We start from the raw sequence: 52,141 nt of genomic DNA, 5'->3' as shown, positions 1-52,141 counted from the left end.
CGGTCAGGCCGCGGCCAAGCTGTTCGACGGCCTCCGACTGCTCTTCCCGCGCCCGCTCACGACCCGCCTCAGCCGCTTCGGCGGCAGCAAGCTTGAGCCGCAGCGAATCCAGGCTGCGTGCGATCACGCCGATCTCGTCGCCCTTGTTGGTCATCGGAATTTCATCGCCATAGGCGCCCGCGGTGACCCGTGCCATGGCGCCGCTGACCCGTTGCAGAGGCTGACCGATCGATTTGCGCAGAAGGTATGTCGAGATCGCGAGCAGGATCAGGAACAGTAGCCCCGCCAGAGACATCGCAGGCAGGGCGTCAAGAAGCATTTCGCCCATCAGCCCGTCGGCCGTCCAGACGGCGCCCACAGCGCCAATCGACGCATCTCCGTAAATCACGGGCACGCCAACGATCAGCGCCCCGCTGTCCAGCGCGATCTGGCCGGTTTCGAGCGCGCGGCGTGCAAGTTCGTCCATGCGGGCAGATTGCGCCGGTGTCGCCGTGCCCAACTGGACAACGCGTTCCCCGCTGCCCGACCAGACCCCGACCTGAACGAAATGGTCCTCCGCGCGCTCGGCGTAGAGGCCCAGTTGGGCCTCCACCGCATCGAGCTTGCCGAACCTCAGATGGCCCGAGACGCCATCCGCGCCGGAGACCGTCATCTCGGCCATCAGGTTGCCAAGATGCCGGTGAACGATGTCATAGGCGCTGCGCGTGGATGCGGTCAGGACCATCGCCACGACGAGGATGGTCGTGACCGCGACGAGCGCCGCGCCCTTGATGAAAACCGAATTGCCGACGCGGCTGCGAGCCGTCGTACCAGAAATGCCTTGCATCTTTCGTCTCCTGTTCCAGACGGCTCGCGGATCGCGTGATCTACATGAAGGCTTCGGCGTCAACGCCCACAGTCATAGCGCCGATCGGCGTGCCGGTCTCGGGATCGTTGATGGTGAAGGAAATCTGCACCTGGTAGCTCTGCGACGACTCGTCGAACTCGACCTCGCCGAAATGGATTGCGTCGGGACCAATGGCATAGGTGAGGAAGTGCTTTTCCTCGTCGCCCTGCCAGTAATCCGAAGTCACTTCGGAGACCGCGACGTTCAGCCCCTTGGCGTCCATCAGGATGATCTCGGTCACCTGACCGTTGGCCGCGGCGGACTGTTCGCGCAGGTACTCGGACACGGGACTGGCCAGCATCGGCGAGATCATCGGGCTGTCGGCCGCGCCGACTTGCGCGCGCCAGGCCAGATCAAGCTCGTCGATCCGGGCCTGGTCGTAGCCTTCGGTATGGGCATTCTGCGCCTTGATGGCGTCAATGATGATCGGCGCCGTCGCCCAGGGGCGGACCGAGTTGTCGAGATAGGCCGTCAACTGGGCATCGTAATCGCCGGCATGGGCGCCCGAGGCGGTCACGATGGCGAGAAGGGCGGTGAGTCTGGTGATCGAGCGGACCATGGGATTCCTTTCCTGGATCAATGCCAGCGCCGTGCATGAATGGCGCGGATGCCCTAAAGGGGTAGTTCGAATCACCTACCGAAGTTTTAACATGCCCCTCCTCGCGGCGCGTGTCGGACGGGCGGTCGGACCCCGGACGCGATTCAGGCTGGGGTGCAATTGTGCGGTCCGGTGGTGCGGGTCGGTGTCGGGGCGGTGGGCTCGTAGGATGTCCCTGTGTGAAAGGATCCGTATAATATGCTGAATAAGAATGAATAAAGAGAGGGTCCTCGTGTCACGATCGGGCGCTGGAACGCAGTGCGAATCCGATCAAGCGCAGTGCTTTCTGCAGGACGGAGTTCGCCAGCAGGCGGCTGAAACCACTTCTTAACCATACCGCCGGTTCGCCAAGAAAGGTGCGTTTCGCCCGGGTATTGTCCCGGCATCAGTCACCGGAGGCCCGCCACAAGCGCAACGCCGTTCTGGTGGCGCTGGGTGCCATCCTGCGCGAGAAGGGCGGCCCGCATGCCTCGCGCGAATGCCGCCGGTTCCACAGGCCAGGTTTCGTTTTCAACCTGCTCCCATGCCCGGAACGGGAGGGACGAAAGATCGCCATGTCGGGCAAGCGACGAGGAGGACGGTTGCGTCAGGAAGGCCCGCGGGCGACGGATCCTTGCCCCGCGGCACCGGCAGACATGGGCGGGCCTAGCGGCCCAGCCAGGTGCCCGCCCAGACCAGACCGATCAGGACAGGCTGGTGCAGCAGATAGATGGCAAGGCTGTGGCGTCCGGGCCAGGTGAGCCTGCGCATCAGCGGCGTGGCGGCGGCGTGTCGTTCGAAGCGTTTGTGAAGCCCGGCCTGGGTCGCCAGACTCGCGAGTGCGATACCGGAAAGGAACGGCGCAAGCCAAGGGATGATCGGTACGAAATCGACGCTCGGCCGCGGGCTGGCTGTAAGGCCCGTCCAGTCGAGCCAGATCCCGCGGAACGAGGGCGCAAGGCCCAGGCCGGTCTGTGCCACCATCAGCACGGCGCCCGCTGCGGCAAGCGTCAGCACGGCGGGCTGGCGCAGGAAGGCCAGCCCCAATATGCTGGCTGCGGCGATGGAATGCAGGATCCCGAAATAGACGAAGCTGGTCGGGAACATGACCCAGGTGCCAAGGCTGACCAGGCCCGCGGCCCCGGCGATCATCGCGAGGCGGCGCAGGAAGGCGCGGGGCCGCAGCCCGTGCCCATGCGCAAGTTGCAGGCTGACCCCGGCAAGGAACAGGAATGACCCGGCGACGGCAAAGGACAGGATGCGCCAGCCGCCGGTGACCGCGGTGCCGGGGGGCAGGTGGCCGAACATCTCGAGGTCATAGACCAGATGGAACACCCCCATCCCGACCAGCGCCATGGTCCGGGCGAGGTCGATGGCGTCAATCCGACCGGCAGGGGGGGCAGGCGGGCTCAATCCGGCTGGAACCCGGCGATCAGGCGCTTGAGCCCCAGGAACGCGCCCGCATAGATCGCCATCAGCGTCACCGGCGCCGAATAGGCCAGCGTCGAGAAGCCGGTCACGCCCTGGCCGATCGAGCAGCCCATCGCGACCACGCCGCCGATGCCCATCAGTGCCGCCCCGCCCACCTGACGGCCAAGCTCGCGCGGGTCCTCGCAGGCCTCCCAGCGAAAGCTGCCCTTGTGCCAGGACCCGATCCAGGCTCCCAGCAGCACGCCCAGGACCGAGCCCACCGAGAATGACAGCCCCCCCGCCGAAGCGGTCATCAGCCACATCAGCGTGCGCCCGAGCGGCGCGGTGAAGGTATGGCCCTCGACATCGACCGCGCCGAAGCTGAGTTCGTTCAGGTGGCTCATTCCCCAGAGCGCGCCCGCAATGGCCAGCCCCGCGGCCATGCCCCAGCCGATCCGCCGTGGCTCGGCCCTGAGCGGGGCATGCGCGACGCCCCAGGCGATGAAACCGGCCGCGATGGCCAGCGCGACGGCCAGCACCGGCAGGCCGAACAGGCCGCCCAGCAGATGTGCGACTCCCTGCATGCCCTCGGAGGGTTCCTGCGGGAAGGCCCAGTCGCGCAGGGGCGCAAGCGGCCCCGACAGCGTGACGAAGCCCATGATCGAGATCACGACGACCACTACCAGCGAGCGCAGGTCGCCACCGCCGAAGCGCGCCAGTGCGCCGAAGCCGCAATTGCCCGCAAGTGCCATGCCATAGCCGAAAAGCCCGCCCCCAAGGATCGAGGCCAGCGGGTTCCAGGCGATGGAATGATAGGGCGTAAGCGAGAGGTCGATCCGCCCCGTCGCGGCCAGCAGGAAGGTCGCCGCGATGCCCGTGCCCAGCACCACGCCCCACATCCTGAGTCGGCGCTGGTCCTCGCCATAGATCGCGCTTTCCACCGCGCCGAGGGTGCAGAAATCGCCCAGCCGGGCGGCAAGGCCCAGGATGCAGCCCGTGACAAGGCCGATCAGCGCCGCCCAGGCGCCCGCGGGAATGCTGTCCATCCGTCCTCCCCGCCCCGGGCCGTGATTGGCGCGACCCCGGGTCCTATCTTCGCTCGTGCCCACCGGCCACATGCGGCGGCGGGTTCTGTGCGTTGCAGAACATGTCGTGCATCAACTCCAGAACGCGCCGGGCGCGTTCGTCGGCCAGCGAATAGTAGATCGCCTTGCCCTCGCGCCGGTAATTCACCAGCCCTTCGAGCCTGAGCCGGGCCAGTTGCTGGCTGACCGCGGCCTGGCGCGAGGCGAGCAGCGTTTCCAGTTCGGTCACCGATTTCTCGCCTGTGGTCAGATGGCACAGGATCATCAGCCGCCCTTCATGCGAGAGCGCCTTGAGAAAGCTCGATGCGGTTTCGGCATGCTGGACCATGTCCTCGGCCGGAAGGCCGCCCTCTTCGGGATCATGCGTGCCGCCATGGGCGATGTCTGCTGCCATTGGCCTCCTGCGGCTTCCTCAGAAGCCCATCGCCTCCTCGATTGCGGCGATGCCCTCACGCGCGCAGGTATCGTCGAGATCGGGGCCGGGCGCGCCCGAGACGCCGATCGCGCCCACGATGGCGCCTGCATGCTCGATCGTCACCCCGCCGCCAAGCGCCAGTGCCTGGTCGAGATCGCGGATTCCGGCATAGATCGTGCCCGGCGCGGTCAACTCGCCCAGGTCCAGCGTGCTGGTACGAAAACTGGCCGCCGTCCAGGCCTTGCGCCGGGCGGTTTCCTCGACATGGGCGCCCGCGAAGCGGTCGCGCACGAAGGCCTGCAGCGTGCCCGAGCGGTCCGTGACGGCCACGCCGACCTGATAGCCCTCGGCCCGGCAATGCTCCATCGCGGCCATCGCCGCCTGCATCGCCAGTTCCGGCTTGAGTGTCCGGAACTCGACAAAGGCATCCTCGGCCGCCAGCGCGCCCCCCGTCGGCAGCATCAGCGCCGCCGTCACAATCAGCGTTCTCATCATCCCTCGACTCCTCCCTTTTCGTCGTTCTCGGCCCATTCGGGCTGTTTGCGCAGGATCTCCCCGATCAGCCCCCAGAAGAAATCCTCCCCGGGATAGCCTTCCAGACGCGCCACCTCCACCCCGTCGCGCAACAGCACGAAGGTCGGCGTGAAGACCGGGCGGCTGGCAAGCCGGATGTCGTCGGGCAACCGCCGGTCCAGGTCGAGCCGACGCAGGGGCGCAATTGCGCCTTCGGCCGTCCGCGGCCAGATCGGTGCGATCTGGTCGTCCCACATCCTGCAATAGATGCAGCCCGCGCGCTCGAACATTGCCAGCACAAGCTCGGCGCGCGCAACGCCAAAAGGCGCGGAGGCAAAAAGCCCCGCGCAAAGAAATGCGGCAAATACTCGTTTCATTTGCGGCCGCCCCGTTACATATAAAAATCGTAATGTGTTTTCGCATCCACGGCAAGGGAGGGCCTTGATGCTGGACATTTCCTTCGGCGGCGCCGCCATCGCAGGCATCCTGTCCTTCCTGTCGCCCTGCATCCTGCCGATCGTGCCCTTCTACCTGTGCTACATGGCCGGGATCTCAATGGGCGAATTGCGCAGCGATGACCATATCCCCGCGGGCGCGGTGCGCCGTCTGGTCGTCTCGGCGGTCTTCTTCGCGCTGGGGGTCACGACGATCTTCGTGCTGCTGGGGATGGGGGCGACGGCGCTGGGCAAGGGCTTTGCCGCCTGGCGGCAGGAACTGTCCTATGTCGCCGCCGCGATCCTGTTCCTGTTCGGACTGCATTTCCTGGGCGTGCTGCGCATTCCGTTCCTCTATCGCGAGGCGCGGATCGAATCGAAGGCCGAACCCACGACGATCCTGGGTGCCTATCTGATGGGGCTGGCCTTCGGCTTCGGCTGGACGCCCTGCGTGGGTCCGGCGCTCGCCGCGATCCTGATGGTGGCCAGCGGCATGGGCGATGTGGTCAAGGGCGGCGCGCTGCTGCTGGTCTACGGGCTGGCGATGACGCTGCCCTTCGTGATAGCGGCGGCCTTTGCCCGGCCGTTCCTGCGCTGGATGCAGCGCAACCGGAAATATCTGGGCCATGTCGAGAAGGTCATGGGCGGCATGCTGATCCTGTTCGCCGTGCTCATCGCCACCAATTCCGTGGCCTATATCGCGCAGTTCATGATCGACCATGTGCCGTGGTTCTCGCGGATCGGCTGACACTCTGGAAAGGGAGGAAAGACATGAGACTGACCACGCTTCTTGCCGCCGGGTTCTTGGCGCTTGCGGCGCCCGTGCTGGCCGGGCCACCCCTTGGCGATGACGGTCTGCACAAGCCCGACTGGCTGCGCGACACGTTCAAGGACATGTCCGAGGACCTCGCCGAGGCCAATGCCGAGGGCAAGCGCATGCTGGTCATCTGGGAACAGCGCGGCTGCATCTACTGCACCAGGATGCACGAGGAGGTGTTTCCAGATCCCAGGATCGAGGCGCTGATCCGCGAGAACTATTTCGTCGTGCAGATGAACCTGTTCGGGGATGTCCAGGTCACCGATCTGGACGGCACGACGCGCGCCGAAAAGGACATGGCCTCGCGCTGGGGCATCGTGTTCACGCCGACGCTGATGTTCATGCCGGAAGAGGCGCCCGAAAGCGGCACCGCGGGGCAGGCGGCGGTCGCAACGATGCCGGGCGCCTTCGGCAAGGGCACCACGCGGGCCTTGCTGCAATGGGTCCTGGAAAAGGGTTACGAAGGCGACGAGCATTTCCAGAAATACGTTGCGCGGGTTCTCGCCGAAGGTGATAACTGACATCACTAATATGGGTTCTTCTTCGCGGAAGTACCTGAAATCCCTGAGAAGTTGTCGTATGCAAAAAACCTAATTCGTTGTTGCATGCGATGGTGCACTTCCGTTACCTTTCAAGTCAGGGAGAAGACGCGGGAGGATTCTTTGAAATGAGAAAGGTGGCACTGGGCGTGTTCTGCTTTGCGGCGGGCCTGACGTCTGCGCATGCGGCAGAGGTGGCCCCTCTGGAGGTCGTGTTCGACGAGTCTGGCTATGTCGCGGCGCCCCTGACCGATACGCCCGGCGATCCGGAGGCGGGGCGCAAGCTGATGTCGAATCGTGCAAATGCCAATTGCATTGCCTGCCATGCGGCGACGGATCTTGCCGATGTGCCTTTCCACGGCGAGGTGGGGCCAACCTTCGATGGCGTGGCCTCGCGCTATCCCGAGGCGATGATCCGCGGCATCCTGGTGAACGCCAAGAACGTGTTCGAGGGCACGGTCATGCCGTCCTTCTACAAGGTGGACGGGTTCAACCGTATCGCGGACGGTTTCACCACCAAGCCGCTTGAGGGCGAAGTAAGGCCGCTGCTGACCGCGCAGGAAATCGAGAATGCGGTGGCCTACCTGATGACGCTGACCGACTAGGTGCCCGACACGGGCGATCCGACAGCAGAGAGGAGTCGACATATGGAATTCACGAGACGAGGGGCAATCGCGATCAGCGCGGGCTTCGCCGCCGCTCTGATGCTGCCGACCCGGGCGGCCCGCGCAGCGGTTGACGAGCAGATCGCCGCGTTCACGGGCGGCGCCGAGGTGGGATCGGGCGGGATCACGCTGACCACCCCCGAGATCGCCGAGAACGGCAACACCGTGCCGATCGAGGTCGACGCCCCCGGCGCCGAGGAAATCCTGGTGCTGGCCTCGGGCAACCCGACCCCGGATGTGGCCACCTTCAGGTTCGGCCCGCTTGCCGGCAAGCAGAAGGCCGCGACGCGCATCCGTCTGGCCGGCACGCAGGACGTCATCGCCATTGCCCGGATGGGCGACGGCAGCTTCGTTCAGGCGGCAAATGAAGTGAAGGTCACCATCGGCGGCTGCGGCGGCTGAGGATAGAGGAGGACACAGGACATGGCACAGGATGTCAAACCCCGCGTGCGGGTTCCGAAGACGGCGTCGGCGGGCGAGTCCGTGGTGATCAAGACGCTGATCAGCCACCGGATGGAATCCGGTCAGCGCAAGGACAGCGATGGCAATCTGATCCCGCGGTCGATCATCAATCGCTTCACTGTCGAGTTCAACGGCCAGAACGTGATCGACGTGGATTTGGCGCCGGCGATCTCGACCAACCCGTATTTCGAGTTCGAGGCGATCGTTCCGGAAACGGGGGACATGAAGTTCACCTGGTACGACGACGACGGATCGGTCTACGAGGACGTCCAGTCGATCGCGGTCGCCTGACGCACATCGCCGTTTCAAGGGAGGGAAACGCATGAAGACCGCGCCGATCAGGGTGATCACGACATTTTCCGCGGGCCTGGCGATCCTCGCCGGGGCCGCGGCGGCGGACCCGGACGCGGATCTGGTGATCAATGACGAGATCCAGATCATTACCCGCGCCGAAGCCCCCGCGCATCTTGAGGGTGCCTTGCCCGAAATCCGGTCTGGCTGGACCTTCCGCACGCGGGAAACCCAGGCGTTGCAGATGGATGATTTCGAGAATCCGGGCTTCAGCGCCGCTGAAATGGCCATCGAGGCTTGGGAAACCGCCGAGGGCAGCGCAGGCAAATCCTGCGCCGATTGCCACGGAACGGTCGAGGAAGGCATGCGGGGCGTGCGCGCGGTCTATCCGAAATGGGTGGAAAGCGCGGGCGAGGTGCGCACGATCGAGATGCAGATCAACGATTGCCGCACCAACCGGATGGGCGCCGAGGAGTGGAAATATATCGGTGCCGACATGGTCAACATGACCGCGCTGATCGCCTCGGTCTCGCGCGGCTTGCCGGTGAATGTGGCCATCGACGGCCCGGCCCGCGAGATGTGGGAGAAGGGCAAGGAGATCTACTATACCCGCTTCGGGCAGCTCGATATGTCCTGCGCGAATTGCCACGAGGAGAATTATGACAACTACATCCGGGCCGATCACCTGAGCATGGGGATGTCGAACGGCTTTCCGACCTACCGGCTCAAGAACACGCGGCTGAATGCGCTGCATGACCGGTTCAACGGCTGCATCCGCGACACCCGCGGCGTGCCTTTCGATGTCGGCTCGCCGGAATTCGTGGCGCTGGAACTCTACGTCGCCTCGCGCGGCAATGGTCTTTCGGTCGAGGGGCCCTCGGTCCGCAACTGATCCCGGAAACCCGCGCCGGTCGGCTGGCGCGGGTTTTTTCCGGCCTGAAATATTCAGTTTCGCGCATGTGAGAATGTGTGGAACGCGCCAGAAAGGATGCTGAGACGATGATTTCGCGCAGAGATTTCCTGCAGGCGGCGGTGGCGGCCTCGGCCGTCTACGGGGCTTCCGGTATCGGCAACTGGGCGAAACTCGCCGCGCAGCAGGCGCTGGGCCAGGACCAGTTGCTGCAATTCGACACCTTCGGCAATGTCACGCTGATCCACATCACCGACATCCATGGCCAGCTCAAGCCGATCTGGTTCCGCGAACCCGAGATCAACCTTGGCGTAGGCGCGGCGACCGGCAAGCCGCCACATGTCACGGGCGAAGATTTCCTGAAGATGTTCAACATCACGCCCGGCACGCCCGAAGCCTATGCGCTGAGCTATGTGGATTTCGTCTCGCTGGCCAAGGGCTATGGCCGGATGGGCGGGCTTGACCGGGTGGCGACGGTGCTGAACGCGATCCGCGCCGACCGGCCCGAGGCGCTGCTTCTGGATGGCGGCGACACCTGGCACGGGTCCTATACCTGTCTCAAGACGAATGCGCAGGACATGGTCAACGTGATGAACCGGCTCAAACCGGATGCGATGACCAGCCACTGGGAATTCACCCTTGGCATCGACCGCGTGAACGAGATCGTCGAGGGGCTGGATTTCCCCTTCCTCGGCGCCAACATCTTCGATGCCGAATGGGACGAACCCGCCTACGAACCCTACCAGATGTTCGAGCGGGGCGGCGCGCAGATCGCGGTGATCGGCCAGGCCTTCCCCTACATGCCCATCGCCAACCCGGGCTGGATGTTCCCCGGCCTGTCCTTCGGCGTGCGCGAGGAACGCATGGCCGCCGTTGTCGCCGAGGTTCGCGAGGCCGGTGCCGATCTGGTCGTGGTGCTGTCGCATAACGGCTTCGACACGGACCGCCAGATGGCCGCCCGCGTGCCGGGCATCGACGTGATCCTGACCGGACACACCCATGACGCCCTGCCCGAACCGGTGCTGGTCGGCCAGACTCTGCTGATCGCCTCGGGCTCGAACGGCAAGTTCGTCACGAGGCTGGACCTCGATGTGCAGGGCGGCCAGGTGCTGGGCTTCCGCCACAAGCTGATCCCGATCTTCTCGGACGTGATCGCCCCCGACCCGGAGGTCGCCGCGCTGATCGACGCGGAGCGCGCGCCCTACAAGGCGGACCTGGAAGAGGTGCTGGGCACCACCGACAGCCTGCTTTACCGGCGGGGCAATTTCAACGGCACCTGGGACGACCTGATCTGCAACGCGCTGATCGAGGAGCGCGAGGCCGATATCGCGCTGAGCCCCGGCTTCCGCTGGGGGCCGAGCCTGGTCCCCGGCGATCCGATCACCCGCGAGGATGTCTTCAACGTCACCTCGATGAGCTATCCGAACGCCTACCGGTCCGAGATGAGCGGCGAGATGTTGCACGTCATCCTCGAGGACGTGGCCGACAACCTGTTCAACCCCGACCCCTATTACCAGCAGGGCGGCGACATGGTTCGGGTGGGTGGCATGGGCTACCATATCGACGTGTCGAAACCGCAGGGCAGCCGGATCACGAACATGACCCTGCTGAAGACCGGCGAGGCGATCGACCCGTCCAGGACCTATGTCGTCTCGGGCTGGGCCAGCGTCAACGAGGGCACCGAAGGTCCGCCGATCTGGGACGTGGTCGAAGCCTATATCCGGCGCAAGGGCACGGTCAGTGTCGATCCGAACATGTCGGTCCAGGTGACCGGCGCCTGAGATGCGGGAGGACGAGATGAGCCAGATTTCCAGACCAGACCAGGAGGAGGGTGCAGCGATGACAAGTCCCGTCACACCCACGACCAGCCGCCGCGGCTTTCTCAAGGCGGGGCTTGCCACGGGGGGCGCGCTGGCCGCGGGCGGCGCGGCGGCGCAAGAACCCGATCCGCTGATCACCGAGGTTCAGCATTGGGCTCAGGGCTTCGGCGAGGGGGTGGATGCCACGCCCTATGGCCTGCCGATCGACTACGAATCCGACGTGGTTCGGCGCAATGTCGAATGGCTGACGGCCGATGTGATCTCGTCGATCAACTTCACGCCGATCCATGCGCTGGACGGCACGATCACGCCGCAGGGCTGCGCCTTCGAGCGGCACCATTCGGGTGCCATCGACCTGCCCAAGGAAGACTACCGGCTGATGATCAACGGGCTGGTGGATACGCCGCTGGTCTTCACCTACTGGGATCTGGAACGCTTCCCGCGGGAGAACCACGTCTATTTCTGCGAATGCGCGGCGAATACCGGCATGGAATGGGCGGGTGCGCAGCTCAACGGCGCGCAGTTCACCCATGGCATGATCCACAACATGGAATATACCGGCGTGCCGTTGCGCACCCTGCTGAACGAGGCGGGCATCAGGACCGAGGGCAAGTGGATCTTCGTCGAGGGGGCGGATGCCTCTTCGAACGGCCGCTCGATCCCGCTGGACAAGGCGCTGGACGATTGCCTTGTCGCCTTCAAGGCGAATGGCGAGGCGCTGCGCAAGGAGCATGGCTATCCGGTGCGCCTTGTCGTGCCGGGCTGGGAGGGGAACCTCTGGGTCAAGTGGCTGCGCCGGATCGAGGTCACCGACGGCCCGGTCGAAAGCCGCGAGGAGACCTCGAAATATACCGACACGCTGGCCAATGGCATCAGCCGCAAATGGACCTGGGTGATGGACGCCAAGTCGGTCGTCACCTCGCCCAGCCCGCAATCGCCGATCACCCACGGGCCGGGTCCGCTGGTCATCACCGGGCTTGCCTGGTCGGGGCGGGGCGCGATCCAGCGGGTGGATGTCTCGATCGACGGTGGCAAGACCTGGCAGGTCGCGCGGCTGGCCCAGCCCGGCCAGCCCATGGCGCTGACGCGGTTCTACCTGGATATCGAGTGGGACGGCTCGGAGATGCTGCTGCAAAGCCGGGCGATGGACAGCAGCGGCTATGTCCAGCCGACCAAGAACGAGCTGCGCGATGTCAGGGGGCTGAACTCGATCTACCACAACAACGGCATCCAGACCTGGTGGGTCAAGGCGAACGGGGAGGCGGAAAATGTCGAGGTTTCGTGATCTGGCCATCGGCACGGCGCTGGCCGTGACGCTGGGCGCAGGCCCTGCGCTGGCCGAGAGGCTGGGCCTTGGCCGGCCCGCGCTGCCCGAAGAGATCGCCGCCTGGGACGTCAAGGTGATGCCCGACGGGCGCGGCCTGCCGGTCGGGTCCGGCACCGTGGCCGATGGCGAGGATCTGTTCTCGTTCCATTGCGCGGTCTGCCATGGCGAATTCGCCGAAGGTGTCGACAACTGGCCGCAGCTTGCCGGTGGCGAGGGCACGTTGGACGATGCCGACCCGGTCAAGACGGTCGGATCCTACTGGCCCTATCTCTCGACGGTCTGGGACTATGTGAACCGCTCGATGCCCTTTGGCGGCGCGCAGGTGCTGGAACCCGACGAGGTCTATGCCATCGTCGCCTATATTCTCTATTCCAACTTCCTGGTGGACGACGATTTCGAGCTGTCGAACGAGAATTTCATCGAGGTCCAGATGCCCAATGTCGACGGTTTCATCCCGGATGACCGTGACGAGGTCGAACTGCCGCTGTTCGTGCGCGAGCCCTGCATGACCGATTGCAAGGAGGGCGTGGAGATCACGATGCGGGCAACCGTCCTGAACGTCACGCCCGACATGTAGGCAAATCCGGCGCGCCCGGCCAGGCGTATCCGGCTGACCGGTCCCCCCTCCCGGACCGGCGCGCGGCCCCCTTCCTCCGGGGGCCGCTTTTTCTTGGCGCTGGACGGATGGCGTTTCCGCACTAGAACCGGCTCAAGGGGAGGACGACATGCCGACACGCCGCGATATCCTTGCGGGCGGGGCTGCCCTCGCGCTGGCCCATCCCGCGCGCGCCGTCACGCAGGGCGATGACGGACTCTACAAGCAGCCCTGGTTCCTGGACAGTTTCCTTGAACTCGGCGACGACCTTGCCGAGGCCGCAGCAGGGGGCAGGGGGCTGATGGTCCTGTTCGAGCAGGCCGGCTGTCCCTATTGCCGCGAGTTGCATGCGGTGAACTTTGCGCGCCCCGAGATCGCCGATTACCTGACGTCGCATTTCGACGTCGTCCAGCTTGACCTCTGGGGGGCGCGGGGGGTGCTGGATTTCGATGGCGAGACGCTGGAGGAACGCGCGCTGGCTGCGAAATGGGCGGTGAACTTCACCCCGACCACGGTGCTGTTTCCTGCCGAAGCGGTCGGCGCGGCCAGCCGGGCCGAGGCCGAGGCGTTCCGCCTGCCGGGCTATCTGAAGCCGTTCCATTACCTTTCTGCGCTGGAATATGTCGCGACCGGGGAATACCGTGCACAGCCGTTCCAACGCTATCTTCAGGACAAGTTCGCCGCGCTGCGCGAGAGGGGAATCGATCCCGATGTCTGGTAGCGGTGCGGGCGCTGCGGTGCGGCAGGCTGGTCGGCTGCAAAGAACTGGAATAATTTGATTTTTCCGAACGATAAAAGGTCAGCGAAAGCCCGCTTTTGCGGAAGGATCCCCTTGATCGGCCCCGTGATCCATCGCAGTCTTTGAATATGAGGGAGGCTCTTTTTCTTGGTCTTGCACTGGCCCTGTCCGTGGTCGGTCAGGCGCATGCCCAGACAAGGGCAGAGGCGATCGGCGATGCCGAGCGCGGGGCCGAGATCTGGGTCTTCTGCAGCGGCTGCCACCAGATCGGCCCGGAGGCCGAGATCGGCATCGGCCCGCCGCTGAACGGCATCTTCGGCCGCCGCGCCGGGGCCATCTCCGATTTTCCCTATTCGCGCTCGATGACGCGGATGGGCCGTGACGGGTTGACCTGGACGCTGGAAACGCTGGACGCCTATATCGAGAACCCGCGGGTCCTGGTGTCCGGCACCCGGATGAGCTTTGACGGGCTCGAGGATCCGGGCGAGCGCGCCGATCTGCTGGCCTTCCTGCGCGATTTCTCGGACCGGCCCTCGAACATCCCCGAGGCCGCGCCGACCGCGCGCGCCGATCTGCCCATGCTGTCGGAAGAGACGCTCGCCATCGTCGGCGACACGGCCTATGGTGAGTATCTCTCCAGCGAATGCACCACCTGCCACCAGCGCGACGGCTCCGATCAGGGAATCCCGTCCATCGTGCTCTGGCCGCAGCGGGATTTCGTGCTGGCCATGCATGCCTACAAGCAGAAGCTCCGGCCCCATCCGGTGATGCAGATGATGGCGGGCCGGCTCTCCGACGAGGAGATCGCCGCGCTTGCCGCCTATTTCGGCTCGCTCACGCCCTAGCGGGCCTTCGCCATCGCGACAATGGAAACGCGCGATCATGTCCAGGGAGGAAAAGCGACATGACACTGAACAGACGGAGTTTTCTCGGCACGAGCCTCGCGCTCGGCGCCGCGTTGTCGGCCACGCCTCTGATCGGCCAGGCCCGGCCGCGCGTGGTGATCGTGGGCGGAGGGGCGGGCGGCGCGACCGCGGCGCGCTACATCGCCAAGGACAGCCAGGGTGCGATCGACGTCACCCTGATCGAGCCCACCCGCACCTATTACACCTGCTTCTTCTCGAACCTCTATATCGGCGGCTTCCGCGACTTCGCCTCGATCGGGCACAGCTATGGCAAGCTGGCCTCGGATTACGGCATCAATGTCGTGCATGACTGGGCGGTCGGCGTCGACCGGGACACGAAGACCGTGACCACCGCGGGCGGCCATGCCTTCGCCTATGACAAGCTGATCATCGCGCCGGGGATCGACTTCGTCGAGGGCTCGGTGCCCGGCTGGGACATCTCGGCCCAGAACCGGATGCCGCATTCCTGGAAGGCGGGTAGCCAGACCCAACTCCTGAAGGCACAGGTCGAGGGGATGCGCGAAGGCGGCGTGTTCTGCATGATCGCCCCGCCCGACCCGTTCCGCTGTCCGCCCGGCCCCTACGAGCGGATCTCGATGGTGGCCCATGTGCTGCGCGAGCGGAACCCGAGCGCCAAGATCCTGATCGTCGATCCCAAGGCGAGCTTCTCGAAGCAGGCGCTGTTCGAGGAAGGCTGGCAGAAGCACTATCCTGGCATGATCCAGCGCATCGGCCCGGATTTCGGCGGCACCAACGTCTCGGTCAACCCCGAGACAATGGAGGTCGATATCGACGGCCAGGTCGAAACCGTCGATGTCTGCAACGTGATCCCGGCGCAGAAGGCCGGCCGCATCGCCGACCTGGCGGGGCTGACGGCCGAGAACGGCTATTGCCCCATCGTGCCCGCCACAATGCAAAGCCGGATGGACGAAGACATCTATGTGCTGGGCGATGCCACCATCGCGGGCGACATGCCGAAATCGGGCTTCTCGGCCAACAGCCACGCCAAGGTGGCTGCGATGCAGGTGCGCGCGGCGCTGACCGGGTCCACCGCCTTCCCGGCGCGCTACTCGAATACCTGCTGGTCGCTGATCGACACCGATGACGGGGTGAAGGTAGGTGCCTCCTACGCGCCGACCGACGAGATGATCGCCAAGGTGGACGGCTTCGTCAGTCAGACCGGCGAGGATGCCGACCTGCGCAAGCTGACCTACGAGGAAAGCCTGGGATGGTATTCGGGCATCACCGCCGACATGTTCGGCTGATCCGTTCCCGACCGGATTTTGCGGGCCCCGCCGTCGGGCGGGGCCCGCGCTGCGCCGCGGCTAGGCGGCATCTTGCCGCGACAGGTTACGCGTCCGCGCGGCCCATGCCGTCGTCAGGACAGAATGTGTTATGGTCGGCCTCGCGGGAAATCCCGGATCAACCGGGAGAGAATCGTGATACAACCCCGCAGAGAGGGACTGGTTCGGGGAGGAGCCAGGAACGTGACCAAGACAAGCAAGCCAGGGGCACGGCCATTGTGCCGTGCCTGTCTCGACGATCATGCGCTGATCCTCGGCAAGCTGGGTCCGATGCCGGATGCGACCCTGCGCGCAATGACCGGCTATGGCCTCAGCGACCAGGAGATGGCGCGCTATTTCGGGATGACGCCGTCCTCGTTGCGGCGTCTCAAGCGCAGCCTCAACGTGATCCGGCCGCGGCCCGACTGACCGCTTGATCCGGCCCGGTTGCCGGGCCGGTCACCTCTCCCATGATGCCCATCAATGCATTGCCGGGCCGTCCGCGCGAGTCTGAACGCCCGGAGGGTCGGACATTCGTCCGGTCGGCCGGGACGTGGCCGCGGGGCCTGTCCCCGCGGGGAACGAGTGCTCTCCGGCCATGCCGGAGGAGTGGCGAACCATCACCGCGATTTCACGCGAACAAGGGTCACGCAGACATGCCCCATCATGCACAAGGAACCACCGGCTGGACCAAGCTCAGCGGATACCAGGCCCTCTGGGATCCAAAGATCGGCATGGGAAAGTTCTACTTCACCACCTTCGAGAACAAGCGCGAGGAAACGCCCTACATGAATGCCGAGAACTTCGCGCGGGTGATCGACATCCTGCGCAACGAGGATCCGGTCTATGGCAACTCGACCACCGGATCGGTGACCACCCAGCTCGAACCCGTGGGCGAAGCCGAAAGCTGAGAAAACGCAGGGGAGCCTGACATGGCCTGGAAATGGTATGAAATCGAGACCTACAAGGCTTCGGTCGGTGGACCGGCCTATTACGGCCTGATCCAGTTGAACGGCCCGGGCTTCTACGCGGGGCTGAGCTTTCGCAAGAGCGGGCCTTTGCCCGATGCCTCGGCGCCGACCACCTATGGCCAGCGATTCTACGGCTATCTGGACTTCCAGCAGATGCCGGTGATGCTGGACATCCTGCGCAACGAGGCACCGGTCCGCTTCGGCTGGAACGATGCCAATCCGAACGACTTTCACCTGATGACCGGCAATGAACCGGTGGGCGAGGGGGATGGCGTCCTGGCCCGCGGCGGCTGACCGCCCGGTATGCGGCGCGGTTGACCGCGCCGCCCCTTACCCCGTGGGGCTGAAATCCCCATAGGCGCCGCCTGCGAAGACCAGCGGCGGACCCTCGCGGCGGGCGACCTCGTCCACCCGGCCGACGACGATGGCGTGATCGCCCGCCTCATGCACCGCAACGCGAGTGCACAGGAATCGCGCGATCCAGCCCTCGTCCAGCAGGGGCGGGCCGCTCTCGGCCCATTCCATGGCCAACCCCTCGAACGCGCCGCCCGACCGGGCAAAGCGTTGCGCAACGGCGATCTCGCCCGCGCCCAGCACATGCACGGCAAAGCGATCCGCCCCGATCATCGCCCCGAACCGCGCCGAGGCGCAGGCGGGCGACCACAGGATCAGCGGCGGATCGAGCGAGACCGAGGAAAAGCTGTTCGCCGTCATGCCCACCGGACCGGTCGGGGCCGCGACCGTCACCACGGTCACGCCGGTCGCGAAACAGCCCAGCGCGTCGCGATACTGCCGCTCGGTCGCGGGGCCGGGGGTGAATCGGTCCATGGGGCGGCATCCTCTCGCCATTGATCGGGGCGCGAGCATGCGTCATCGACGGGGCGGCGGCAACCGCCCGGCGGCTGTCATGCAAACGTCAGAAAACCGATAAGTTTGCGTTGCAGCCCGCCGTTACGCCACCCCCGGTGCAAGGAGCGGGGGCGGAATGCTGCTGAGTGTCGAGAACGTGACCAAGGTCTTCGGGGCAAACCGTGCCGTGGATCGGGTGTCGTTTGGCGTTGAGCGCCCTGCCTTCATCGGGATCATCGGGCGATCGGGGGCGGGCAAGTCCACATTCCTGCGCATGATTAACCGGTTGACCGATGCCACCGACGGCGCAATCCACTTCCGGGGGCGGAACGTTCTGGGCCTGAAGGGGGCCGAGAAACGCTCCTGGCAGTCCGATTGCGCGATGATCTTCCAGCAGTTCAACCTGGTGCCGCGCATGGATGTGGTCTCGAATGTTCTGCACGGCACGCTGAACCGCCGCTCGGCCTTCGCGACCTTCTTCAACCTCTACCCGACCGCGGACATCCACCGCGCCATCGACATCCTCGATCGGCTGGGAATCGCCGAACAGGCGCCCAAGCGCGCCGAGGCGCTGTCGGGCGGCCAGCAGCAACGCGTCGCCATCGCCCGCGCCCTGATGCAGGATCCGCAGATCATCCTGGCCGACGAACCTATCGCCAGCCTGGACCCGATGAACGCGCAGGTGGTGATGGACGCGCTGCGTCGCATCCATGAGGAGGACGGGCGGATGGTGATCGCCAACCTCCATACACTGGACACCGCGCGGCGCTATTGCGACCGGGTGATCGGCATGCGCGAGGGGCGGATCGTGTTCGACGGTACGCCCGATCAACTGACCACCGGTGTTGCCCGCGACATCTACGGTGCGGATGAAACCTTCTCCGAAACCGCGACCTCGACCGCGATCCACCACCTCGATTCGCCCGCGGAAAAGTCGAGGGCCGGGGTGAAAGTCCACTGAAACACCAGAGTTTTCCCGCCGCGCCCGCCTTATGGACGCGGCCCCTGACAGGAGTGTGAGACCATGAAGAACCTGCTCGCGGCCCTTGTGGCCAGCACCGCCCTTGCCGCCCCGGTGATGGCCCAGGAAATCACGGAATTCCGCATCGGCATCCTCGGTGGCGAGAATGCTCAGGACCGGCTGTCCTCGAACGAATGCTACCGCGCCAAGGCCGAGGCCCTGCTGGGCGTGCCGGTCAAGATGTTCACCCCTGCCGATTATGACGGCGTGATCCAGGGCCTTCTGGGCGGCACCATTGACATGGCCTGGCTGGGCGCCTCGGCCTATGCCAAGGCTTGGCTGAGCGATCCTGAATCGGTCGAGCCCATCATGGTCAAGACCAATGTCGATGGCTCTTACGGCTATTACTCGATCGGCTTCGCCCGCGCTGACAGTGGCATCGCCTCGCTGGACGACATGAAGGGCAAGGTCTTTGCCTTCGGCGATCCGAATTCGACCAGCGGCTACCTTATCCCGGCCATCGAGATCCCCGAGGCGACCGGCGCCAGCATGGCATCGGGCGATTATTTCGGCGAGGTCCGCTTTGTCGGCGGTCATGAACAGACCATCGTCGCGGTGGCCAATGGCGAGGTCGATGCGGGCGTGACCTGGGCCGACGGCATGGGCGACTGGGAAGACGGCTACAACTCGGGCGCGCTGCGCAAGGCGGTCGATGCCGGTCTCGTCGACATGAACGATCTGGTCGAGATCTGGAAGTCCAAGCCGATCCCCGAAGGCCCCATCGTGCTGCGCAAGGCGCTGCCCGAACGGGTCAAGATCGACATCACCACGTTGACCGCCTCGCTGCCCTACATGGACCCCGACTGTGCTTATGGTTTCATGGCGGGCGAGGCGCTGGGATTCCAGCCGATCAACCATGACGCCTATCTCTCGATCATCGAGGCGCGCAAGTCTCAGTCGAACTGATCCAAGGTGTCGCACGGACGGGTCCGGCCAGGCGCCGGGCCCGTCCCGCCTTTTGTGAGGGCAGGGTTCGAATGGCAGAAATCACCTCGTCGGTCGGTCCGGGCGCGGCGCATATGCGCGACAGCTACATGACGCTCACGCGGCAGCGGCGCATCTATTCCGGAATGATCCTGATCGTCTTCGTCGCGCTGATGGCGGCGGGATTCGTCGTCGCCGACGACCGTAATGCAGGCGGTTTCTGGAACGGGCTGCCCAATGTGCTTGCCTTCCCCTCCGAGGTGGTCAGCGAGGCGGCCGCCAAGATCGAGCGGCTGCCCGGCAATCTGGCGAAGTTCTTCCCCGCGCTGATCGAGACGATCAACATCGCCGCGGTCTCGACGCTGGTGGGGGCGATGCTGGGGTTGGCGCTGTCGCTGCTGTCGACCCGCGGGCTTGCGCGCTTTCCGCGGCTGATCCCGCTCTTTCGCCGGATCATGGACGTGATGCGCGCCATCCCCGAGATCGTGATCGCGCTGGTGCTGATCTTCATCATGGGTGGGGGGCCAGTTCCGGCGATGATCGCGATCGCCTTCCATACCGGCGGCGCGTTGGGCAAGCTGTTCTCCGAGGTCAACGAGAATGCCGATCTCAAGCCGGTCGAAGGGCTGGAATCGGTCGGCGCCACCTGGATCCAGCGCATGGGGCTGGGTGTGATCCCACAGGTCGCACCGAACTACCTGAGTTACGGGCTGATGCGCTTCGAGATCAATATCCGCGCCTCGGCGATCCTTGGCTTCGTGGGCGCGGGCGGCGTCGGTTACGAACTGCGCAACGCGATGTCCTGGGGGCAGGGCCGGTTCGACGAGGCGGCCGCGATCTTCCTGTTGCTGTTCGGCGCCATCGTCTTCTTCGACCAGCTTTCCAGCCATTACCGCGACAAGCTGACCAGCGGGGAGGGCAGGGCATGACCGTGACCGCCACCACCGCCACGCTCAAGGCCGAAGTGACCCTGCGGATGATGTCCAGACGCCTCGCCGCGTTCCGGCTTCCGGCGCTGATCCTTGCCTATCTGACCTATATCTTCTTCGCCTTCGACATCCCCGGCCTGGCGGAACGGGCGCGGATGGACAATGCGCGGCTGCTGGTCGCCGACAGCTACAGCTACAAGACCCATGTCACCCGCGACAATCGCAGCGGCGAAGTCAGCATCGCCATCGAGGGCGAGCGCAAGGGCAGCTATCCGCCCGGCACGGCGCCTGACTGGGTGCGGCTTGGGGACGAGACCGTGATCGACCTCGGCGGCGGGCATGTCGTCACCTATACCGCGGATGGCATGACCTATGAGGTGCCGGGCTTCGGCGTGATCGAGGCCATCACCAGCCGGTCGGGCGGCGTCGTGACCAATCTCGGTGACGCGGTGCCAGACTGGATCAATGCCTCGGATAACCGCGTCGCGATCACCACCGAGGCAGGCCGCGTCACCATCACCCGCAACCGGACGGAAGTGTTCCGCTATTCGCTTGGTTGGGAGCTGTTCTTCTTCACCCTTGACAGCCCCTATCACGGGGAGGGCCTGGCCGCGATCCTCTTCGGCCCGCAGATCGACCCGACCCGCGACAACCTGCAAGGCGCATGGCAGGATTTCTGGGGCAACCAGATGTGGCGCCACAGCGAGGTCGCCTGGGCGATCTTCGAGACGATCCTCATGGCCTTCCTCGGCACGATGGGGGCGGCTCTGGTAGCGCTGCCCCTGGCCTTCCTCGCGGCGCGCAACTTCACGCCCTTCATGATCGTGCGTTTCGCGGTGCGCCGGGTGTTCGACTTCGTGCGCGGGGTGGATGCGCTGATCTGGACCATCGTTCTGGCGCGCGCCTTCGGGCCAGGGCCGCTGACCGGGGCGCTGGCGATCCTCGTCACCGACTCGGGCAGTTTCGGCAAGATGTTTTCCGAGGCACTGGAAAACGTTGACCGCCGCCAGATCGAAGGCGTCCAGTCCACCGGTGCGCCCACGCTGGCCCGTTACCGCTTCGGCGTCATTCCGCAGATCACGCCGATCCTGCTGTCCCAAGTGCTCTACTATCTCGAATCGAACACCCGCAGCGCGACAATCATCGGCGCGATCACCGGGGGCGGGATCGGGCTCATGCTGACCCAGGCGATCATCACACAGAAGGACTGGGAGGAGGTCAGCTATTACATCACCCTGATCCTGATCATGGTGACGCTGATGGACTGGCTGTCGGGCATCCTGCGCCGCCGCCTGATCAAGGGCGCCTGACCGGCCTCCTTCTTCTGGCTCCAGATAAACCCGCCGGAGGCGTGACCCGGCCTGACGAAAGCGACCCTCATGGCCCGTCTGAGCGCCGAAACCCCGGTCCTGCACCCCGAGTACAGCATCACGGCCAGCCATCTGGGCGCCTATGTCGAGATCGGTCAGGGCACGCGGATTCTCAATTCCGAGATCGGCGACTATTCCTATTGCGACCGCTATGCCGACATCGCGAATGCTTCGGTGGGCAAGTTCGCCAACATTGCCAGCTTCACCCGCATCGGTCCGACAGACCACCCGATGGAGCGGGCGAGCCTGCACCATTTCCTCTACCGTTCGGCCGATTACTGGGACGATGCGGCGGACGATACCGCGTTCTTCGTACGGCGTGCGGCGCGCCGGGTGCGGATCGGACATGACACCTGGGTCGGACATGGCGCCATCGTGCGGCCCGAACTCACCCTGGGCGATGGCGCGGTCGTGGCGGCGGGGGCGGTGGTCACGCGCGATGTTGCGCCCTACACCATCGTCGCCGGTGTGCCCGCGCGGCCCTTGCGCGACCGGTTCCCGCCAACGATAGCCGAACGACTGGTTGCGCTGGCCTGGTGGGATTGGGACCATGCCGCACTGCGTGCTGCGCTTGAGGATTTCCGCACGCTCCCCGTCGAGGCCTTTCTGGAGAAGCACGACGGCTGAGGGATGGTGCTGCTCCCTGCGTTCTGAAGGGAACACGGGGGCTGCCCGAAAGGCCGCCCCCGACACCGCTGAAAAGACTGGGTAAAACGTCCGGCCGTCTTTCGACGAGAACACGAAACCGATGCTTCCGCCGGTCCCCTCGAATGCCGACGATCTTACGCAGCCCAGATAACGCCGGGACAAACGAAGCACGCCGGAACCGCGACAATGCCGGGCCGACGATGCCTATTCCGCCGCCATGTCGAGCCTGTGCAGCCTGCTGGCAAGGCGGTGAGCGGCCTCTCCCGCGAGATAGGTCAGCCGTCCGCCGGCCACCGTCATCTCGACCGCGCGCGTCCGCGCATCGACCACGCACAAGTCGGCCCGGCGGCCCTGATCGAGCCGCCCTCGGTCGGGCAGGCGCAGGATCGTTGCGGGCCGCTCCGAGATCAGCGCCCAGGCGCGCGGCAGGTCCATCAGGCCGCTATCCACCAGCCGCCAGGCCGCGTGCGTCAGCGCGGGGTAGTAGTAATCCGACACCAGCGCATCGCAGAGTCCTTGCGCGATCAGGTCCAGCGCCGAGACATTGCCCGCCTGCGATCCGCCGCGCACCACGTTCGGCGCGCCCAGCAGCACGGGATCGTTCATTGCCTTGGCTGCGGCCGCCGCGCGGCGGGTCAGGGGAAACTCGGCGATGCGCGCCCCGATCATCGAAAAGCGCTCGCGCGTTTCGCCGTCGGGATCGTCATGGCTGCCGTAGATCACGCCCATCTCGTCGAAGGCATCGGCCAGACGGCACAGATGACGCGGAACCTCGCCCGACTGTGCTGCTGCGGCGGAGATCCGTGCCCGGTAGGCGTCGGGGCACTGCCCGGCCTGCGCTGCCCAGAGCGCCAGGCGATCGGGGCGTGTGCGCGCAGTCTCGATGGCCTCGTCGAGATGGTTGTTGAACACCAGATACCCGATCCGGTGACGACGGATGGCGTCAAGCAGGCGCTGGCCGGTCTCGACCATATGCGTCTCGCAGCGGATCTGGATGCGCAGATCGGTCATCATCTGCGCGCGATAGGCGTCGAGCGCGTCCATCAGCGCCTCGGCTCGGTCGGGTCCGCGATGCCCCCCCTCCCAAGACCAACTCTGCGCCAGCCAGGCGGTTGTTACCCCGTTGGCCGCCGCCTCGCGGTCGGTCGCTGCCAGCCCGATGGATGGCGCGAATGGGGCCATGGGGCGGGGTGCGATATGGCGCTCGAAGGCGTCACCATGCAGGTCGACGATCCCGGGCAGGATCAGATAGCCGCTCAGGTTGACCTCCGGCAGGGGGGCCCGCGTGATCCTGCCCTCGGCGATGGCCAGCGACCGGCGCTGCATCTCGCCATCGCGCAGGATCGTGGCGCCGGTGAACCGCAGGGGGGGCAGATAATGCGACATCGTCTGACTCGGGACAGGTTTGGTCCCTGTGGATAACCTGTCTCTGTATCGGGGGTATGACACCGGCCCGTGGATCTGCGCCGATGCCATCAGTCGGGCGTCACGACCAGGCTGACCCGGTCGCCCGCGAACCAGGTACGGCCATATTCGACGGGCCGCCCCGCGGCGTCGACATTGACCGCGACGGCTCGCAAGATCGGGGCGCCCTCGCGCAGCGCAAGATGCAGCGCCTGGGTCGGCGTGGCCAGTTTCGCCGTCAGTCGGGTCGAGGCGCGGGTATAGTCGGACACGCCTGCGCGGGCGAGCGCTGCGGTGACCGAGCGGGTCTCAGCAAGCAGCGCCAGCAGGCCGGGGAAGGGGTCGGCCGGGAACACGCTGCGAAACAGAGCCAGCGGCGCGCCATCGGCCAGCGAGACGCCCTCGCAGACATGAACCGGCGCGCTGGGCGGCAGGCCAAGCGCCCCGGCCTCGCGCGGGTCGGCGGTGCGTGTTTCCAGAAGCAGGATCTTCCGGTCTGGCGTCTGTCCGGCGGCCCTGAGATTGTGGTGGAACCGGACGCGGCGGCCGATTGGATACTCGGTGGGCTGCGCCGCGACGAAGACGCCCGCGCCGCGCCTTGCATGGGTCAGTCCGGCCTCGGCCAGCGATGCCAGCGCCCGGCGCACCGTGTGTCGGTTGACCCCGAAGCGCTGTGCCAGTTCTGCCTCGGTGGGCAGCTTGTCGCCCGGACGATAGCGGCCTGCGCCGATCTCGTCCTTCAGCGTCGCCGCGATCGAGCTCCACAGCGCGTTCCGCCCCATGTCATCAAATCTTCACCTTCGGGGCCCTTGCGCGACTCCTGCGCCGGGCCTATTGATTTGTCTAGTTGTATATAAATCTAGACAAACGGGCAAGTTGTCCAATGAGCTGCATCGACACACGCAAGGAATGGATGGGGCTTCTGGCGCGCGCGCCTGCGGGTCTGCTGGCCGAGCTGTGTGCCGGTCTTGGTTCCGAACCCGGATTTGCCTGGCTGCGCCCGCCCGAGACCGGCGGCGTCATGCTGCGCGGCCGGATGGGCGGGACGGGCGCGCCCTTCAACCTGGGCGAGATGACAGTGACGCGCTGCGCGCTGCGGCTCGTTGACGGGGGCGCGGTCGGTCATGCCCATGTGCAGGGCCGCGACCGGGACAAGGCGCGCCGCGCCGCGCTGATCGACGCGCTGATGCAGACGGCCCGTGCGGAGGAATGCCGCGACCGGGTGCTGGTGCCACTGAGCACGCAGATGGAACAGCAGCGGCAGGCGCGGGCGGCACGGGCGGCGGCTACCAGGGTCGAGTTCTTCACCATGGTCCGCGGAGAGGATTGAGCGATGGAGATGCGGACGCTGACCGGCGGCTTCGCCGATACCCCCCGCGAGGCGGCCATCGCCTTTCGTGCGATGCTGGAGGCGATGGCACGACCCGGCCGCATCTTCGAGATGGCGGGCGCAGCCCCACCCGCGCCGATGTCGGTTGCGGCGGGCGGCGCGTTGCTGGTGCTGGCGGATGGCACGACGCCGGTGCATCTGGCCGGTGGCCATGACGCGCCCGCGATCCGCGACTGGATTACATTCCATACCGGCGCGCCCCTTGTCGCGCGGGAGGAGGCCGCCCTTGCGGTGGGCGATTGGGCGGGGCTCCTGCCGCTTGATGCTTACCGCATCGGCGTGCCGGATTATCCCGATCGCTCGGCCACCCTGATCGTCGAGATGGCGGCGTTGGCGCCCTCGGGCGCGTGGCTGACCGGTCCGGGGATCGCGACCGCGCATCGGCTGAACCTGCCCGATGTGGCGGTGTTCCGCGCCAATCGCGCGCTGTTTCCGCTGGGGCTCGATTTCTTCTTCACCGCGGGCGCGCGCCTTGCCGCGCTGCCGCGCACGACAATCGTGGAGGCCGACTGATGTATGTGGCGGTCAAGGGCGGCGAGCGGGCGATCAAGAATGCCCATGCCTGGCTGGCCGAGGAACGGCGGGGCGATCCGTCCGTTGCGGACCTGTCCGTCGCGCAGATCCGCGAACAACTGGCGCTGGCGGTCGACCGGGTGATGGCCGAGGGTTCGCTTTACGATCCCGATCTTGCGGCGCTGGCGATCAAGCAGGCCCGCGGCGACCTGATCGAGGCGATCTTCCTGATCCGGGCCTATCGCACCACGCTGCCGCGGTTGGGCGCGTCGAGGCCCGTGGATACCGGCGTCATGGCCTGCGACCGGCGCATCTCGGCCACCTTCAAGGATGTGCCTGGGGGGCAGGTGCTGGGGCCGACCTTCGACTACACGCACCGGCTTCTGGATTTCATGCTGGCCGCCGAAGGCGAGGTGATGCCCGCGCCGCAGGCCGAGCCCTGCGACGCACCGATGCCGCGGATCACCGGTTTTCTGGACCGCGACGGGCTGATCGGGCAGGAGGCACCGTCCGACGACCCGCCCCCTGACCTGACCCGCGAACCGCTGGAATTCCCTGCGGACCGCGCGCTTCGTCTTCAGGCGCTGACCCGCGGCGACGAGGGGTTCGTGCTGGGCATGGCCTATTCCACCCAGCGCGGTTACGGGCGGAACCATCCCTTCGTGGGGGAGCTCCGCGTGGGAATGGTCGCGGTCGAGATGGAGATCCCCGAACTCGGCTTCGCGGTCGAGATCGGCGAGGTGGTGCTGACCGAGTGCGAGACGGTGAACCAGTTCACCGGCTCGAAGACCGAACCGCCGCAGTTCACTCGCGGCTACGGCCTGGCCTTCGGCCATTCCGAGCGCAAGGCGATCTCGATGGCGCTGGTCGACCGGGCGCTGCGATGGGAGGAACTGGGCGAGGACAATGTGGGCGCGCCGGCGCAGGATGCCGAGTTCGTGCTGGCCCATGCCGACAACATCCAAGCCTCGGGCTTTCTCGAACATATCAAGCTGCCGCATTACGTCGACTTCCAGTCCGAACTGGAACTGGTGCGTCGGATCCGGGCCGAGGCGGCTGCGACGTCCGCCGTCCGGGCGGTGGCGGAATGATCTGCGGCTATTCCTCTTCGTGGTCCGGGGCGGTGTCGATGAGCCAGCCCCCGGGGCCGGCCACGCGGTCGGGCAGAACGAGGATCATTGCCTCGCGCAGGATGACGACCGTTACGAGGCTGAGGGCGATCTGGTCGAAGGTGATCGTGGCGATCCAGTCGATCATCGGCGGGCTTCCTTGCGCTGTGTGCGCTCTCGGTCGCCGGTAAATGGGGCGTTAAGATGACCGAAACCGATCAATACAATTTCGCCTATCTCGACGAACATACAAAGCGGATGATCCGCCGGGCATTGTTGAAAGCGCTGGCTATCCCGGGTTACCAGGTACCTTTCGCCAGCCGCGAGATGCCGATGCCTTATGGCTGGGGGACAGGGGGCGTGCAGGTCACGGCTTCTGTGCTGACCCCGAATGATTCGCTGAAGGTGATCGATCAGGGCGCGGACGACACTACGAACGCCGTCTCGATCCGCAGGTTCTTTCAGAAGACGGCGGGGGTGTCGACCACGACGCGCACCACCGAGGCAAGCGTCATCCAGACCCGCCACCGTATCCCCGAGGACCCGCTGCGCGAGGGCCAGATCCTCGTCTACCAGGTGCCGATTCCCGAACCGCTGCGCTTTCTCGAACCGCGCGAAACCGAGACGCGCAAGATGCATGCGCTGGAGGAATACGGGCTGATGCATGTCAAGCTTTACGAGGACATCGCGCGACATGGCGAGATCGCGACGGCCTATGCCTATCCGGTCAAGGTGGAGGGACGCTATGTGATGGATCCCTCGCCGATACCGAAATTCGACAATCCCAAGATGGAGATGGCGGCGATCCAGCTGTTCGGCGCTGGGCGCGAGCAACGCATCTATGCGGTGCCTCCCCATACCCGCGTCGTGAGCCTGGATTTCGAGGACCATCCCTTCGAGGCGCGCAAGGGCGGGCTGTCCTGTGCGCTGTGCGGGTCCGAGGAGAGCTATCTCGACGAGGTGATCGTCGACGATGCAGGGGGGCGGATGTTCGTCTGCTCGGATACCGATCATTGCGAGGGGCGGCGGTCACAGGCATGTACGGAGGCCGAGGGATGAGCGCGCAAGACTGCTGTGAAGAACCCTGCCGACACTTTCCGGAAGATGCCTGGCGCCCGGAGGCGCCGTTGCTCGCCGTCCGGGGTGTTTCGAAATCCTGGGGGGCGCGGATCGGCTGTGCCGACGTGTCCTTCGAGCTTTGGCCCGGTGAGGTGATCGGGATCGTGGGCGAAAGCGGCTCGGGCAAGTCGACCCTGCTGAATTGCCTGGCAGGGCATCTGGCGCCCGATGTCGGCGAGATCCTGTTTGACATGCGCGGGGCGGGGCTGGTGGACATGCGCAGGATGGCCGAACCCGAGCGGCGGCGTCTGGCGCGTACCGACTGGGCCTTCGTCCATCAGAATCCGCGCGACGGGTTGAGGATGGGCGTCTCGGCGGGCGGCAATGTCGGCGAGCGACTAATGGCGGTGGGCGCGCGGCATTACGCGGCGATCCGGGGCCAGGCGCTGGACTGGCTGGACCGGGTCGAGATCGCGGCCGACCGGATCGACGACCGGCCCGCATCTTTCTCGGGGGGCATGCAGCAGCGGCTTCAGATCGCGCGCAACCTCGTGACCGGGCCAAGGCTGGTGTTCATGGACGAACCCACCGGCGGGCTCGATGTTAGCGTGCAGGCGCGGCTTCTGGATCTGATGCGCGGCCTTGTGCGCGGCATGGGGCTGAGCGCGATCGTCGTCACCCATGACCTGGCGGTTGTCCGGCTTCTGGCGGATCGGCTGATCGTGATGAAGGGCGGGCGGGTGGTCGAGGCCGGGCTGACCGATCAGGTGCTGGACGATCCCCAGCATGCCTATACGCAGCTTCTGGTCAGTTCGGTCCTGCAGGTCTGAGGGCAGCGCGTGGGGCAGGGCGGGTCATGGGTATTTACGCCAAGAAGAAGGGCAGGGCTGTATGATCGAGATCGAGGGCGTGGCCAAGCGCTTTACCCTGCACAATCAGGGCGGCGCGGTGATCGAGGTGCTGCGCGAGGCGACGTTGTCAGTCGCGCCGGGCGAATGCGTGGCGCTTACCGGCGCCTCGGGTGCGGGGAAGTCGACGCTGATGCGGATGGTCTATGGCAATTACCTTGCCCATGCCGGGCGGATCGTGGTGGGGGGCGTCGATCTGGTGCGGGCCGCGCCCTTCGAGGTCGTCGCGCTGCGGCGACGGACGCTGGGCTATGTCAGCCAGTTCCTTCGCGTCGTGCCGCGGGTTCCGACGCGCGCTGTGGTGGCCGAGCCCTTGCTGGCCCTGGGCTGGCCCGGGGAGCGGGCGCGGGAGCGGGCCGAGGCATTGCTGGCGCGGCTGAACATTCCCGCGCCGCTCTGGGAGTTGAGCCCGACTACCTTCTCGGGGGGGGAGCAGCAGCGGGTGAACATCGCCCGCGGGTTTGCCCATGATTACCCCGCGCTGTTGCTCGACGAACCGACGGCGAGCCTTGATCCGGTGAACCGCGAGGTGGTGCTGAGCCTGATCGAGGCGGCCAAGGCGCGAGGCGCGGCGATCCTGGGCATCTTCCATGACGCCGAGGCGCGTGCTCGGGTCTGCGACCGCGAGGTGGATGTGTCGGATTTTGCCTCGGGGGCGGGCTGATGGCGGGACGGCTTTTCGCAGTGGTCGGTCCATCGGGCGTTGGCAAGGACACGCTGCTGGCGGCGGTCCGTGACCGGCATCCGCTGTGCCATCTGGTGCGCCGGGTCATCACGCGCGCGCCCGATGCGGGGGGCGAGGCGTTCGACGCCGTGACCGAGGCGGAATTTGCGCGGCTGCGCGCCGCGGGCGGCTTCGCGCTGCACTGGCGGGCGCATGGGCTGTGCTACGGGATTCCGAGCGCCATCGACGAGGTGCTGGCCGAGGGGCGGGACGTTCTGTTCAACGGTTCGCGCGCGGTATTGGGCGAGGCGGCTGCGCGCTATCCGCGGCTGCGCGTGCTGCATGTCACCGCGCGGCCCGAGACGCTGGCTTGGCGGCTGGCGGGGCGGGGCCGGGAAAGCGCGGACGAGATCGCGGCGCGGCTGGGGCGAGCGGGCTATGCCCTGCCCTCCGGGTTGTGTATCACGCGGATCGAGAATGATGGAGCGCTGGAGCAGGCGGTTGCCGCCATGTTGGCCGCGCTTCAGCCCGAGAGGGTGTAGCGATGCAGGTTGTAGAAGCGCCCATCCTCGGCCTCGCCGAACAGGCACAGGCTTGCGATCCGGAGCGGCCGGTCGATCAGCGGCTGCAGTACCGGCGAAAGCACCGCGCGGGTGCGTTCGGCCTCCGCGTCCTTGAGCGGGCCGGTCAGCGTCAGGTGGAAGCGGAATTCCTCCATCACATAAGGATAGCCCCAGCGTTCCAGAATCCGCCTCTGGCGGGCGCTCAGCCGGTCGGGGTCGCGGCGCGCGATCTCTTCGGGCAGGGGGGGCGCGCGGAACCCGTCAAGCGCCTCGACCACGCTGCCCGCCAGCGCCGACAGCGTGCGGCTGTCGCCCCGGGCCGTAAGTGCCAGAAAGCCCGACAGACGCGAGATCTGAAGCCCGTCCAGAAGCACCGGCTTCAACTGCCCCGCCAAGGCCGCGGCCGAGCGGTGCAGAAGCGCGATATCGCTGCCCTCGATCAGCCGGAAGGGCGGCTTGATCGTGGCATGGAACCCGTAGCGGCGGGGTGTCTCGGTCAGTTCGGCGATCTTGCAGGGCAGCCCCAGCAGCCGGAGCGGCGTCCGTGTCGTTCCCGCCAGCGGATCCCAGCCCAGCCACGCCGCGCCGAACTCTGCCAGCGGCCCGGGTTCCGGCGCGAAATAGATCGCGTAGCGCTTGTAGCCTTCCATCGCGTGTTCTCCGACCCGTCGTCATCCGCGCCTCTCACCACTCCTGCCCCAAACCGTCCCCTCCATCAAGGATCGAGCCATGTCTGAGACCGTTCTGGCGAACGCCACCCTTGTGCTGCCGGGCGAGACCCTACGCGGGTCGGTCCGGATGGTGGCGGGTCGGGTCGCTTCGGTCGATAGTGGCGCGACCGTGCCCCGGGGCGCGGTGGATTGCGGTGGCGACATGGTCATGCCGGGGTTGATCGAACTGCATACCGACAATCTGGAACGCCACATCCAGCCCCGCCCGGGCGTGGACTGGCCCCATGCCAGCGCCATCGTCGCCCATGACGCGGAACTGGCGGGTCTGGGCATCACGACCGTCTTCGACGCGATGCGGGTGGGGTCGATCCCGACCGGCAAGACCCGCTACCACCCTTATGCACGGCGGCTGGCCAGCGAATTGCTGGATCTGCGTGCGCATGGGGCGCTCAGGATCAGCCATTTCCTGCATCTTCGTGCCGAAATCTGTTCCCAGACCCTGGTCGATGAGATGGCCGAGTTCGGCCCCGAGGACCGGGTCGGCATCGTCAGCCTGATGGACCACACGCCGGGCCAGCGTCAGTTCCGTGACATCACCAAGCTCAGGGCCTATGTGATGGGCAAGAACGGCTTATCTGAAGCCGATTTCATCGACCATGTCGCAAGCCTGCGCGAGTTGCGCGACCGCCATGGCGAAACGCATGAACGGGTGGCGGTGGAAGAGGCGCGGCGTTACGGCGCGATCCTTGCAAGTCATGACGACACCACGGCTGACCATGTGGCGGTTTCGGCGGCCCATGGAATTCGGCTGGCCGAGTTTCCGACGACGATCGAGGCGGCGCGAGCCTGCCATGGCCATGGCGTCGCGGTGATGATGGGGGCGCCGAATCTGATCCGGGGGGGGTCGCATTCCGGCAATGTGGCGGCGCGGGAACTGGCCGAGTTGGACCTGCTCGATATCGTGTCGTCCGATTATGTGCCGGGGGCGCTGTTGATGGCGGGGCTGATGCTGGGCGATCTGTGGGGCGACATGGCCCGCGGGATCGCGACAGTGACGCGGGCGCCGGCCGACGCCGCCGACCTGCGCGACCGCGGCCGGATCGAACCGGGCGCCCGGGCCGACCTGATCCGAGTCGCGCGGATCGACGGCGCGCCGGTGGTGCGCGAGACCTGGGTGCAGGGCGCGCGCGTCGCCTGATCCGGGTATTGTGTCGCGATATCTGGTGCTTGGCCTTTGACGCGGGGCGCGTGCGCCCCTATCTTGCGGCGCGAGACGTTCCCCGCCCCGGGAGTTCCCGCAGATGCCGACCCAAGCAGATACCCCCTTTCCCGCGTCCTTTGACGCGATGCTCAAGGCCCAGGCCGAGGGGCTTGGCCTGATGGCCTGGGTCGGTGCGGCGATGCTGGACCACGCGGCGCGCACCGCGACCGAACTGGCCGTCTTTGCCCGCGACGAGGCGCGGCGCGATGCCGAGGCGCTGGGCGCGCTGGCCACCTGCCGCGATCCCGAACAGCTGGCCGGATTGCCCGCCAGCTATCTCGGCGCCAAGATCGCCGCCTGCACCGACGAGGCGGGCAAGCTGGCGCGGATGACTTCCGAGGTCTTCGAGGTGACCCGGCGCCGGATGACGCAGGCCCAGGGGCCGACCGCCCCGGATTGACACCCGGGCGCGGCGGCCCCTATGCCGGACCGAGGCGCCAAGGCCCGCCTTGTGCGCGCCAGACCGAGGGACCATGATCCGCAGCAACCGCCCCGCCCCGATCCGTGCCGACGCCCCCGGATCGGTCCTGGGCGGCATGTTGGCGATGTCGGCGGCCATGATCCTGCTGCCGGTGGGGGATGCGCTGGCCAAGCTGCTGACCGGCACGGTTGCGCCGCTCGAGGTCACCTTCTGGCGGCTGGCCGCGCAGGTGCTGTGGCTGGTGCCGGTGGCGGTGCTGTTGCGTCGGCAGCTTCTGGGGCGGATGTTCTCGCCGGTCGTGGCGCTGAACGGACTGTTGATGACGCTCACGCTGGTCAGCCTGATCTCGGCCTTCGCGGCGATGCCGATCGCGACGGCGATCGCCATCTTCTTCGTCGAGCCGCTGCTGCTGACGCTGCTGGCGGTGCCGCTGCTGGGCGAGCGGCTGGGGCCGCGGCGGCTGGTGGCGGTGGGCGTGGGGCTGATCGGCGCGATGATCGTGATCCGGCCCAGTTTCGCGGCCTTCGGACCGGCGGCGCTGTTCCCGCTGGTTGCGGCGCTGGCCTATGCGCTGAACATGATCGTTCTGCGGCGCGCGACGGCCACCCGCACGGCGTTGACCGTACAACTCGGCGCCTCGATCTACGGGGCGCTGGCGATGGGGCTTGTGCTGGCCGGGCTCTGGGCGGCGGGCCGGATCGAGCTTGCCATGGTCGGGGCACCGGGCTGGCACTGGGCGGCGATCCTCGGCGCCGGGGCGACGGCGATCACTGCCTTCGTGCTGATCGCCGAGGCGTTCCGCCGGGCCGAGGCGGGGCTGCTGGCGCCGCTGCAATATCTCGAGATCGTGGGGGCGACCGTGGTGGGCTATCTCGTGTTCGGCGATTTTCCGGACGCGCTGACCTGGCTGGGCGTGGCGATCATCCTCGGCTCGGGGCTATATGTCATCCATCGCGGGCGGGTGGCGTCGCGGGGCCAGGCGGTGCCCTGACGCGCCCCGGCGTGCGTCATTTCCGCCGCCGCGCCTTGGGCACCGGCACGGGGCGCACGCGCTTCTCGATCTCGTCATAGAGCAGGCCGACGATATTCTTGCCGGTGGCCTTCTCGATCCCTTCCAGCCCGGGCGAGGAATTCACCTCCAGCACCTTCGGCCCCTCCGACGAGCGCAACAGGTCCACCCCGGCAAGGTTCAGCCGGAAGGCGCGCGCGGCCCGGATCGCCATCTCGCGTTCGTCGCGTGTGATGCGCACCGCGACCGCCTGGCCGCCCTGATGCAGGTTCGAGCGGAAATCGCCCTCGGCCCCCGTGCGCTTCATTGCCGCCACGACCTTCGATCCGACGACGAGGCAGCGGATATCCTCGCCCGCGGCCTCCTTGATGAAATGCTGCACAAGGAAGGATGCCTTGAGCCCGCGAAAGGCCGAGATCACCGATTCCGCGGCCTTCTTGGTTTCGGCCAGCACCACGCCCTTGCCCTGCGTCGATTCCAGCAGCTTGACGATCAGCGGCGCGCCGCCCACCAGCGAAATGAGGTTGTTGGTGTCCTTGGGCGAGGCGGCAAAGGCGGTCGTGGGCATCCCGATCCGGTGGCGGGCAAGGATCTGGTGGGCATGCAGCTTGTCGCGGCTTGCGGTGATCCCGTCCGAGCCGTTGACGCAATAGGTGCCGATCGTCTCGAACTGGCGGATGACCGCGGTGCCGTAGGACGTGACCGAGGCGCCGATCCGCGGGATGACCGCGTCGAACCGGGGCAGGCGCGCGCCATCGTAATGCACGTCGGGCGCCAGCGCATCCAGCGCCATGTAGCAGCGCGCGGTGTCGATCACCTCGACCACATGGCCGCGCGCCTCGCCCTCGGCCACCAGCCGCGTGGTGGAATAGGTATGCGGCTCGCGGCTGAGCACGGCGATCCGCAGCACGCGGGCCGGGGCGACCTGGCGCACCTCGTCGGTATGGTAGACATCATAGGACAGCCGCGGCTGGCAAAAGCTCTCGCCGGGGCTGACCACCACATCCTCGCCCAGCGCCTGCCGACCCAGCAGCATCCGGTAGGCCATGCCGCCCCGATGCGTCAGCGTCAGCTCGATCGGCCAGCGCCGTTCGCCGATCTCGATCTCGGACCGGATCACATAGCGCCATTCGGATTCGCCGTTCGACGAGGTCACCTCGCGCCGGTCGATGATTTCGGCCGAGCAGGGGATCGACAGATCCTCGCGCCCCGGGATCGGGTGGACGGCGAACCGCACCCTGGGTCGGCTGGCCGGGCCGAAAGGTTCGATGTCGAAGGCGTGCAGCGCCGAGGTGCGTGCGCCGGTATCGACCTTGGCCTTCATCGCCGGCAGGCCCAGCCCGGGCAGGGCGACCCATTCCTCCCAGCCGAGTCGGAAAAGCGGCTCGGCAAGCGCGGTGCCTGTGCTCATGCGGACGCCTCCTTGGCATTTTGTCAGAATCGCCTGAGAACGCATCTTCGGCCCCACGAGGCGAGACCAGATATGGCGACGGCGTTCAACTTCGATCTTACGGCAACCGACGGCGCGGCGCGAACCGGCGTCATCGCCACGTCCCGCGGCGCGATCCGCACGCCCGCCTTCATGCCGGTTGGCACCGCCGGAACGGTCAAGGCGATGCTGCCCGAAAGCGTCGCGGCCACGGGGGCGGACATCCTGCTGGGCAACACCTATCACCTGATGCTGCGTCCCGGCGCCGAGCGGGTGGCGCGGCTGGGCGGGCTGCATTGCTTCATGCACTGGGAGCGGCCGATCCTGACGGATTCGGGCGGGTTCCAGGTGATGAGCCTTGCGGGGCTGAGAAAGCTGACCGAGCAGGGGGTGACCTTCAAGAGCCATATCGACGGCTCGCGCCACGAGCTGACCCCCGAACGGTCTATGGAAATCCAGCGCCTGCTTGGGTCGGACATCGTGATGTGTTTCGACGAATGCCCCGCGCTGCCCACCTCCGACGAGGAGGTGGCGCGCGCGATGCGGCTGTCGATGCGCTGGGCGGAACGGTCCAGGGTCGCGTTCGGCGACCGGCCGGGGCATGCGCTGTTCGGGATCATGCAGGGCGGCGTGAACCGCGCGCTGCGCGAGGAATCGGCCGAGGCGCTGAAGGCCATCGGGTTCGACGGCTACGCGGTGGGCGGGCTTGCCGTGGGCGAGGGGCAGGAGGCGATGTTCGGCGTGCTGGACTATGCGCCGGGGTTCCTGCCTGCGGACCGGCCGCGCTACCTTATGGGGGTGGGCAAGCCCGACGACATCGTCGGCGCGGTCGCGCGCGGCATCGACATGATGGATTGCGTACTGCCCACGCGCTCGGGCCGGACGGGGCAGGTCTTTACCCGGCGCGGGGCGCTGAACATCAAGAACGCGCGCCACCAGGACGATCCGCGCCCCATCGACGAGGCCTGCACCTGTCCGGCCTGCCGCAACTATTCCCGCGCCTATCTGCACCATGTCTTCCGGTCGCAGGAGATCATCGCCTCGATGCTGCTGACCTGGCACAACCTGCATTACTATCAGGAGATCATGTCCGGCATGCGCGCGGCCATCGCCGAAGGGCGCTTTGCGGCCTGGCAGGCCGATTTCCACGCGCTCAGGGCCGAGGGCGATATCGAACCGCTCTGAGCCGTTGCGCAGAGGGCGCCCCGCCAAACGGGACGCCCCCGGGCCGAGGCCCGTCTCAGGCGCGGGCGCGGCGGCGGACGACGACAAGCGCGCCAAGCCCCGCGGCCAGCAGCGGCAGGCCCGCCGGCAGTGGCACCGGCGCCGGGTTCAGCCCGTCGAGAACGGCCACCGCGAGATCGGGATAATCGGTGAAGAACCCGTCCATCCCGGCCGCGATCCAGGGCAGGAACTGGTCTTCGGCCGCCTCGAGCGTAGTCGGGCGGAAGGTCCAGCCATGCACCGCAAGACCCAGCGCATGGGCAGCCGCGATGAAGCCCGCGTCGAGATCGTAGCCGAGATTGACGCCCACCCCGGTTGCGAACCCCGCGAGATAGTCCAGCGACGAGATCGTGCCGGTGGTCGCGTCGTAGACGCCATAGGCATCGCCTGTCTTGAGCACATAGCCCAGCGCGGCGATGCCGTTGGTCATCCCCAGAAGGTCCTGCATCACGGCGAGTTGCTGCGCGCCCTCATGGCTGAAGGTCTGGATGAAGGTATTGGGCACCGATCCGTCGAAGCCGTTGGCCTTCATCTCCTCGACGATTTTGGCGTTCAACGAGAAGCGGTTGGGGGTCTTGGATTCCGGATAGATCCCGATCTGCGCGCCGGTCGCCGCATTATGGGCGTTCACCAGGTCCATCACTTCCTGGAAGGTCGGCACCTTGAACGGGTCCGCCATCGAGGGGGTGTAGTCCGGATAGGACGTGCTGGCAGTGCGCGTGGGCAGGGCGGTCAGGGACTTGATCTCGGCCAGGGTGAAATCGGACACCAGGTAGCCGCCATTGCGCGGCTCGAACAGGTCGGCGACGTTCGTGGTGCGCGTCAGCGTGGCGTCATGGATGGCAACCAGAACGCCATCGGCGGTCAGTTGCAGGTCGGGCTCGACCACCTGCGCGCCCATCTTGATGGCAAGCTCATAGGCCGCCAGAGTGTGCTCGGGCAGATGGCCGCTGGCGCCGCGATGGGCGATGACCAGCGGCGCTTCGCCGGACAGGGTATTGTAAACGGTGGCCGCCTGGGCCGGGGCGATCATCGCCAAGGCAAGGGCCGCGGCGGTCGCGATCATGCGAGTCATGCCAGTCTCCTGTAAGGAACGCAGTCGGGGATGCGGAAACAGTGCGTCCGCCCGCGGCGGATTAGGCGTCGTGCGCGACGGTTCGATCAAATCTGCGCAAAGCTTTTGTGAAGACCGTGTCGACGGTTCCGCGGGGAGACGGACGACGGCCAGTCTGGCCTGAACCATATGCGCGCTTGCACCAGACGGGCCAGGCGGGCATTCTGCCAGGCAACTCGAAGCCGTCTGGTTGAATGTCGGGGGAAAACCCCCAGATATTGGGCCAGACCGGAGAGGGCCGAGTGGCCGCCGCCAGCGGGGCCGGTGCCTTCTTGCCAGACCAAGGAAAACGTATGACCGAACTCACCGCCCAATCCTATCCCGTTCTTCCGTTGCGCGACATCGTGGTCTTTCCCCACATGATCGTCCCGCTCTTCGTGGGACGCGAGAAATCCGTCCGCGCGCTGGAAGAGGTGATGCAGGACGACAAGCAGATCCTGCTCTCGGCGCAGATCGACCCCTCGGTCGACGAGCCGTCGACAGACGGCATCTATCGCACCGGCGTCCTTGCGAACGTGCTGCAACTTCTGAAATTGCCCGATGGCACCGTGAAGGTGCTGGTCGAAGGCAAGACGCGCGTGCGCATCACCGAATTCCTTGAGAATGCCGCGTTCTTCGAGGCCCGTGCCGAGTATCTGGCCGAGGAGTTGGGCGACACGTCGACGGTCGAGGCGCTGCTGCGCTCGGTCGGTCCCGAGTTCGAGCGTTATGCCAAGATCAAGAAGAACATCCCCGAAGAAGCGTTGTCCACCGTGGCCGAGACGCGCACGCCCGACAAACTGGCCGACCTGATCGCGGGCCATCTGGGCATCGAGGTCTCACAGAAGCAGGAGCTTCTTGAAACGCTGGTGATCGCCGAGCGTCTGGAAAAGGTCTATGGCCTGATGCAGGGCGAGATGAGCGTCCTTCAGGTCGAGAAGAAGATCAAGACCCGCGTCAAGTCGCAGATGGAGCGGACCCAGCGCGAATACTACCTCAACGAACAGATGAAGGCGATCCAGCGGGAACTCGGCGATGGTGACGAGGGCCAGAACGAGATCGCCGAGCTCGAGGAACGCGTGGCCGCCACGAAGCTCTCGAAAGAGGCGCGCGAAAAGGCCGAGGCCGAGATCAAGAAGCTGAAGTCGATGTCGCCGATGTCGGCCGAGGCGACGGTGGTGCGCAACTATCTCGACTGGATGCTCGCGCTGCCCTGGGGTGTGAAGACCCGGGTCAAGAAGGATCTCACCCGCGCCGAGACGGTTCTGGACGAGGATCATTTCGGGCTGGAAAAGGTCAAGGAACGTATCGTCGAATACCTGGCCGTGCAAAGCCGCAGCCAGAAGCTGAAGGGGCCGATCCTGTGCCTTGTCGGCCCGCCCGGCGTGGGCAAGACCTCGCTCGGCAAGTCGGTCGCGCGGGCCACGGGGCGCGAGTTCATCCGCATCAGCCTGGGCGGCGTGCGCGACGAATCCGAGATCCGCGGCCATCGCCGCACCTATATCGGTTCGATGCCGGGCAAGATCATCCAGGCGATGAAGAAGGCCAAGTCCACCAACCCGCTGATCCTGCTCGACGAGATCGACAAGATGGGCCAGGACTTCCGCGGCGATCCGGCCAGCGCGATGCTCGAGGTTCTGGACCCCGAACAGAACGCGACCTTCGTCGACCATTACCTCGAGGTGGAATATGACCTCTCGAACGTGATGTTCCTGACCACGGCGAACTCCTACAACATGCCCGGCCCGCTTCTGGACCGGATGGAGATCATCACGCTGGCAGGCTACACCGAGGACGAGAAACGCGAGATCGCGACACGTCACCTCGTGCCCAAGCAGATGCAGAACCACGGGTTGAAGCCGAAGGAATTCGAACTGACCGAGGCGGCCCTGACCGAGATGATCCGCCGCTACACCCGCGAGGCGGGCGTGCGGAACCTCGAACGCGAGATCGCCAAGCTCTGCCGCAAGGCGGTGACCCGGCTGATCAAGAAGGAGACCGACAAGGTCACGATCACGCCCGACGTTCTGGAGGAATTCCTGGGCGTCAAGAAGTTCCGCTATGGTCTTGCCGAGAAGGAAGATCAGGTGGGCGTCGTCACCGGGTTGGCCTGGACCTCGGTCGGGGGCGATCTGCTGTCGATCGAGGCGCTCAAGCTGCCGGGCAAGGGCCGGATGAAGACCACCGGCAAGCTGGGCGAGGTGATGAAGGAATCGATCGACGCGGCGTCAAGCTTCGTGCGCTCGATCGCGCCCGAAATCGGGGTGCAGCCGCCCCGGTTCGAGAAGTGGGACATCCACGTCCACGTCCCGGAGGGCGCAACGCCAAAGGACGGGCCGTCGGCTGGCATCGCGATGGTGACCTCGATCGTGTCGGTGCTGACCGGCATCCCGGTTCGCAAGGACATCGCGATGACCGGCGAGGTGACGCTGCGCGGCAATGTGCTGGCGATCGGCGGGCTCAAGGAAAAGCTGCTAGCGGCGCTTCGGGGCGGCATCAAGACCGTGCTGATCCCTGAGGAGAACGAAAAGGATCTGCGCGAGATCCCGGACAATGTGAAGGCGGGGCTGACGATCATCCCCGTGGCCCATGTCCGGGACGTGCTGAGACGCGCGCTGGTCCGGGCGCCCGGAACCCATCGTCTGGGACGAGGCCGCCGAGGAGGCCGCCGCCCAGGCCGCGGCCAAGGCCGCAGGCGAGGACGCGCCCGGACAAATCGCGCACTGAACCCGTTCGGATCACTCCGGAAAGGCGCGCCGCATGTGGCGCGCCTTTCGTCGTTCGAGGCCTTTGTGGTCGAGGGGCAGGCCCCGGAACGATCTGTCCCCTGCGGCGTCGGGCAGGGCAAGACCCCCCTTGCGAAGCCGACAGAGACGGGCTAACAAGCGCGCCACGGGTGATTAGCTCAGTGGTAGAGCGCTTCGTTCACATCGAAGATGTCGGGAGTTCGAATCTCTCATCACCCACCATCTCAGGCCATTGATTTTGCTAAGGTATTGCCGATAAAGGCAAAAGTCTCGGTGCATTGGTGCATAGAGGTGGTACATGAGCAGAATCAGAATGCCCAAGCCGATCCTGATCGGATCGACCTACTACTTGCGCGTCCATGTTCCCGTTGACGTCGCCGAGAAGGTCAAGGGCACCGTCATTTCCGTGCCGGTGGAAGGGGTCTTCCGTTCCGTGACGATCAAGGGGCCGGTGAAGGTCTCTTTGAGGACCAAGGACGGGGCCGAAGCGAAGCGCCGTTTTGCAACCGCCTATGCGGCCGTAGAGGCGCACTGGGAGGCGATCAGAAGCGGACCTGAGCCACTCACCCACAAGCAGTCCTTGGCGCTGGCCGGGGCGCTGCGCGCGGCGTGGATCGACGCATGGGACGAAGAACCCGGCAACGTCGAAATGTGGGAAAAGGTTCAGAAAACGGACATGGCCGCGCTGGACGGACGCCTCAGCCCGATGCCGCTGATCGGCAAGGAGGCCAATGTCGCCGCCAGCCTTGAACGCCGCTTCGGAGGGATGACCGATGCCCTTCTGCGCGCAAAGGGAATCCTCGTTGCCGACGAGTCACGGCCCCGGCTCTTGCAGCACGTTGCCGAGGCCATGACCGATGCGGGACGGATCAATCTGGCGAAGGCATCGGGCGATTACTCCGACGATGGGACGACCAACAAATACCCTGAGTATGTCGAGCCGGCGAAGACGAACAAAGGCCAGCGGCCATCGGCCAAGCCGACTACAGACAAGGCGGCGCCGTCGATCACCTTCGGTTCCGTCATCGACGACTGGGCAGCGTCAAGGGCAAGCGGACGCGATGCGACACCGCTGCGTCCGAGCACCGAGCGAAAGTACCGTCTGCACACCGCTGCCTTCGCCGAATTTCGGGGAAACGATGATGTGACGACCGTCACGGCCCAAGAGGGGAAGGCGTGGCGGGACGCGATGCTGGCCGAGGCGAAGCTGTCGAACAGCACCATCGCCCAGTACATCCAGAACGTCAGGACCGTCATAACTCGCGGCATCATACAGCATACCGGCGAGCTGTTCCCCTACGGCAACCCTTTGGGCATTGTCGAACTGCCGTCTCATGCGCCCGTGCCAAGCGATCAGCGGACTCTCACGTTGAAGGAAGCGGAGGCCATCTTGCGCGCAGCCCGGAAGGAACTGCGGCCAGACCTGCGGTGGCTTCCGTGGCTCTGTGCGTATTCAGGGGCGCGGATCAATGAGGTTGCGCAACTACGTCCCGGCGACTTCTTCCATATTGGTGGAGACTGGTTCTATCGCCTGACGACGATGGGTGGGAAGACCCTCAAGAACTGGAACAGCGAGCGCCGCGTTCCGGTACATCCAGACCTGATCGCGGAGGGCTTGATCGACTTCGTGACCGGGCACGGTGGCAACGATCCGAACCCCATGTTCCCTAGAAGGTCCGGCTCGAACGTCTCGACCTGGGTTCGGGAGGATGTCGGACTCAAGCGGAAGGAAATGGCCCCTAGCCACGGCTGGCGCCATTTGTTTGAAGACAAGGCGCTGGTGGCAGGGATGAGCGATGCGGCGCGGCTCTACATAACCGGCCGGTCCGGGGGCGGGTCGAGTGCCGGTTATGGCAAGAGCGAGGTAATGTTGCCGGGACTTGCAAAGGAAATGCGCAAAATCGCCGCTTTCCTGAGTGATATAGCGCCCAAGGAAGCCACCGATCACAAGGAGAAACTGGCATGATGCGATTTGGCGTTGGCGTTGTCGTGGGTGCGGTCATGGTCGCCGGAATGACCATCGCGCAAGGAATGCAGCCGCTTGCGGTCAGTGTGCCGACGAACGGCGTCTTGAAGGGATACACGGTCCAGAAGGCCGGGAGAACCGTCTGCAAAGACCCGACCGTCTGGAACGACTTCCGCGGGTCGGGCAGCTTCATTGTTTGCGACTGACCGACCTCAGCGCACGGCCCCGCCCACCCGACCAAAAAGCGCTGACACCATAATAATGGTACGGGCACCCTTTGGGAGTGAAGCGGGGTCAGTGGGTTAGCAGCCGCCTACGGCGCCACCAAGGGCAAAGCCCTCAAATGTGTGGTCTCGGCGATCATGCAACTTCGCCGGTCTCGGGCTCGCTGACGAGGCCATAGACCACGCTGCGGACGTCGGCGTTCCAGAACCGCCAGCAGTACTCGTTCGCGGCCTGGGCGATTGTCAGATAGGATCTGGGCGAGCCACGATGGAACAAGGACCGCATGTCGGTTTCAGGCCGAAGGATGAAGCGGTTCGTAAGCACCTCGCGGAGCTTCCCATCGCCAGTTCGTGCCTGGTCAACGAGGGTCTTCACGAAGCCGAGGCGTTCGCGCGGGGGGAGGGTGTACAGGATTTCCGCGAGACGACGGGCACGGTCCAGCAGCTCCAAATTCGCGCGACGCTTGGTCGGGCTGCACAAGGAATTCGCGGGCGTGATCCTGCGCGCCTTGCGCTTGGCGACCTTGTCTCGGCATGTCTTGGAACAGGAAAGCTGATTTGAGCGCCGTGGTCTGAACGCGGTGCCGCATCCCCGGCATGACCGCAATCCGCTTTCCGGCGTCTCTACCTTACTTCTGGTGTCAGCGGTTTCCTCGATAACCCCCGTCGCTTCGAGATTACGGTCGAGATACATCAGGCAGCCTCGGCCGACAGTGTGCCAGCACGGGCTTGATCCAAGGCTATCGGACGAAGCACGGTCTTCCGCGCGGGGGCGATCCTGTGAGCGCAGATACGCTTTCCCTTGGCGGCGCCGAATATCAGTTCCCAGAGATCGCGGTTCTTCACGGCGCTTCCGTTGTTGCCGTGCCAGCCATTGCGGAGCCAGCTCTGCCCCCACTTGTTCAATCCGCCGACGATGAGATCGCTGTTGGCCAAGACAATCACGGGTTTGCCGTACCCGGCCGGGACGCGATGCAGACCTTCGAGCAACGCGGTCATCTCCATGCGGTTGCTTGTCGTGTCAGCCGCGTTGCCTTGTGCGATGGTCACTTCGGCTTCGTTGGCGTCCACGAAAACCTGGACGGTTGTGGCGTAGCCGCCGGGGCCGCGGTTCTTCGTGCAGCAGCCGAAGATCGAGATCACGACGCAGTTGTCGGGAAGCGCATCGGCGCCGAAAGTGATGTTCATGGTGGGCATTTCCTTTGTTGTTGAGCATGGTCGAGCCCATCGGCTCGCACGAGGTGCCGCGCAGCGATCCCGTCGGGGAAATGCCGCGAACACCGAAAGGGCCGCAGCGGCAGCACCTCGCGGAAGACGATGAGGAAGGGGCGTTAGTTGTAAGAGTGACGGCGGGCGCTAGCGCGACGCTGAGCCGTCGTCGGGCGTATAGGATGGCTCGCGGCCTACTGTTCGTAGAGGCACCACGAGCCCTATTCCCGATGATGGGCCCAAATGCGTTTATCTGCCTGTGATAGGCCCTAATTGGCCGCTACTGGCGGTACAGGTCGCGCTGCACTTCGAAGAAGGCCCGCCGGATGGTCGGCACGTCCCCCAAGGCGTTCTTGGCATCGGCCAATGTCCCGTACCGCGCCGTCAGGAAATCGCCGAGCTTGTCCTTGCCCAGCTCGCTTTCGCCGACGTCCTCATAGGCCCGCAGGATACCCAGCAGGAAAGCGCGCATTTCGGCATCGGCCTCGGCCAGACCGTCGCCGCGCACCATGTCCGCACGGTCGGCACGGGTCTTCGGCGGCGTCGTGAACCGGATATAGGCCAGCACGTCAAACAGGTCGCTGTCCGGGGCGTCGATCAGGCGGCGCATGTCGGCCAGCTTGTCGGCGTCGTAGCCGCGCTGTTCCAACAGGGCCACGAAATGTTCGCGGCTGTCCGGGTCGCTCCACTTGCGGCGCAGTTCGTCTTCGTCGCCGATCATGTCGGCCAGATCGCCGAACAGGCGTTCCAGGAATTGCTGCGCAGTCATCGGGCGCCCATCCGGCCCCCAATAGGTGGTCGCGGCGACATAGAAGATTTCGCGTTCCCTGCCATCGGCCAGCCGGATCACCAGCTTGGCGCGCGGCTCGCCCCCGCCGCCGCCCTCATCGTCGCCCCCTTCGGGCGGTTCCGGGGGTGTAGGCGGTTCGGCTTCGGGGCCGCGCGGGGGCGGGGCGGGGCCTTCGGGGGGCATCGGTTCGCCGTCCCACTCGGGGTCGTTGAAATTCTCATGCGCCCGGACGAAGTCGTAGATCGTGAAATAGTCCTTGCCGTCATAGGTGCGGGTGCCGCGCCCGATGATCTGCTTGAATTCGATCATCGACCGGATCGGCCGCATCAGGACGATGTTGCGCACGTTGCGCGCGTCCACCCCAGTCGAGAGCTTGTGCGAGGTGGTCAGGATCGTCGGGATGGTCTTGTCGTTGTCCTGAAAGTCGCGCAGGTGCTGTTCGCCCGGTTTGCCGTCGTCGGCCGTCACCCGGTGGCAGTAGTTGGGGTTCGGGTTCGACTTGATCTGGTTGATATGGTCGCGCACCCGCAGCGCGTGGTCCTGGGTGGCGCAGAAGACCAGCGTCTTCTGGCGTTGGTCGATTTCGGCCATGAATTCGGCCACCCGGCTGCGCTCGCGTTCCTCGATCACGATGCGGGTGTTGAAATCGGCCTCTGTATAGGTCCGGTCCTCGTCCAGCTCGCCCGCGATCACCTCGTCGCGGCCGTCCCAGACATATTCGTCGATTGTGCTGGCCATCTGGCGCACCTTGAACGGCGTCAGGAAGCCGTCCTCGATCCCCTCGCGCAGCGAATAGGTATAGGCCGGTTCGCCGAAATAGGCATAGGTATCGGCGTTGTGCTTCCGCTTGGGCGTGGCGGTCAGGCCAAGCTGCACGGCGGGGGCGAAATACTCCATGATCCCGCGCCACGAACTTTCGTCGCTCGCCCCGCCCCGGTGGCATTCGTCGATCACGATCAGGTCGAAGAAGTCGCGCGGATAGCCCTCGTAGCTGGGCTCGCCCTCGCCGGTCATGAAGGTCTGGAAGATGGTGAAGAAGACGCTGGCGTTCTTCGGCACGCCGCCCCGTCGGCGGATCGCGCCGGGGTCGATCCGGGCCACCGCGTCGGCCGGAAAGGCGGCGAAGGCGTTGTAGGCCTGATCGGCAAGGATGTTTCGGTCGGCCAGAAACAGGATGCGGGGGCGGCGTATGGGTTCGCCCGACAGGTTCCAGCGGGCATGGAAAAGCTTCCACGCGATCTGGAACGCGATCGAGGTCTTGCCGGTGCCGGTGGCCAGCGTCAGCAGGATGCGCCGGTCGCCCTGGCCGATCCGTTCCAGCGCGGCGTTGATCGCCCGGTGCTGGTAATAGCGCAGCTCCCACTTGCCGCCCGCCGTCTCGAACGGCACCGCGCCGAACCGCTCGCGCCACAGGTTGGCGTCGGAAAAACACCGCGCCCACAGCTCGTCGGGCGAGGGGAAGGGGGCAACATCGCCCTCGGCCCCCGTGACCATGTCGGCCTGATACCAGCCCAGCCCGTTGGTGGCATAGGCGAACCGCGCGCCCAGCCGGTCGGCATAGTCCTTGGCCTGGGCCAGCCCCGTGGTGGGGGCAAGGCCCGCCCGCTTGGCCTCGATCACGGCCAGCTTCTGGTCGCGGTAGATCAGGACGTAATCGGCGGCCAGCCGGTCGCCCCGCTTGCCGCCGGGCACGATGCGGCCGGGGCAGATCACCTCGCGCCGGATGCGGGCGCCCTCGACCGTGCCCCAGCCAGCCGCGCGCAGCACCGGGTCGATGCGGGTGGCGCGGGTGTCGGCTTCGGTCTCGGTGTCGAACATGGGGCGAGGTTAGGTCAGGTCAGGCCGCCCGAGAAGGCCTTTTGCAGAAGGGATTGGCGCAGGGCGTCGAGGTGAACAATTTTCCCGGAATAGTGCTGATGCAATTCTTCGGTCCGGGAACTCAGCCAAGCGGCTTTGGCAACGATGGCGCTGCGTGTTTCAGGGGTGGGCCAAGGTATCGGGATTCGATTCAGCGCTTTTTGGTTCAGCTTCGGTTGCGCCATGCCGCTCACGTATGGCTCAAGCGAAATGGCGTTCAGATAGAGCCGGACGTATTCCTGTGAATCGAGGTCTGCGAAGCGAAGCACATGGGCGTGATTATTTACCCACGACTTGCCACTGATCGAGAAGGCGATCGGATAAGTTCTGGCCAGCAGGTTTGCTCCGTCCTCGGACACAAGCAGCAAGTCCTGATCGAATATGAAGTCCGCGACGTGATCGACCACCCCCGATGCCCCGTAATAGGGTATGCTGCCCGGATTTCGGTCTTTCTTGGTTATCGGCACTCTCAACCGGTCAAGGTTTTCAGCGATTTCGCTAATTGACTTCGCGGGCCAGTTTCCGCTTTCCTTCCAGAACTCATGCGAAAGCGTGTTCGAGAACAACTCCCGCGCGTCGGCGAGGTTGGCTTCGGCGTGGGCACGGGCGCGGGCCAGACCCACGAACGCCTCGTCCAGAACCGCAACGATCCGCCGTTGGTCTTCGAGGGGCGGGAGGGGAATTTTCACAGATTTCAAGTTGGAGCTTGAAAGCTCTTTGAATGTCGTGCCGGTCCCGAGGCTTTCCAAAAGCGCGCGGTTCGCCAGAAGGAAGTAATACAGGTAGAGATGGTCCAGGCTTTCGCCCGGCACCAACCCACGGCATCCCTGATTGAAAGCCATAGGCACCGTGTTCACCGCAAGATGCCCAATCGGTGCGCGCGTCGAAAGGATGACGGATCGTGCCGGGACCAGCCGGGCCGATGAATTGCAAAGACCGCTTTCGGAAATCCTCCTAGGAGTCTCGCCAATCTCGCGGCCGTCCATCCGCCCCATGTCCTTGGGTGTCAGCCATTGAATGTCGCCGCCCCAGTATTCGGCGACCTTGGATTTCGGGGTGCCCCCATTGATGACGGTTGCCACCTCGGCCAGCGGCACGGTTCGCCACCCCGTCCTGGCCAAGTCCTTCACAGCATCCCCCGAATGTCTTCGAGGATTTGCGCGGTCTCGGCGTCGCGGGCCAGCATGTCGGCGATGATCGCCTCGGGGTCGCGCAGGGGGGCGTCTTCGGGGGCGTTGGGGTTCTTGACCGACAAATCCATTGTCTGGGCGTCCAGGTCCGCGACTTCGACGATCCAGGATTTCGGCCCGGTCACGCCGCCCCGTTGCAGGTCGACGAATTCGGCCATGTCGTCGTCGTTCAGCGGGTTCGTCTTGCCCAGGCTGCGCCCCGGATCGAGCTGGTAATACCAGATGCGCCGGGTCGGTTCGCCCTTGTCGAAGAACAGCACCACGGTCTTGACCCCCGCGCCCTGAAACGTGCCCTGCGGGCAGTCCAGCACGGTATGCAGGTTGCAGGCGGTCAGCAGCTCGCGCCGCAGCGCCACGCTGGCATTGTCGGTGTTGGACAGGAAGGTATTCTTGATGACCACTGCCGCCCGGCCGCCCGCGCGCAGCTTGCGGATGAAATGTTGCAGGAACAGATAGGCCGTCTCGCCCGACTTGATGGGAAAGTTCTGCTGCACCTCGCGCCGCTCGCCCCCGCCGAAGGGCGGATTGGCAAGGACGATGTCGTGGCGGTCCTTTTCCTGAATGTCCATCACGTTCTCGTTGAGCGAGTTGGTGTGGACGATGTTCGGCGCCTCGATCCCGTGCAGCACCATGTTCATGATGCCGATGACATAGGCCAGCGACTTCTTTTCCTGCCCGTGGAAGGTGTGGCGTTGCAGCGTGTCGTAATCGGTCGCGCTGATGCCGGGGCGGCGCATGTAGTCGTAGGCTTCGCACAGGAACCCGGCCGAGCCGACGGCGCCGTCGTAGATCGTCTCGCCGATCTTCGGATCGACCACGCGGATCATGGCGCGGATCAGCGGGCGGGGCGTGTAGTATTCGCCGCCGTTCCGCCCCGCGTTGCCCATCCGCCGGATGCGGGTTTCGTAGAGCGCGGACAGCTCGTGCTTGTCGGCCTGGGTGTTGAAATGCAGCCCGTCGATGATTTCCAGCACGTCGCGCAGGATGTAGCCCGAGCGGAACTTGTTGCGCAGTTCGGTGAACACCTCGCCGATCTTGTATTCGATGGTGTCCGGGCCGGTCGCGCGGTCGTGGTAGCGGCCGAGATAGGGGAACAGCTCGCGGTCGACAAAGCGGATCAGGTCGTCGCCGGTCAGGGCCGCGTTGTGGTCGAATTCGCCATCCTTCCTCGGGGCGGCCCAGCGGTCCCAGCGATATTGCCCGTCGATGATCGGGGCATGGTCGCGGCCTTCCAGTTCCGCCCGGTCGCGCCGTTCGCTTTCCAGATCGTGCAGGTATTTCAGGAACAGGACCCACGAGGTCTGTTCGACATAGTCCAGCTCGTTGGCGATGCCGTCCTCGGCGCGAAGGGCGCGCTCGATGCTGTTGAAGGCGTTCTCGTACATGCTGTTCCGACCGATAGGAGTTTGTGCGAGTAGTCCCGGATTTGCCGGGTCAGGGCAAGGAACGAAGACAGATAGCGACGCAGGATCACATCCCCCAGCGGGCCAGCGCCGCCTCGGCCTTTGCCGGGTCTTCCCTGATCCGCAGCACGGTCTGGCGTGACACGCCCGCCGTCCGCGCGATTTCCGACGCCCCGGCCCCGGCGGACAGCATGTCCTGAACCGTGGTGAAGGCCGCGCGGTCATAGCTGGGTTTCTTGCCCCGGTAGCGGTCGCCATCGCCCTTCGCCGCCTCTATCCCGGCTCTCTGAGCGGCCTTCGTCGCCTCGGCCTGTGCCTGTGCCATCGCCGCCATGAAGGCGATCAGCGCGTCTCTCACGGCCTCCTGCATGGGGTCTGTGGTGGCCCCGTCGAAGGTCATGTTGTTGATGACGGTGCGGATCACGACGCCCTGGCGCATGAAGTGCCGGATCGTGTCGGTGACGTCCTGATAGTTGCGCCCCAGACGATCCACCCAACGGACCACGAGAACGTCGCCCCTGCGCAGCATGTCATACAGCCGCTTGCCCTCGGGGCGGTCGGCCAGCCTAGTGGTGACGCCCGAGACGCCATGATCGGCAACAACCGTGTCGATGGTGAACCCCGCCGCTTCGGCCTGTGCTCTCTGGTGACTGAGGGTCTGATCCGCGGTCGAGACGCGGGCGTAGAGGATGGTCTTGGACATGGTGCCTCCTGGTGTTCGTAAGGGTTTTGTCCGTTAGAATGCCTGTCCGTTGATCGAAGTCAAGGCTTACGGACACCCTTTCCGTGACTGCGAGGCGTGTTCGCAGGGGTATACCCTATCGGACGTTTGGGCGCACCGGGATAGCAGCCTTGGGCGCGTTGCCTGTCGGGGAGTTGCCGAAGCCGTCCGTAATCCCGTCGGCGCGTGTCAGGTCAACAGGAGGGGGCCCGGGGGAAGCGCGGCATCGAAGCGTCGACTTCCGGCCGCTCGAATTTTTCCGTCAGAATCTGATGCTCGCCCGCGTCGTCGCACTCATTTGGCTTTGACAGCAAGTGCAGGACGCTGGTACACAAGCGTTGACGAGGCTGCAAAAATATCTTTTAAAATCAGCGTTCTGGGCTTCTTCCGAGAGATTTCGAATCTCTCATCACCCACCGGAACACGACGAGGTTGTCCATGACGGGCGCCCTTTTTCGTTTCGGTGGCGGGTATTCGGTTCAGGGATTTGGTCGGGCGGGCGCGGCCTTGAAAGATGTTGGTCGGTCAGACCGTTACGCGGTCGGTTTCGCAGCGCGGATCGGTTCTGACATCGGGGCGCAGCGCGGTCCACAGAAACAGCGCCATCGTGCCCACCATGCCACCCAGCCAGTAGGCCAGCAATGCGCCCAACAGCCCAGCATCCAGAACCAGCGCTGCGAGCATTGCGGAAAGGGCACCGGAAAGAATGGAAACTAGAACGAACGCGATGGCCATCGACGACAACTCCTTGTGGTCGAGACTTTCCACAATTTCGGGCGGAAATCGGGCATTCCGAAGGAAACGCCGAGACTGGTTAACAGGCGGTTCACGCTGGGCGTTTTGCACGCCTGTTTCTGCCGTCGGGGGCTTGCGGCAGCGGGCCGCCCCGGTCTAAAGGCTGCAGGGTGGGCGATTAGCTCAGTTGGTAGAGCGCCTCGTTTACACCGAGGATGTCGGCGGTTCGAGTCCGTCATCGCCCACCATCATGTGGCCTGTTCCCGGTCTCGTTGACATGACGATAGGTCCATCCGGCTGCCTGAACCGCACCGGGTTTGCCGGAGGCTGATTTCGGTGAGTTACGCGGCCATGTCTTCAGTTTCCAGAGCGGCGTAGAAGTTTGCCTCTGCTTCGGTCGGCGGGATGTTTCCGATCGGCTCGATGAGGCGGCGGTTGTTGAACCAATCCACCCATTCGAGAGTGGCAATTTCGACTGCCTCGAAATTGCGCCATGGCCCGCGGCGGTGGATGACCTCGGCCTTGAAGAGACCGTTGATGGTCTCCGCCAGGGCGTTGTCATAGCTGTCGCCGACGCTGCCGACGGAGGGCTCGATACCCGCCTCGCCCAGCCTCTCGGTGTATTTGATGGACAGATATTGGGCGGTTTCAACCGGTCGTCGCAACATGGGCAGTTTCCACCTTCTCAAGCACCGCGTCCAGCGCCTCCGCCGGGGTTCTCCAGCCAAGGGTCTTTCGAGGGCGCCCGTTGAGTGCAGCGGCAACCGCTTCGATGTCATCGGGGCTGTGCAGGCTGAGATCGGTGCCCTTCGGGAAGTACTGGCGCAGCAGGCCATTGGTGTTCTCATTCGTCCCGCGCTGCCACGGGCTTTGAGGATCGCAGAAGTAGACCGGCAGATCAGCGGCGACGGTCAGTTCAGCATGGCGGGCCATTTCGGCCCCCTGATCCCAGGACAGGGATCGGCGCAGATGGCGGGGCAGTTGAACGATGCTGCGCAGGATGGCATCGCGCACGGCCTCCGCCCCGTGACCCGCCAGAGGCGGTCCGTTCTTCACGCGGGGCTCCTCGCCATGCCCGGGCATCCGTGGAAGGTGCAGCAACAGCGTGAAGCGCGTCTGTCGCTCGACCAGGGTGCCGATGGCGGAGCGGTTGAGCCCGATGATCAGGTCGCCTTCCCAGTGTCCCGGGACAGCACGATCCGCAGCTTCGGCCGGGCGCTCGCTGATCATGATCCCGGATGTCACGAAGGACTTTCCCCGGCCGACGGTCCGGGCGCGGGGCACACGCAACGCCCGGCCGGTGCGCAGGCATGCCGTGAGCTCGCGGCGCAAGGCGCCACGCCCCTGGATGTAGAGCGCCTGATAGATGGCCTCGTGACTGATCCGCATGCTCTCGTCTCCGGGAAAGTCGATGCACAGTCGGCTGGAGATCTGCTCCGGACTCCACGCCTTGGCCCACCGACGCGGTTGTCGCCGTCCGTGTCGTCGACCGTTCCACGTTGTCGGTGGGCCAACAACGACCGAGCCGCCCGGGTGCGAAATATGGCCTGAGAGCCTGTCCTGCACATACTGCCGCAAAGCCGCGTTCGTTGCCAGCTTTGCTGCCTTCGGTCGCTCGGCCGAGCGTTCGGCATGCCACTGGGCCGTGGTCGCACGATACTCGAACCCGCCGGAGCGCGTGGCGGCATTGCGACGGATCTCCCGCGAGATGGTCGACGCCGCGCGGCCAAGACGGCGTGCAATCTCACGCAGGCCGACGTTCTGCACCAGGAGCAGAGCGATCTCCTCGCGCTCTTCCAGACACAGATAGCGCCGGGACGGGGACGGCGCGGATAGCGCCAGATGTGAAGGGGGCATGCCGCCAGCCTCTCGAAACCACCGTGTTCCGACCGGCTGCGAGATGCCGGTCCGGGCAGCAGCGTCCTCGCTGGAGAGACCCAACGCAATCAGGGACCAGAAGCGCCGCCGCTCCGCCTGTCGCGCCACTCCCGGCCGCCCCGGTGAGCGCAACTTGCGCCTGGTCGATCGTCCGGATCTCCGTTTGCATCTTGCCATCGCAACCTCCATCAGCAGGGTGTTGCGACGACCGGTTGAAACCGCCTTGCGACCCGCGGTCGGAATGGTGGACGAGCCCCGCGCCCTTGACCGGGCGGCGATCGTGAACAGCCTGTTCGAGGGCATCGAGCGCGAAGCCTG

General features: G+C 65.6%; 53 protein-coding genes, 2 tRNA genes and 4 pseudogenes. 36 read left to right on the top strand and 23 right to left on the bottom strand.

Going from position 1 to position 52,141, the window contains the following annotated elements; translation table 11 throughout:
• The 7 genes from EV216_RS14200 to EV216_RS14170 all read right to left on the bottom strand — a co-directional run.
• Window positions 1-826, bottom strand: an 826-nt coding sequence (locus EV216_RS14200; protein WP_132696189.1) for a HAMP domain-containing protein, incomplete at its 3' end; no start/stop codon positions are given.
• 40 nt (window positions 827-866) lie between these two features.
• A complete protein-coding gene (locus tag EV216_RS14195) occupies window positions 867-1,445 on the bottom strand; it encodes a hypothetical protein (protein ID WP_132696188.1) in 579 nt (192 codons plus the stop codon).
• A 684-nt stretch (window positions 1,446-2,129) separates the two neighbouring features.
• Window positions 2,130-2,876: a heparan-alpha-glucosaminide N-acetyltransferase gene (locus tag EV216_RS14190; protein WP_279388221.1), complete on the bottom strand. Its 747-nt coding sequence runs from the start codon at window positions 2,874-2,876 to the stop codon at window positions 2,130-2,132.
• Window positions 2,873-3,919, bottom strand: coding sequence for a YeeE/YedE family protein (locus EV216_RS14185; RefSeq protein ID WP_132696186.1), 1,047 nt, complete (start codon window positions 3,917-3,919; stop codon window positions 2,873-2,875). Before EV216_RS14185 ends, EV216_RS14190 begins: the two co-directional genes overlap by 4 nt.
• Window positions 3,920-3,962: 43 nt before the next feature.
• Complete coding sequence (locus tag EV216_RS14180) at window positions 3,963-4,352, bottom strand: ArsR/SmtB family transcription factor (RefSeq protein ID WP_132696185.1); 390 nt, start codon at window positions 4,350-4,352, stop codon at window positions 3,963-3,965.
• A gap of 18 nt (window positions 4,353-4,370) precedes the next feature.
• A complete protein-coding gene (locus EV216_RS14175) occupies window positions 4,371-4,865 on the bottom strand; it encodes a GlcG/HbpS family heme-binding protein (protein ID WP_132696184.1) in 495 nt (164 codons plus the stop codon).
• Window positions 4,865-5,263, bottom strand: a complete 399-nt coding sequence (locus EV216_RS14170) for a hypothetical protein (protein WP_132696183.1) — start codon at window positions 5,261-5,263, stop codon at window positions 4,865-4,867. Before EV216_RS14170 ends, EV216_RS14175 begins: the two co-directional genes overlap by 1 nt.
• Before the next feature lie 67 nt (window positions 5,264-5,330).
• Here EV216_RS14170 and EV216_RS14165 point away from each other — a divergent pair, with 67 nt between their 5' ends.
• The 15 genes and pseudogenes from EV216_RS14165 (at window position 5,331) to EV216_RS14095 (ending at window position 16,938) form a co-directional block, all read left to right on the top strand.
• Complete coding sequence (locus EV216_RS14165; protein ID WP_132696182.1) at window positions 5,331-6,068, top strand: cytochrome c biogenesis CcdA family protein; 738 nt, start codon at window positions 5,331-5,333, stop codon at window positions 6,066-6,068.
• A gap of 23 nt (window positions 6,069-6,091) precedes the next feature.
• Entirely contained in the window at window positions 6,092-6,658 is a 567-nt protein-coding gene (locus EV216_RS14160; protein ID WP_132696181.1) for a thioredoxin family protein, read from the top strand.
• A 146-nt stretch (window positions 6,659-6,804) separates the two neighbouring features.
• The gene (gene soxX / locus EV216_RS14155) at window positions 6,805-7,281 is read left to right on the top strand and encodes a sulfur oxidation c-type cytochrome SoxX (RefSeq protein ID WP_132696180.1); all 477 of its coding nucleotides are present in this window, start codon (window positions 6,805-6,807) and stop codon (window positions 7,279-7,281) included.
• A gap of 42 nt (window positions 7,282-7,323) precedes the next feature.
• Window positions 7,324-7,743: a thiosulfate oxidation carrier protein SoxY gene (gene soxY, locus EV216_RS14150; RefSeq protein WP_132696179.1), complete on the top strand. Its 420-nt coding sequence runs from the start codon at window positions 7,324-7,326 to the stop codon at window positions 7,741-7,743.
• 21 nt (window positions 7,744-7,764) lie between these two features.
• Window positions 7,765-8,094 (top strand): thiosulfate oxidation carrier complex protein SoxZ, encoded by a 330-nt coding sequence (gene soxZ, locus EV216_RS14145; protein ID WP_132696178.1) that lies wholly within the window; start codon window positions 7,765-7,767, stop codon window positions 8,092-8,094.
• A gap of 31 nt (window positions 8,095-8,125) precedes the next feature.
• On the top strand, window positions 8,126-8,986 hold the full coding sequence (soxA, locus tag EV216_RS14140) for a sulfur oxidation c-type cytochrome SoxA (protein WP_132696177.1): 861 nt from the start codon (window positions 8,126-8,128) through the stop codon (window positions 8,984-8,986).
• A 107-nt stretch (window positions 8,987-9,093) separates the two neighbouring features.
• Complete coding sequence (gene soxB, locus EV216_RS14135) at window positions 9,094-10,785, top strand: thiosulfohydrolase SoxB (RefSeq protein ID WP_132696176.1); 1,692 nt, start codon at window positions 9,094-9,096, stop codon at window positions 10,783-10,785.
• Window positions 10,786-10,843: 58 nt separating this feature from the next.
• Window positions 10,844-12,109: a sulfite dehydrogenase gene (soxC, locus tag EV216_RS14130; RefSeq protein ID WP_132696175.1), complete on the top strand. Its 1,266-nt coding sequence runs from the start codon at window positions 10,844-10,846 to the stop codon at window positions 12,107-12,109.
• A pseudogene (locus tag EV216_RS14125) lies at window positions 12,093-12,722 on the top strand (c-type cytochrome); the annotation flags it as partial. The gene soxC and the pseudogene EV216_RS14125, both read left to right, overlap by 17 nt.
• Window positions 12,723-12,876: 154 nt before the next feature.
• On the top strand, window positions 12,877-13,467 hold the full coding sequence (locus EV216_RS14120; protein ID WP_132696173.1) for a thioredoxin family protein: 591 nt from the start codon (window positions 12,877-12,879) through the stop codon (window positions 13,465-13,467).
• Window positions 13,468-13,613: 146 nt separating this feature from the next.
• Entirely contained in the window at window positions 13,614-14,330 is a 717-nt protein-coding gene (locus EV216_RS14115; protein WP_132696172.1) for a c-type cytochrome, read from the top strand.
• Window positions 14,331-14,389: 59 nt separating this feature from the next.
• Complete coding sequence (locus EV216_RS14110; protein ID WP_132696171.1) at window positions 14,390-15,655, top strand: NAD(P)/FAD-dependent oxidoreductase; 1,266 nt, start codon at window positions 14,390-14,392, stop codon at window positions 15,653-15,655.
• A gap of 222 nt (window positions 15,656-15,877) precedes the next feature.
• The gene (locus EV216_RS14105; protein WP_132696170.1) at window positions 15,878-16,102 is read left to right on the top strand and encodes a hypothetical protein; all 225 of its coding nucleotides are present in this window, start codon (window positions 15,878-15,880) and stop codon (window positions 16,100-16,102) included.
• A gap of 227 nt (window positions 16,103-16,329) precedes the next feature.
• The gene (locus EV216_RS14100; protein WP_132696169.1) at window positions 16,330-16,584 is read left to right on the top strand and encodes a hypothetical protein; all 255 of its coding nucleotides are present in this window, start codon (window positions 16,330-16,332) and stop codon (window positions 16,582-16,584) included.
• Between the two features lie 21 nt (window positions 16,585-16,605).
• Complete coding sequence (locus EV216_RS14095) at window positions 16,606-16,938, top strand: hypothetical protein (protein ID WP_132696168.1); 333 nt, start codon at window positions 16,606-16,608, stop codon at window positions 16,936-16,938.
• 36 nt (window positions 16,939-16,974) lie between these two features.
• Here EV216_RS14095 and EV216_RS14090 read toward each other — a convergent pair whose 3' ends face one another.
• Window positions 16,975-17,472, bottom strand: coding sequence for a flavin reductase family protein (locus EV216_RS14090; RefSeq protein WP_207894011.1), 498 nt, complete (start codon window positions 17,470-17,472; stop codon window positions 16,975-16,977).
• Between the two features lie 157 nt (window positions 17,473-17,629).
• Between EV216_RS14090 and phnC the strand changes: the two genes are divergently transcribed.
• The 5 genes from phnC to EV216_RS14065 all read left to right on the top strand — a co-directional run bounded on the left by phnC (window position 17,630) and on the right by EV216_RS14065 (window position 22,364).
• Complete coding sequence (gene phnC / locus EV216_RS14085) at window positions 17,630-18,454, top strand: phosphonate ABC transporter ATP-binding protein (protein ID WP_424511187.1); 825 nt, start codon at window positions 17,630-17,632, stop codon at window positions 18,452-18,454.
• Between the two features lie 63 nt (window positions 18,455-18,517).
• A complete protein-coding gene (gene phnD / locus EV216_RS14080; RefSeq protein WP_132696166.1) occupies window positions 18,518-19,420 on the top strand; it encodes a phosphonate ABC transporter substrate-binding protein in 903 nt (300 codons plus the stop codon).
• 71 nt (window positions 19,421-19,491) lie between these two features.
• Window positions 19,492-20,367 (top strand): phosphonate ABC transporter, permease protein PhnE, encoded by an 876-nt coding sequence (gene phnE, locus EV216_RS14075; RefSeq protein WP_132696165.1) that lies wholly within the window; start codon window positions 19,492-19,494, stop codon window positions 20,365-20,367.
• On the top strand, window positions 20,364-21,677 hold the full coding sequence (gene phnE, locus EV216_RS14070) for a phosphonate ABC transporter, permease protein PhnE (RefSeq protein WP_132696164.1): 1,314 nt from the start codon (window positions 20,364-20,366) through the stop codon (window positions 21,675-21,677). The genes phnE (EV216_RS14075) and phnE (EV216_RS14070) overlap by 4 nt, the downstream gene beginning before the upstream one ends.
• Window positions 21,678-21,746: 69 nt before the next feature.
• Window positions 21,747-22,364 (top strand): LbetaH domain-containing protein, encoded by a 618-nt coding sequence (locus EV216_RS14065; RefSeq protein ID WP_132696163.1) that lies wholly within the window; start codon window positions 21,747-21,749, stop codon window positions 22,362-22,364.
• Window positions 22,365-22,589: 225 nt separating this feature from the next.
• Here EV216_RS14065 and EV216_RS14060 read toward each other — a convergent pair whose 3' ends face one another.
• Together EV216_RS14060 and phnF are read right to left on the bottom strand one after the other, a co-directional pair.
• The gene (locus tag EV216_RS14060; RefSeq protein WP_132696162.1) at window positions 22,590-23,771 is read right to left on the bottom strand and encodes an alpha-D-ribose 1-methylphosphonate 5-triphosphate diphosphatase; all 1,182 of its coding nucleotides are present in this window, start codon (window positions 23,769-23,771) and stop codon (window positions 22,590-22,592) included.
• An 89-nt stretch (window positions 23,772-23,860) separates the two neighbouring features.
• Window positions 23,861-24,571 (bottom strand): phosphonate metabolism transcriptional regulator PhnF, encoded by a 711-nt coding sequence (phnF, locus tag EV216_RS14055; RefSeq protein ID WP_132696161.1) that lies wholly within the window; start codon window positions 24,569-24,571, stop codon window positions 23,861-23,863.
• Window positions 24,572-24,672: 101 nt separating this feature from the next.
• On the opposite strand from phnF, the gene phnG reads away from it, so the two are divergent.
• Genes phnG through EV216_RS14040 form a run of 3 tightly spaced genes read left to right on the top strand, consistent with a single transcriptional unit; the run spans window position 24,673 to window position 26,783 of the window.
• Entirely contained in the window at window positions 24,673-25,119 is a 447-nt protein-coding gene (gene phnG, locus EV216_RS14050; protein WP_132696160.1) for a phosphonate C-P lyase system protein PhnG, read from the top strand.
• Between the two features lie 3 nt (window positions 25,120-25,122).
• Window positions 25,123-25,692, top strand: a complete 570-nt coding sequence (phnH, locus tag EV216_RS14045; RefSeq protein ID WP_132696159.1) for a phosphonate C-P lyase system protein PhnH — start codon at window positions 25,123-25,125, stop codon at window positions 25,690-25,692.
• Window positions 25,692-26,783 carry a carbon-phosphorus lyase complex subunit gene (locus tag EV216_RS14040; RefSeq protein WP_132696158.1) on the top strand — a complete coding sequence of 364 codons (1,092 nt, stop codon included), beginning with the start codon at window positions 25,692-25,694 and terminating at the stop codon, window positions 26,781-26,783. Before phnH ends, EV216_RS14040 begins: the two co-directional genes overlap by 1 nt.
• Window positions 26,784-26,790: 7 nt before the next feature.
• On the opposite strand, the gene EV216_RS18315 is transcribed toward EV216_RS14040, so the two are convergent.
• A complete protein-coding gene (locus EV216_RS18315; protein WP_165899254.1) occupies window positions 26,791-26,949 on the bottom strand; it encodes a hypothetical protein in 159 nt (52 codons plus the stop codon).
• A gap of 56 nt (window positions 26,950-27,005) precedes the next feature.
• Between EV216_RS18315 and EV216_RS14035 the strand changes: the two genes are divergently transcribed.
• From EV216_RS14035 to phnN, 4 genes are all read left to right on the top strand, one after another.
• Entirely contained in the window at window positions 27,006-27,860 is an 855-nt protein-coding gene (locus tag EV216_RS14035; protein ID WP_132696157.1) for an alpha-D-ribose 1-methylphosphonate 5-phosphate C-P-lyase PhnJ, read from the top strand.
• Between the two features lie 68 nt (window positions 27,861-27,928).
• Window positions 27,929-28,690 carry a phosphonate C-P lyase system protein PhnK gene (gene phnK / locus EV216_RS14030; RefSeq protein ID WP_243642085.1) on the top strand — a complete coding sequence of 254 codons (762 nt, stop codon included), beginning with the start codon at window positions 27,929-27,931 and terminating at the stop codon, window positions 28,688-28,690.
• 61 nt (window positions 28,691-28,751) lie between these two features.
• Window positions 28,752-29,432, top strand: a complete 681-nt coding sequence (phnL, locus tag EV216_RS14025; RefSeq protein WP_132696155.1) for a phosphonate C-P lyase system protein PhnL — start codon at window positions 28,752-28,754, stop codon at window positions 29,430-29,432.
• A complete protein-coding gene (phnN, locus tag EV216_RS14020) occupies window positions 29,432-29,974 on the top strand; it encodes a phosphonate metabolism protein/1,5-bisphosphokinase (PRPP-forming) PhnN (protein WP_132696154.1) in 543 nt (180 codons plus the stop codon). Before phnL ends, phnN begins: the two co-directional genes overlap by 1 nt.
• Here phnN and EV216_RS14015 read toward each other — a convergent pair.
• On the bottom strand, window positions 29,956-30,645 hold the full coding sequence (locus tag EV216_RS14015) for a DUF1045 domain-containing protein (protein WP_132696153.1): 690 nt from the start codon (window positions 30,643-30,645) through the stop codon (window positions 29,956-29,958). The two genes, phnN and EV216_RS14015, sit on opposite strands and share 19 nt — an antisense overlap.
• A gap of 79 nt (window positions 30,646-30,724) precedes the next feature.
• Between EV216_RS14015 and EV216_RS14010 the strand changes: the two genes are divergently transcribed.
• From EV216_RS14010 to EV216_RS14000, 3 genes are all read left to right on the top strand, one after another.
• The gene (locus EV216_RS14010; protein ID WP_132696152.1) at window positions 30,725-31,864 is read left to right on the top strand and encodes an alpha-D-ribose 1-methylphosphonate 5-triphosphate diphosphatase; all 1,140 of its coding nucleotides are present in this window, start codon (window positions 30,725-30,727) and stop codon (window positions 31,862-31,864) included.
• A gap of 103 nt (window positions 31,865-31,967) precedes the next feature.
• Window positions 31,968-32,327 carry a phasin family protein gene (locus EV216_RS14005; RefSeq protein WP_132696151.1) on the top strand — a complete coding sequence of 120 codons (360 nt, stop codon included), beginning with the start codon at window positions 31,968-31,970 and terminating at the stop codon, window positions 32,325-32,327.
• A gap of 73 nt (window positions 32,328-32,400) precedes the next feature.
• Window positions 32,401-33,339 carry a DMT family transporter gene (locus EV216_RS14000; RefSeq protein ID WP_243642084.1) on the top strand — a complete coding sequence of 313 codons (939 nt, stop codon included), beginning with the start codon at window positions 32,401-32,403 and terminating at the stop codon, window positions 33,337-33,339.
• Window positions 33,340-33,355: 16 nt separating this feature from the next.
• Here EV216_RS14000 and rimK read toward each other — a convergent pair whose 3' ends face one another.
• On the bottom strand, window positions 33,356-34,768 hold the full coding sequence (rimK, locus tag EV216_RS13995) for a 30S ribosomal protein S6--L-glutamate ligase (RefSeq protein WP_132696150.1): 1,413 nt from the start codon (window positions 34,766-34,768) through the stop codon (window positions 33,356-33,358).
• Window positions 34,769-34,840: 72 nt separating this feature from the next.
• On the opposite strand from rimK, the gene tgt reads away from it, so the two are divergent.
• Entirely contained in the window at window positions 34,841-35,971 is a 1,131-nt protein-coding gene (gene tgt / locus EV216_RS13990) for a tRNA guanosine(34) transglycosylase Tgt (protein WP_132696149.1), read from the top strand.
• 55 nt (window positions 35,972-36,026) lie between these two features.
• Here tgt and EV216_RS13985 read toward each other — a convergent pair whose 3' ends face one another.
• Window positions 36,027-37,085: a glycerophosphodiester phosphodiesterase family protein gene (locus EV216_RS13985; protein ID WP_165899253.1), complete on the bottom strand. Its 1,059-nt coding sequence runs from the start codon at window positions 37,083-37,085 to the stop codon at window positions 36,027-36,029.
• 332 nt (window positions 37,086-37,417) lie between these two features.
• On the opposite strand from EV216_RS13985, the pseudogene lon reads away from it, so the two are divergent.
• From lon to EV216_RS13965, 4 genes and pseudogenes are all read left to right on the top strand, one after another.
• Window positions 37,418-39,830, top strand: a pseudogene (gene lon, locus EV216_RS13980) (endopeptidase La).
• Between the two features lie 167 nt (window positions 39,831-39,997).
• Window positions 39,998-40,072, top strand: a tRNA-Val gene (locus tag EV216_RS13975).
• A gap of 91 nt (window positions 40,073-40,163) precedes the next feature.
• Window positions 40,164-41,816: a DUF6538 domain-containing protein gene (locus EV216_RS13970; protein WP_132696147.1), complete on the top strand. Its 1,653-nt coding sequence runs from the start codon at window positions 40,164-40,166 to the stop codon at window positions 41,814-41,816.
• On the top strand, window positions 41,813-42,022 hold the full coding sequence (locus EV216_RS13965; protein WP_132696146.1) for a hypothetical protein: 210 nt from the start codon (window positions 41,813-41,815) through the stop codon (window positions 42,020-42,022). The genes EV216_RS13970 and EV216_RS13965 overlap by 4 nt, the downstream gene beginning before the upstream one ends.
• A gap of 154 nt (window positions 42,023-42,176) precedes the next feature.
• On the opposite strand, the gene EV216_RS13960 is transcribed toward EV216_RS13965, so the two are convergent.
• The 7 genes from EV216_RS13960 to EV216_RS13930 all read right to left on the bottom strand — a co-directional run bounded on the left by EV216_RS13960 (window position 42,177) and on the right by EV216_RS13930 (window position 49,945).
• Window positions 42,177-42,734 (bottom strand): hypothetical protein, encoded by a 558-nt coding sequence (locus EV216_RS13960; RefSeq protein WP_132696145.1) that lies wholly within the window; start codon window positions 42,732-42,734, stop codon window positions 42,177-42,179.
• Window positions 42,734-43,228 carry an RNase H family protein gene (locus EV216_RS13955; protein ID WP_165899251.1) on the bottom strand — a complete coding sequence of 165 codons (495 nt, stop codon included), beginning with the start codon at window positions 43,226-43,228 and terminating at the stop codon, window positions 42,734-42,736. Before EV216_RS13955 ends, EV216_RS13960 begins: the two co-directional genes overlap by 1 nt.
• A 301-nt stretch (window positions 43,229-43,529) precedes the next feature.
• A complete protein-coding gene (gene hsdR / locus EV216_RS13950) occupies window positions 43,530-45,857 on the bottom strand; it encodes an EcoAI/FtnUII family type I restriction enzme subunit R (protein WP_132696143.1) in 2,328 nt (775 codons plus the stop codon).
• Between the two features lie 14 nt (window positions 45,858-45,871).
• Window positions 45,872-46,993, bottom strand: coding sequence for a restriction endonuclease subunit S (locus tag EV216_RS13945; RefSeq protein WP_165899250.1), 1,122 nt, complete (start codon window positions 46,991-46,993; stop codon window positions 45,872-45,874).
• Window positions 46,994-47,022: 29 nt separating this feature from the next.
• Window positions 47,023-48,471 carry a class I SAM-dependent DNA methyltransferase gene (locus tag EV216_RS13940; RefSeq protein WP_132696141.1) on the bottom strand — a complete coding sequence of 483 codons (1,449 nt, stop codon included), beginning with the start codon at window positions 48,469-48,471 and terminating at the stop codon, window positions 47,023-47,025.
• A gap of 85 nt (window positions 48,472-48,556) precedes the next feature.
• Window positions 48,557-49,192: a recombinase family protein gene (locus tag EV216_RS13935; protein ID WP_132696140.1), complete on the bottom strand. Its 636-nt coding sequence runs from the start codon at window positions 49,190-49,192 to the stop codon at window positions 48,557-48,559.
• A gap of 543 nt (window positions 49,193-49,735) precedes the next feature.
• Window positions 49,736-49,945: a hypothetical protein gene (locus EV216_RS13930; protein ID WP_132696139.1), complete on the bottom strand. Its 210-nt coding sequence runs from the start codon at window positions 49,943-49,945 to the stop codon at window positions 49,736-49,738.
• Between the two features lie 172 nt (window positions 49,946-50,117).
• Here EV216_RS13930 and EV216_RS13925 point away from each other — a divergent pair.
• Window positions 50,118-50,193 (top strand) — tRNA-Val (locus EV216_RS13925).
• A 93-nt stretch (window positions 50,194-50,286) separates the two neighbouring features.
• On the opposite strand, the pseudogene EV216_RS13920 reads toward EV216_RS13925, so the two are convergent.
• Window positions 50,287-50,710: pseudogene (locus EV216_RS13920) on the bottom strand (integrase core domain-containing protein); the annotation flags it as partial.
• Between the two features lie 27 nt (window positions 50,711-50,737).
• Window positions 50,738-51,802, bottom strand: a pseudogene (locus EV216_RS13915) (IS30 family transposase); the annotation flags it as partial.
• Window positions 51,803-52,141 lie beyond the last annotated feature (339 nt).

The sequence above is a fragment of the Rhodovulum steppense genome (assembly GCF_004339675.1).
GTDB classification, from domain to species: domain Bacteria; phylum Pseudomonadota; class Alphaproteobacteria; order Rhodobacterales; family Rhodobacteraceae; genus Rhodovulum; species Rhodovulum steppense.
Note: the sequence above shows the minus strand (reverse complement) of the source record. Positions and strands in the feature narration are given on the sequence as shown.

Excerpts from the sequence above, each read along its gene's own strand:
- EV216_RS14195 (WP_132696188.1), bottom strand. The coding sequence starts at position 1,445 with ATGGTCCGCTCGATCACCAGACTCACCGCCCTTCTCGCCATCGTGACC.
- EV216_RS14185 (WP_132696186.1), bottom strand. The coding sequence starts at position 3,919 with ATGGACAGCATTCCCGCGGGCGCCTGGGCGGCGCTGATCGGCCTTGTC.
- EV216_RS14180 (WP_132696185.1), bottom strand. The coding sequence starts at position 4,352 with ATGGCAGCAGACATCGCCCATGGCGGCACGCATGATCCCGAAGAGGGC.
- EV216_RS14175 (WP_132696184.1), bottom strand. The coding sequence starts at position 4,865 with ATGAGAACGCTGATTGTGACGGCGGCGCTGATGCTGCCGACGGGGGGC.
- EV216_RS14170 (WP_132696183.1), bottom strand. The coding sequence starts at position 5,263 with ATGAAACGAGTATTTGCCGCATTTCTTTGCGCGGGGCTTTTTGCCTCC.
- EV216_RS14165 (WP_132696182.1), top strand. The coding sequence starts at position 5,331 with ATGCTGGACATTTCCTTCGGCGGCGCCGCCATCGCAGGCATCCTGTCC.
- EV216_RS14160 (WP_132696181.1), top strand. The coding sequence starts at position 6,092 with ATGAGACTGACCACGCTTCTTGCCGCCGGGTTCTTGGCGCTTGCGGCG.
- soxX (WP_132696180.1), top strand. The coding sequence starts at position 6,805 with ATGAGAAAGGTGGCACTGGGCGTGTTCTGCTTTGCGGCGGGCCTGACG.
- soxY (WP_132696179.1), top strand. The coding sequence starts at position 7,324 with ATGGAATTCACGAGACGAGGGGCAATCGCGATCAGCGCGGGCTTCGCC.
- soxZ (WP_132696178.1), top strand. The coding sequence starts at position 7,765 with ATGGCACAGGATGTCAAACCCCGCGTGCGGGTTCCGAAGACGGCGTCG.
- soxA (WP_132696177.1), top strand. The coding sequence starts at position 8,126 with ATGAAGACCGCGCCGATCAGGGTGATCACGACATTTTCCGCGGGCCTG.
- soxB (WP_132696176.1), top strand. The coding sequence starts at position 9,094 with ATGATTTCGCGCAGAGATTTCCTGCAGGCGGCGGTGGCGGCCTCGGCC.
- soxC (WP_132696175.1), top strand. The coding sequence starts at position 10,844 with ATGACAAGTCCCGTCACACCCACGACCAGCCGCCGCGGCTTTCTCAAG.
- EV216_RS14120 (WP_132696173.1), top strand. The coding sequence starts at position 12,877 with ATGCCGACACGCCGCGATATCCTTGCGGGCGGGGCTGCCCTCGCGCTG.
- EV216_RS14115 (WP_132696172.1), top strand. The coding sequence starts at position 13,614 with ATGAGGGAGGCTCTTTTTCTTGGTCTTGCACTGGCCCTGTCCGTGGTC.
- EV216_RS14110 (WP_132696171.1), top strand. The coding sequence starts at position 14,390 with ATGACACTGAACAGACGGAGTTTTCTCGGCACGAGCCTCGCGCTCGGC.
- EV216_RS14100 (WP_132696169.1), top strand. The coding sequence starts at position 16,330 with ATGCCCCATCATGCACAAGGAACCACCGGCTGGACCAAGCTCAGCGGA.
- EV216_RS14095 (WP_132696168.1), top strand. The coding sequence starts at position 16,606 with ATGGCCTGGAAATGGTATGAAATCGAGACCTACAAGGCTTCGGTCGGT.
- EV216_RS14090 (WP_207894011.1), bottom strand. The coding sequence starts at position 17,472 with ATGGACCGATTCACCCCCGGCCCCGCGACCGAGCGGCAGTATCGCGAC.
- phnC (WP_424511187.1), top strand. The coding sequence starts at position 17,630 with ATGCTGCTGAGTGTCGAGAACGTGACCAAGGTCTTCGGGGCAAACCGT.
- phnD (WP_132696166.1), top strand. The coding sequence starts at position 18,518 with ATGAAGAACCTGCTCGCGGCCCTTGTGGCCAGCACCGCCCTTGCCGCC.
- phnE (WP_132696165.1), top strand. The coding sequence starts at position 19,492 with ATGGCAGAAATCACCTCGTCGGTCGGTCCGGGCGCGGCGCATATGCGC.
- phnE (WP_132696164.1), top strand. The coding sequence starts at position 20,364 with ATGACCGTGACCGCCACCACCGCCACGCTCAAGGCCGAAGTGACCCTG.
- EV216_RS14065 (WP_132696163.1), top strand. The coding sequence starts at position 21,747 with ATGGCCCGTCTGAGCGCCGAAACCCCGGTCCTGCACCCCGAGTACAGC.
- EV216_RS14060 (WP_132696162.1), bottom strand. The coding sequence starts at position 23,771 with ATGTCGCATTATCTGCCCCCCCTGCGGTTCACCGGCGCCACGATCCTG.
- phnF (WP_132696161.1), bottom strand. The coding sequence starts at position 24,571 with ATGGGGCGGAACGCGCTGTGGAGCTCGATCGCGGCGACGCTGAAGGAC.
- phnG (WP_132696160.1), top strand. The coding sequence starts at position 24,673 with ATGAGCTGCATCGACACACGCAAGGAATGGATGGGGCTTCTGGCGCGC.
- phnH (WP_132696159.1), top strand. The coding sequence starts at position 25,123 with ATGGAGATGCGGACGCTGACCGGCGGCTTCGCCGATACCCCCCGCGAG.
- EV216_RS14040 (WP_132696158.1), top strand. The coding sequence starts at position 25,692 with ATGTATGTGGCGGTCAAGGGCGGCGAGCGGGCGATCAAGAATGCCCAT.
- EV216_RS18315 (WP_165899254.1), bottom strand. The coding sequence starts at position 26,949 with ATGATCGACTGGATCGCCACGATCACCTTCGACCAGATCGCCCTCAGC.
- EV216_RS14035 (WP_132696157.1), top strand. The coding sequence starts at position 27,006 with ATGACCGAAACCGATCAATACAATTTCGCCTATCTCGACGAACATACA.
- phnL (WP_132696155.1), top strand. The coding sequence starts at position 28,752 with ATGATCGAGATCGAGGGCGTGGCCAAGCGCTTTACCCTGCACAATCAG.
- phnN (WP_132696154.1), top strand. The coding sequence starts at position 29,432 with ATGGCGGGACGGCTTTTCGCAGTGGTCGGTCCATCGGGCGTTGGCAAG.
- EV216_RS14015 (WP_132696153.1), bottom strand. The coding sequence starts at position 30,645 with ATGGAAGGCTACAAGCGCTACGCGATCTATTTCGCGCCGGAACCCGGG.
- EV216_RS14010 (WP_132696152.1), top strand. The coding sequence starts at position 30,725 with ATGTCTGAGACCGTTCTGGCGAACGCCACCCTTGTGCTGCCGGGCGAG.
- EV216_RS14005 (WP_132696151.1), top strand. The coding sequence starts at position 31,968 with ATGCCGACCCAAGCAGATACCCCCTTTCCCGCGTCCTTTGACGCGATG.
- EV216_RS14000 (WP_243642084.1), top strand. The coding sequence starts at position 32,401 with ATGATCCGCAGCAACCGCCCCGCCCCGATCCGTGCCGACGCCCCCGGA.
- rimK (WP_132696150.1), bottom strand. The coding sequence starts at position 34,768 with ATGAGCACAGGCACCGCGCTTGCCGAGCCGCTTTTCCGACTCGGCTGG.
- tgt (WP_132696149.1), top strand. The coding sequence starts at position 34,841 with ATGGCGACGGCGTTCAACTTCGATCTTACGGCAACCGACGGCGCGGCG.
- EV216_RS13985 (WP_165899253.1), bottom strand. The coding sequence starts at position 37,085 with ATGACTCGCATGATCGCGACCGCCGCGGCCCTTGCCTTGGCGATGATC.
- EV216_RS13970 (WP_132696147.1), top strand. The coding sequence starts at position 40,164 with ATGCCCAAGCCGATCCTGATCGGATCGACCTACTACTTGCGCGTCCAT.
- EV216_RS13965 (WP_132696146.1), top strand. The coding sequence starts at position 41,813 with ATGATGCGATTTGGCGTTGGCGTTGTCGTGGGTGCGGTCATGGTCGCC.
- EV216_RS13960 (WP_132696145.1), bottom strand. The coding sequence starts at position 42,734 with ATGTATCTCGACCGTAATCTCGAAGCGACGGGGGTTATCGAGGAAACC.
- EV216_RS13955 (WP_165899251.1), bottom strand. The coding sequence starts at position 43,228 with ATGAACATCACTTTCGGCGCCGATGCGCTTCCCGACAACTGCGTCGTG.
- hsdR (WP_132696143.1), bottom strand. The coding sequence starts at position 45,857 with ATGTTCGACACCGAGACCGAAGCCGACACCCGCGCCACCCGCATCGAC.
- EV216_RS13940 (WP_132696141.1), bottom strand. The coding sequence starts at position 48,471 with ATGTACGAGAACGCCTTCAACAGCATCGAGCGCGCCCTTCGCGCCGAG.
- EV216_RS13935 (WP_132696140.1), bottom strand. The coding sequence starts at position 49,192 with ATGTCCAAGACCATCCTCTACGCCCGCGTCTCGACCGCGGATCAGACC.
- EV216_RS13930 (WP_132696139.1), bottom strand. The coding sequence starts at position 49,945 with ATGGCCATCGCGTTCGTTCTAGTTTCCATTCTTTCCGGTGCCCTTTCC.